This window comes from Marinobacter sp. LQ44 (genome assembly GCF_001447155.2).
Taxonomy (GTDB): Bacteria; Pseudomonadota; Gammaproteobacteria; order Pseudomonadales; family Oleiphilaceae; genus Marinobacter.
In genome coordinates, this window is sequence record NZ_CP014754.1 from 3,149,094 (window position 1) to 3,205,348 (window position 56,255).

Below are 56,255 nucleotides of genomic sequence, written 5' to 3' on the forward strand. Positions count from 1 at the left end.
TCTTATCAAATCTGCAGCGGAATGGGGTCAGCCACGGTGGTTTCGCCGGCGATGACGTCGAGGGTCTGGGTGCCCTCAAACTCGATGTCGTCGTCGGTCTCGTTATCATCCAGCTGGCAGCTGTAGCTGATGGTGTAGGTGCCTTCGGTGAGGAAGGCGGCGGTCCACTCATACAGATCACCATCTTCCTGCTCGGTGACCGGAACCACCATCAGCGGATTGAGGCCTTCCCGCTCGACGTTCAGATCTACCGGTTCGTCTATCTCGCCCGCGTAGACATAGACGGCGCCGTCATAGTTCGGGCTGCAGTCGAGCCGCCCCGGGTTGTCATTGCGAGCTTGCAGGATGGTGGCGTAATCCACTTCTCCCGTCAGCTTACCCACTTCCAGGTTGTTGACCAGGCGAAGTACCGGCTTGAGCATATAATCTCCGAGTGCCCGGCCCTGGGGGTCAACGATGGATTTGCGAACATCGAAGTCGATAGTGAAGCTCTGGCTGGTGTCGGCGGCCACAATGAAGTTGCCTTTCAGTTTCAGGCCGCTTTGCTCGCCGGAGGGAACCCCCAGGGTGTAACGGGCATCACCTTCGGACTCCCGGGTGACCCAGGACTGCTCGGTGTCGACAATCAGGCGGATTTCCTCGTATTCACCGGCGGGCACTTCCTCATCGGTGATCAACGGCTGGGTTACGCCGCCCTGGAGGGTGAGCAGATCGATGATACCCACTTCGTCAAGGCTGAACTCCTGCCACTGTCCATCCACTGGTTTGAGCCGGATGGCATTGAACGCCACGTTCACGCTGCTCAGGTCCATGGTCGGGGCGTCGGTGAGCCCCATGGATACGGTGCCAGTCTGCCCTGAAGAATCGCTGCCACTGCCACCACAGGCGGCCAGCGCGGCGGCGAGGGCGGAGACCGTCAAAACTTGGGTTGAACGCTTCATAAATCCTCCGGTTCGTATCCTTATTCGGTGTTTATCCGGCGTTGTCATCGCCAGTACTGGTTTCACGCTCCGGAACGGCGCCGGGTTCCTCGTGGTTTGATTAACATTTGCACATGACCTGGTCATAATCGGCCGAGAAGTGCACGGCTGGCAGGGCTGGTATAGACTGCGTGCTTTCGCAACCCATGATCAGGCAGTACTTTTTGGCCATTCTTCCGTTTCGTCCATCCGCCCAAAAGCGATTCCAGCGCCTGGTGCAGCCGCACCTGACGGCGTTGCACAGCTTTGCCTATCGATTGACCGGTAGCCTTCAGGACGCCGAAGATCTGGTGCAAGATGTGGTGGTGAAGCTCTATCCGCGCCTGGATGAGCTGGAATCCGTGGATCAGCTTCGGCCGTGGTTGAACCGCGTGCTGTACCGCCAGTTTATCGACTCGGTGAGAAAGAAGGGGCGCCAGGCCGATCGCCCGGTAAGCGAGTTGATGGAGGCCGAGAGCCAATCGGATTGGCTCGACAGCCAGATGTCGGACGATCAGTCGCCCGAACTGGAACTCAGCAAAGAACGGCTTGGCCCAATGCTCGACCGGGCGCTGGAACAGATGTCGCCAGACCAGCGCACTCTGCTGTTGCTTCATGATGTGGATGGCTGGCGCCAGGAAGATGTGGCCGAGGTGTTGGGAGTGCCCATTGGAACCGTCAAATCCCGGCTGCATCGCAGTCGGGCTGCCTTGAGGAGGCATCTTCAGTTGGCCGTGGAACCAGATGATGATTCCGGGCGTCTGGAACATTGAGGTGATAACTATGTCCTGTCGGCAAATCCGATCACAATTGCCCGATTATGTTCGGGGGCAGCTGCCTGCTGATGAGTCGCGGGTTGTGCTCGTGCATCTGGAAAATTGTGCTCTGTGTCAGCAGCATGAGGCGTTCGAGCGCTCGCTGATGTCCGAATTGGCCTCCCGCTGCAGGCTGCCAGACCCGTCACCGGGCTTTGAACACCGGGTGTTCGGCCAGCTTCCCGCGCCGGCCTCCAATCGCAAGGTTCATGTGGTCTGGGGCGGTGCCGTTGCGGCCGCGCTGGTTCTGGGGCTGATGCTCGGCCAGGGGGGAGGTAAGCCTGGGCCGGAGCCGGAAGTGGCAGCCACGGACCTGACCGAAGAAGCGGCGGCTCCGTCAGAGCTGGCGCCGGTGGAACGGACGGTACGGCTGGCCTTTAATGCGGGTGAAGCCCTGGATGATGTCACCTTGACACTGGATCTTCCGCCCCATGTTGAGTTGTCAGGCTTGCCCGGTCAGCATCGGGTCAGCTGGCAGGTGAGCCTTGTACAGGGCGACAATGTGCTGGAATTACCCCTGACGATTCTGTTTCCTGGCGCCGGCGAGCTCATCGCTGAACTCGATGCCAATGGCCGCCAGAAGGTGTTCCGGGCGATGGTGCCCCAGTACCCGAACGATGATGGCCCGGCTGCCCCCGGCGGTCGGATAAATCACAAGGAGCCTGCAACATGAGCGTTTGTGAGTCCTGGTGGCGGGCCAGTTTTACCCGCTTGATGCTGGTGGCCGTGCTGGCGGGCGCTGGTCAGCTGGCTATGGCCGACGACCTTGACGTCACCATGCGAATGGTGGACGACAGCGAAGATCTGACCGGCGCCGTTACCCGGGAAATACGCCTGCCGGAGTTGCCCGGTTTGCGCCGCCATGAACGGGGTAATACCTTGGCGCCCGGCAGGGCAACGGCAGAGGATGCCAGAGAGCGGGGGCGGGATTTTGGCCAGTCGGTCTCTGAGCGTGCCCGGGAAAATCGGCGCGGCAAACCGGATATCGGGCGCGACAGCCTGCCTGAAACCGTGCGAGATCTTGACGAACTGAGGCCGGAGCTACCGTCACCACCGTCACGGCCCTGACCTGTTATCTGTGTTAACCTCTGTGCTCGCCCGGAACGGGGCTGCCCCGGCCGGTTCCGTTGATGTCGAGCCTGAGGTTTTCGGTTGTTCAAGACTCTTCGTTTCGTGGGCCTGTTGGCCATCTCCGCTATTGTTTTTGCCGAGCCGGATCAATCCGCGCAGCAGGCCATGGCCATTGGCATTGAGCAGTTTCAGCAGGGTGACTATCCCGCCGCACGGCAGCAGTTTGAAGTGGCCAGGGAGTTGGGTTACGACAGCCCGGCGCTGACCTACAACCTGGCGGTCACCTATTATAAAACCGGTGACTATCCGGCCGCCGAAGCGCTCTTTTCCCGTCTGTTGGAAGGCCAGAATCAGGCCCTTGCCCGATACAATCTCGGCCTCGTTGCCTTGGCGGATGGCCGACTGGCTGTGGCTGAGCGCTGGTTTCAGGAATCCGCCAGTGAGGACGCACCAGAAACCATCCGTGAGCTGGCGCAGCGGCAACTGGCCAAACTGGCCGAGGATGCCCCCTCTGACTTGTCCTCAATGAAATCGATGGCCCAAGGCTACTTGGCTACCGGGCTTGGCTACGACAGTAATGTGGCCGGCGTTCCCGACGACTCGCCGAGCGACAGAGGCAGTTTTTTCGCCGAGCTGGTGGCGGCGGGCACTCTGATCCAGCCGGTGAACGACGATTGGCGGGTGGTCTGGGATGGCGTCATCTATGGCCAGGATTATACCCGCAGCCGCGCGGACGACACCTCTGTGCTTCAGGCCCGAGCGGCCGCTCTACGTCGCTTTGACCAGTGGGAGCTCGGCCTGCGCGCCGGTGCCTCACGGGCCTGGCTTGGCAATGATGAGCTGGAAACCCGTGCAGGCCTGAGCCTGTTCGGCCGCTCCGGTGTGTGCCCGCTATCGGACTGGCTGGCCGGCTGTTCCTGGTCGGTGTCAGCGGATCAGGTGAATGGCGGCCCGGATTACGACGCCTATGATGGCCAGTGGTACCAGTTTGAAGCCCGTGCCGAACAAAACTTTGATTGGCTGCTTGTTGAAGGGTTTTATCGTTGGCAGCGCAATCACCGTAAAGACTTTCAACAGGACGAGTTTTTCGCCAGCGTATCCCCGGTCCATCATGAACTGGGCGTTGAGGCGATTTATCCGGTTGGGCCGGCTCTTTCGGTAGGGGCGGAGGTTGCCGTGCGGCACAGTCGTTACGACGATCCACACCAATGGTTCGAACAAGGCACACTGATCACTCAGCGGCGCCGGGATGTGCGTCGGGAATTTGGGCTGATGGCAGAGTATGCAATCAGTCGGCAGTGGCTGGTGCGTAATCAGTGGCTGTACCGGAATCAGGATAGCCGGATTGACCGGTACGACTACCGTCGTCACACCTACACGGTATCTCTGGAGGGGATATTCTGAAAAACATCAGCCCTGGCCCGAGTGGCCAGAGCTGACGAGGCGATCCCGTTACAGGGTTGCCATGACTTTCCGGGCCGCAGCCAGGGTGAACTCGATGTCTTCATCGCTGAGGGCGGCGGTGGTAAAGCCGGCTTCGAACGCCGAGGGGGCAAGGTAGATGCCTTCCTTCAGCATGCCCTGGAAGAACTTCTTGAACCGTTCCACATCGCACGCCATCACCTGTTCGAAGGTGGTCACCGAGGGGGCTTCGGTGAAGAAAAAACCGAACATAGCGCCAGCAGACTGAACGGCCAGCGGAATGCCGGCCTCGTCCGCGGCGGCTTTCAGACCATCACGTACTTTGTTGGTTTTTTCTGTCAGCTTGTCGTGGAAGCCGGGCTCTGAAATAGCGTTCAGGGTGGTCAGGCCCGCGGTCATGGCCAGGGGGTTGCCGCTCAGGGTGCCGGCCTGGTAGACCGGGCCCAGTGGAGAAATGTGTTCCATGATTGCCCGCTTGCCGCCAAAAGCACCCACCGGCAAGCCGCCACCGATCACTTTGCCCAGGGCGGTCAGGTCCGGCGTTACGCCGTAGAAGCCTTGGGCACCGCCGAGTGACACCCGGAAGCCGGTCATGACTTCATCAAAAATCAGTACCGTGCCGTGTTCATCGCAGACTTCCCGCAACCCTTCCAGGAACCCGGGCACCGGCGGAATGCAGTTCATGTTGCCGGCAACGGGTTCGACAATGATGGCTGCCACCTGATCGCCGATGTCCTTGAAGGTTTCTCTAACCTGGTCGATGTCGTTGTAGTTCAGAGTAATGGTGTGTTCGGCCAGGCTGGCGGGAATGCCCGGGGAGTTGGGTACACCCAGGGTGAGCGCGCCGGAGCCGGCCTTCACGAGCAGCGAATCCACGTGGCCGTGGTAGCAGCCTTCAAACTTTACAATCTTGTCCCGGCCGGTGTAACCACGGGCCAGGCGAATGGCGCTCATGGTGGCTTCGGTGCCGGAGTTGACCATGCGCACCAGTTCAATGGAGGGCACCAGTTCACACACCTTTTTCGCCATTTCGGTTTCGATGGCCGTGGGTGCGCCATAGCCCACACCCAGATCCACCTGGGCATGCAGGGCCGCTTTAATGCGCGGGTCTGAGTGGCCAAGAATCATCGGGCCCCAGGAGCCGATAAAGTCGATGTAACGGCGGTCATCTTCGTCGTACAGATAAGCGCCTTCGGCATGCTTGAAGAAAACCGGAGTACCGCCAACGCCGCGGAAGGCCCGCACCGGTGAATTTACGCCGCCTGGGATGTATTTCTGGGCCTGCTCGAATAGCGTTTCAGAGTGAGTCACGGATAGCTCCTGTCAGTTTGAAGATGAGAAAAGAGGGTGATGTCTGGCCACCAGCCGGGTAAAGGTCTCGGCTCTGTGCCGGATGTCCTCCGGGGTGCCCCCGAACAGTCCGCCCACCACTGCAATCAAGTCTGCGCCGGCACGGATCAGGGCTTCGGCGTTGTCGGTGGTGATGCCGCCAATCGCGGTGATCGGGAGCGCCAGCGCTCTGGCTTCCGTCAATACACTCGTTTCTGCAGGTGGTGCACCGGGTTTGGTGGCCGAGTTGTAGAACCGGCCAAACGCCAGGTAGTCGGCCCCTGCCGCCTTGGCGTTGCGGGCAAGGTCCAGCCGATGGTGGCAGGTAATGCCGATGATGGCCTCTGGCCCCAGAACACGCCGGGCGTCGGTCAGGGTGCAATCGTCCTGGCCCAGGTGCACACCCGCAGCGCCCACCCGCAGGGCCAGTTCCGGGTCATCGTTAATCAGCAGGGGCACACCGGACTGGCGGCACAGGGCGTTCAGCTCCGTTGCCTGGCGCAATCGCTCGGCACTGGTGCCTGCCTTGTCGCGGTACTGTACCAATGTCGCTCCGCCCTGCAATGCCGCTTCCACGGCGGCAATCAGTTGATCTGCCGGGGTCAGTACGTTATCGGTAATGGCATACAGGCCAGGTTTTAGCATCCGGTTCAGCGTTCCCACAGAATGCCCCGGTCGGGAACCCGTTGACCTTTGCCCACGTTCAGCGCGTGCAGCAGGGCACGATGAACGTAGTTCTGCGCCTGGGAGATCGATGCCCTGGCCGATAACCCGCTGGCGCGCCCGGCCGCGATGGCGGCCGCCAGGGTGCAACCGGTGCCGTGGAACTCATTGGCACCCACCCGCTCCACTTCCCAGTGCATGGGTTCCGGAGCATGGTTGTAAAGGGTATTGACGATATGGATGCCCGTGCCATGGCCACCGGTGGCTAGTACCGATTGGCAGCCGGCGTCAATCAGGTTTCTGGCGGCCTGGTCAGGATCATCACTGCCACCCAATTGGGCCAGTTCAACGCCATTGGGGGTGATCATTTCCGCCCTGGGGAACAGTCGGGTTTTCATCGCCTGAACCAACGCTTCATCGGCGAGATCGCTGCCGCCGGCGGCCTTGATGACCGGGTCGACAATCAGCGGTAACTCCGGCTGGCTGTCGAGAAACGCCACCAGCACATCGACCACCTCGGCATTGCCCAAGGCGCCGGTCTTGATGGCATGGATGGGCACATCCGCTGCCAGGCACTGCAGCTGTTGCCGGATCAGCTCAGCGTTGACAGGCTCGGCGCCATACACGTTGTTGGTGTCCTGCACGGTCAGGCAGGTCAGCACTGGCAGGGGGTGCCCGCCAAGGGAAGTAATCGCCTGGATATCGGCCTGAATGCCGGCACCACCGGAGGGGTCCAGCCCTGACAGCACCAGAACATGGGGGCGGGTGTAGCTATTAATGGTTGCTCTCCTCAGAAGGGTTTTACAACAGCCAGAATGACCACCGCTAACAGAATAAATACCGGAACCTCGTTAAACCAGCGATAGAACACGTGGCTGCGGGTATTCTTGTCATCCCGGAAGACTTTTACCAGGTGGCCGCAATAGAAATGGTAAACGATCAACAGCGCGACCAGGGCCAGTTTGGCGTGCATCCAACCCATGCTGAAATACCCGGATACATTGTAACTGAGTAACCAGATTCCAAAGACTACCGTGGCGATCATCGATGGGGTCGTGATGCCGCGGTACAGCTTGCGCTCCATGATTTTGAAGCGTTCGCGGCCCGGCTGATCCTCGCAGGCTGCGTGGTATACGAACAGTCGGGGCAGATAGAAAATGCCGGCAAACCAGCACACCAGGGAAATAATGTGAAACGCCTTGACCCACAACATCCATCAACTCCGTCGGTATTGGTAATAACTTTCGATGTCTGATTGAAGCACCACACCATAAACCCGCTGAATCATCGGGGCTACATGGCGTTGTACGTACAGCGCCTCAGCCTGGGTCGAGTCGAATGCGTTCAGGGCCTCTTCCAGGGTGGCTTGATATTGCACTGGCGCCACATCTCGCCGGTTGGCCGGGATTTGCATCAGGTCGACGCTGTCCGGAGGGTCGATACCCTCTTCGGCAACCTGTTTTTCCGTGTCTTCCAGGTAGCGGGCAAGATCCACCGCTGGTAACAGGGCAGTTGGCCCATTGCTGCCCTCAACCAGCAACCATTTGGGTTCCGACTTCAGTGCCTTGCGGGCCTCGTCCGGGGTCAGTTCCCGATCCGTACGCAAAATACTCCGGTCCATGATCGCGCCCACAGACACTCGTCTTAACGCCTGGATCACTGGCGAATTCTGGTAACTCAGGCCCTGGTTTTTCAGAATGGTCAGGAACAGGGATTTTTTGCCGAAGGCTTCGCTGGTCACCAGGCTGGCGGTGGTGATGATCAGCATGCCAGGCAAAATGATGTTCGGGTTTCGAGTCAGTTCCATCAAGGCCATCAGTGCGGCCAGCGGTGCCTGCAGCACCGCGCCCATCATCGCTCCCATGCCCAGCATGGCGTAAAAGCCCACAGACGATGCTTGCTCGGGGAAGATCTGGGCGCCGATCAGCCCCATTGCTCCGCCAAGTGTCGCCCCCATGAAGATGGTCGGGCCGATCACGCCACTTGGCATACCAAGCCCGATAGACAGCCCGGTAATCACCAGCTTTGCCACGCCCACGCCAAGTAGCAGCCAGAACCCCAGCTCGCCGTGAATGGTTTCGCTGACCGTGTCGTACCCAATGCCCATGGTTTCCGGCACCAGGATCGCAAACGGCACCATCAGCAGACCAGCCACAGTAATACGGAGCAGTACCGGCCGGTGGTGATGGCGCCCCATGTTGTCCACCAGGTGGATGAAGGCCGCAGCGGCAATCCCGATAATCACGGCAATTGCGAGGATCCACGGAATTTCCAGCAGCGAGTTCATGGTCAGCGCTGGCACGCTGAATGCTGGCTCCGACCCGTAGACGATCTGGGTAATGATGGCGGCACTGACCGCGGCCAGAATAATCGGCGTAAAGCCGGCAATGGTGTATTCCATCATCACCACTTCCATGGCGAAGATCACGCCGGCAATCGGCGTGTTGAAAGACGCCGAGATAGCGGCTGCGCAGCCGCAGGCTACCAGCGTTCGTATGCTGTTGTTGGGCAGTCTCAGCCATTGCCCGAATAGGCTTGAAAACGCCGCGCCCAGATGCACAGCAGGGCCCTCCCGGCCTGCTGACTGACCGGATACCACGGTGGTAACCCCGGCAACAAACTGAACCATGGCGCTTTTGAACGAGATGTAGCCCTGGTGGTAGTTCAGGCGCTCCATAACGTGGACGATGCCTACCTTGCGATCGTGAATGGACAGCTTGTGCAGCAGAATGCCCAGACCAACGGCGCCGGCCAGCGGCAGCAGACCTCGGGTCACAATGCCCAGTTGCTCGAATTTCTCTGACCCCGCACCGGGCAGGAAGTGCTCCAGTGGCCATTCAATGGCGAGCCGGAACAACAGAATCACCGCGCCGGTGACAATGCCGGACAACAGCCCCAGCACAGCCAGTTGTGGCAGTGCATCGACGCCCGACAGTTTCCGCCGGAAAACGGGAATCAGGTTCTCGGTGATCTGTTGCCTGATGTTACGCATGTACGCCAGGTTCCGGGTCGATGGGCGGGTCCTTCAGAAGGATTCTGACAACATTGTAACCATGGGTCTGCAGGCTGCAATAAGTCCTTGGATTATCATGGTAGACTACCCGGGAATTCTGACCAGACCACGTTGGAGATAAGTGTGATCAAAATAGGCATCGTTGGGGGAACCGGGTACACCGGTGTTGAGCTGTTGCGGATTCTTGCCGTTCATCCGGACGCAGAGGTGAGATGCATCACTTCGCGTTCCGAGGCGGGTATGCCGGTGGCTGACATGTACCCCAATCTGCGAGGGCATTTTGACCTGGCCTTCTCGGAGCCTGATTCAGCGGTATTGGCACAGTGCGACCTGGTGTTCTTTGCCACACCCCACGGAGTCGCCATGCGCATGGTGCCGGAACTGATGGCAGCCGGCGTTCGTGTGGTGGATCTGTCTGCGGATTTCCGCCTGAAAGACCTGGATGTCTGGGCCAAGTGGTACGGTATGACCCACGAAACGCCGGAGTGGGCACAGAAGGCGGTTTATGGCTTGCCAGAGGTGGCCCGTGACGCCATTCGCCAGGCCCAGTTGGTCGCCAACCCGGGCTGTTATCCCACCGCGGTGCAGCTTGGCTTCCTGCCCTTGCTCGAACAGGGGCTGGTAGACCCCAGCCGGCTGATTGCCGATGCAAAATCCGGTGCCAGCGGTGCCGGCCGACAGGGCAACATCGGCATGCTACATGGAGAGATCGGTGAAAGCTTCAAGGCCTACGGCGCCTCCGGGCATCGGCATCTGCCGGAGATCCGCCAGGGCCTGAGTCTGGCGGCTACCGGGCCGGTTGGCGTAACTTTCGTGCCGCACCTCGTGCCGATGATTCGGGGTATCGAGGCCACCTTATACGCGGAGTTGTCAGAGCCTGCGGATTTTGATCGGCTCCAGGCCCTCTACGAAGAGCGCTACAAGACCGAGCCATTCGTGGATGTCATGCCTTTTGGCAGTCACCCGGAAACCCGCAGTGTTCGTGGCGGCAACCAGTGCCGGATGGCGTTGCATCGCCAGGAGCAGAGCAATGTGGTGATTGTCTCCTCGGTCATCGACAACCTGGTCAAAGGTGCGGCGGGGCAGGCGGTGCAGAACATGAATATCATGTTTGGTCTTGACGAAACCCAGGGCCTGAAGGCTCCGGCACTTCTTCCTTGAGGGCCGGCCAAGGTGAGTGATACCCGCAAACCGAACGATGAATATGTGGTGATCCGTCACCGGCCGGGCTACCGCCTGCGCCGGACGATGATCCTGCTGGCCTTTACCCTGGTCGCCGCCATTGCCGGTTACGCTGCTGGCTTGGCGCAGGGTGGGTTCCGGTTTTCATCTGCCGAAGCCTCGAACGAGCAGCTGGTTGACGAAGTGCGCAGTCTGCGGGATCAGTTTCGCACCGCGCGGCAGAACCTGGTGAATCTTGAGCGCGGGCGCGCGATCGACGAACAGGCTCTGCGGGAAGCCAGAAACACCATCGTCGGGCTCGAAACCCGAATCTCGGAGTTGGAGGCAGACCTGACATTCTATCGGAATATCATGGCGCCCTCCGAGACCAGCAAGGGGTTGCAGGTTGACAGCTTCACACTGGCATCCGCCCGTGGCGATAACACCTATCGGTTCAAGATGGTGCTGACTCAGGTGGGCAATAACAACAGTTTTATAGCCGGGCAGGTGGCCGTGAATATCATAGGCAGGCTGGACGGTGAGAAAGAAGTGATAGCCTTGCGCGATCTGTCCGACGACATCGAGGATCTGGGAGTCAGGTTCCGATTTCGGTACTTCCAGGATGTAGAGGGTACCTTGAGCCTTCCTCAAGGCTTTGAGCCTTACGAAATCCAGGTGGTGGCACAGGCGCAAGGGCGGAATGCCTCACAGGCAGAACGAACATTTGATTGGGCACAGTTAACTGGGAGCTGATACATGCTGGGCAAGAAAAAACAGAAGCCGCGCCGTTCCGTTGGCCATTTCGATACCTTGATTTCATCCAGAACAACCATTGAAGGCGATGTACGCTTTTCCGGCGGCTTGCATGTGGATGGCAAAATTAAAGGCCGAGTGCTGGCGGAAGAGGGCAGTGACGCTGTGGTCCGGCTGTCGGAAGTGGGTGAGATCACCGGCGATGTCACCGCGCCACACATTATCATCAACGGCAAAGTGAACGGTGACGTGCGCGCCACCAGCCACCTCGAACTGGCAGAGAACGCTGCCATTAACGGTAACGTATACTATCGCCTTATCGAGATGGCCATGGGAGCATCCGTGAACGGTAATCTGGTTCGTCAGGATGAAACCAGCGGCTTGCTGACCCACAATAAAGAATCTGTGCAAAGTGCGGAGTCTGAGGGTGAGGGTAAATCCGAATAGTTGACTGTTTTAGTCGGGAATACCATAATCCTCTGACCGCTTTATCTCCCGGAGGCATACCTTGAGTGTAGTTCAGCAGCAAATGGCCACACCGTTGTTCTTCAGCGACAGCGCTGTTGCCAAGGTGCGCGAGTTGATCGAGGAAGAGGAGAATCCTGACCTCAAGCTGCGGGTGTTCGTAACAGGTGGTGGTTGTTCGGGGTTCCAGTACGGATTTTCGTTTGATGAAAATCAGGAAGACGATGATACCGTCATAGAGCGGGATGGAGTTAAGCTGTTGGTTGACTCCATGAGCTACCAGTACCTCGTAGGCGCCACCATTGATTATCAGGAAGGCCTTCAGGGTTCGCAGTTTGTGGTTCAGAATCCTAACGCCAGCTCAACCTGCGGTTGCGGCAGTTCGTTTTCGATCTGATGTCTCAGGCTGGGTAAATCGCGCCCAGCACCCGCGGGCCTCTGGCGCCTGTGACCTCGGGCAGGTTTCCCGGCTGCCCTTCAAGGGTTTGCCTGGCCAGCCAGGCAAACGCCACCGGCTCAACCCATTGCGGGTCCAGCCCCAGATCAGCTGTTGTGGTCAGCGCTACCGATCCCAGTCCGACTCTGAGTTCATTCATCATTAACCTGTTGAACGTTCCACCGCCACAGGCGTAAACCGTCATATTGGCGGATTCCTGTGGCAACTGCTTCAGAATGGTAATGACGGTCAGTTGTAGTAAGGTCCGTTGGACGTCTTCAGCAGCCAGATCGGGGAACCGCTGCAAATGGGTTCGGATCCAGTCGAGGTTGAAGCGCTCCTTGCCGGTGCTTTTTGGCGCTGGCTTGCTGAAATAGGCGTCAGAAAGCATGCTGCTTAACAGCTCCGAATGCACAGCACCCTCGCTTGCCAGGTGTCCGGATTCATCGTAGTGACGCCCGGTCTGGTCAAGGCACCAGGCGTCAAGCAGGGCATTCGCCGGGCCGGTATCAAATCCTATCACCGGTTTACGGCCAGCGGCTGGAAGCCAGGTGATATTGGCAATTCCTCCAAGATTCAGGATGCACCGATCCTGCTCTTCTGAAGCAAACAGCCATTGATGAAACGCAGGTACAAGAGGTGCACCCTGGCCGCCAGCGGCAAGATCTCGGCTGCGAAAATCCGAGACCGTGGTCAGTCCGGTGGTTTCCGCAATACAGGCAGCATTGCCAATCTGCAGTGAGAAGGGGGCCGGGCCGGTCGGTTGGTGGCGTACCGTTTGCCCATGGCTGCCGATGCCGCGAATATCCCGGAGCGTCAGACCCGAGCGCTGGATCACTTCCTTTGCGGTATGACCAAAGTGCTGGCCTACCAGCGTATCCAGTTCACCGAGCTCGTCGGTGTCTGACTGGTTTTTCGTGGCCAGAAGGAGTCGTTGTCTGAGCTGTTCGGGGTAGGGTAGTGAAAGGGTGGAGTGAATATCGAGGTGCCGGCCAGTGAAAGACACCAGCACCGCGTCAACCGCGTCCATGCTGGTGCCTGACATCAGGCCGAGCCAGTAGGTCATGATCAGTTATCCGAGGCCAGAGCCAGTTGGCGACCACTTTCGCGGAAACCATTGAACTGGGCGAGTCGCTGCTCGGTAAATTGGCGGAAGCGGGCCATTTCAGAGCCTGGCACTGGCTTGGCATCGGGTAGCTTGACCGTGCGGGAGTTCTTGGCAACTCCGTTGACCCGGAACTCGTAATGCAGGTGAGGCCCGGTCACCATTCCAGATGAGCCGACATAGCCAATGGTGTCTCCCTGTTTTACCCGAGTGCCATTCTTGACGCCTTTGCCCAGTCGACTCATATGAGCATACAGGGTGGTGATATTGTCGCCGTGCTGCAAAACCACGGTGCGACCATAGCCGCCTTTCCAGCCGGCAAACTGCACCCGGCCACTGCCGGCGGCTTTGATCGGCGTACCCGGGGGCGCGGCGTAGTCGGTGCCCTCATGTGGTCTGACCACATCCAGCACCGGGTGTCGGCGTTGCAGGTTGAAGGGCGATGACACGCGGGCGTTGATTGGAACTCTCAGGAACGCCTTGCGCATGCTTTTGCCTTCCGGCGTGTAATAGTCACTGTCGCCGTTGTTGTCTGTATACAGCAGGGCCACATTCTCGGTGCCACGGTTGATAAAGCGTGCAGAAAGAATTCGGCCGGTATCAAATTTTTCACCGTCGATATACAGTTCTTCGTATACCACCTCAAAACTGTCACCCTTGCGGACATCGTAAACAAAGTCGATATCCCAGCCGAAGATCCCGGCCAGTTCCATCGTAAGCCTGTCGTTCAGTCCCGCGTCCCTGGCTGCAAGATAGAGAGAGCCATCAATCACGCCGGCAGCAAACGCTGGGCGCGGCTCCGGTTTGCGAACCTGTGTCTGGCCACGGAAGCCGTTTTCGCCCTTTGAAATTTTGAGGGTTTCCAGCCGGCTGCGTTGCAATTCCACGGCCACTAACTGCCCGTCGGCATCAACGCCGAAGCGAATGTCTTCCCCGGCGTACAGACGCTGAAGTTTGCCTGCTTCGCCTTCACCATGAATGACCGATAGCATGATGCCATCGTTGAAGCCGGCCTTGCGAAATAGGGAAGACAGCGTATCGCCAGACTTAACACGAAACTCCTGCCAGTCGACCTTTGGGGCCTCGGGCTTTGCTGGGCGACCTGCCTGAGCGATTGACTGCCCGGTACTTTCAACTTTGTCACCTTGGGACGGAGTGTCGTTGGCTTCTTGGCCCTGGCCGGAGCTGGTGTCTTTCGGTGCCACGCCTGACACCAGGCCCTCTTCGAGGTCAATGGTATATGACATGCGCTTGGCTTCGACGTCAGCGCTGGGGCTCATCAGTACTGCAGCAGAGACTACAATCGTCGCCGCCGCAGCCAGGGTAATATGTGTTTTGGGGAATGTCTTAAGCACGTGGCTCACCCGTTTTTATCGGTATTCCAGCAAGTTGTAATAGCTAATTAAAGCGCTAGATCAAGTATAGTCAAACAGATTACCGCATATGACATTATCAGGACAGTGTCGAACATTACGGTTGAGCGGGTGTCTGGTCGTACAAAACTGCTTGCCGCTGGTATAATGCCGGTCCTTTTATTGCTCGCATTGTTTGAAAAATGAGCATTCACACTGTAACAAGGGTGTCGGTTAAACACAGATTTGTTTTGTTGAAGTCTGTAACGGTTGCCGGCAAACCCTGACACCAAGTCAAACTGGGGACGATAGGTTCATGGCAACAATTGAGGAAGCGTTGGCCGTTATCAAGCGCGGTATTGACGAGCTGATTCCCGAGGAGGAGTTGATTGCAAAGCTTAAAGAAGATCGGCCGCTGAGGATCAAGGCGGGTTTCGATCCGACCGCCCCTGATTTGCATCTCGGCCACACCGTGCTGATCAACAAGCTCCGCCAGTTCCAGGATCTTGGCCATGAAATCATCTTCCTGATTGGTGACTTCACGGGAATGATCGGCGATCCCACCGGGAAAAGTGCAACGCGTCCTCCTTTAACAGAAGAGCAGGTTCGCAAGAACGCCATTACTTACAAAGAGCAGGTGTTCAAGATTCTGGATCCGGAGAAAACGCGGGTTGTATTTAATTCCGAATGGATGAGCCAGATGAATGCCGCGAGCATGATCCAGCTTGCGGGTCAGTATACCGTTGCACGGATGCTCGAGCGTGATGATTTCACTAAGCGTTACAGGGCCGAGCAGCCGATTGCCATCCATGAGTTCCTGTATCCGCTTATTCAGGGCTACGACTCCGTAGCGCTGGAGGCCGATGTAGAGCTGGGTGGTACTGACCAGAAGTTTAATTTGCTGATGGGCCGGATTCTGCAGAAGCATTATGGACAGGCGCCCCAGGCCATCATTACTGTTCCGATTCTTGAGGGTCTGGACGGTGTACAGAAGATGTCCAAATCGTTGGGTAACTATATTGGGGTTAACGATTCCCCGGGTGAAATGTACACCAAACTGTTGTCGATGCCAGATGAGTTGCTGTGGCGCTACTTTGAATTGCTGAGCTTCCGGCCGATGGCGGAAGTGGAGCAGTTCCGTGCTGAGGCGGAAGCTGGCGCTAATCCGCAGGACTATAAGAAATTGCTGGCCGAAGAGCTGATTACTCGCTTCCATGATGAAGAGGCAGCAAAAACCGCTCACAAGTCTGCCGGCAATCGGGTTGCGCTTGGGGAGATTCCGGAAAACGTACCATTGGTAGAAGTCTCTCTCGAGGGGCAGGATGATATGCCGATGGCGGCGGTGCTTCGCCTGGCTGGGCTGGTGAAAAATGGCGCTGCTGCAAGAGATGTGCTTGGTCGTGGTGCGGTCTATATAGATGGCAAGCAGTTTGAAGGTGATCGCAAGTTTGTCAAAGGCGATGATTGCGTTGTCCAGGCGGGCAAGAAGAAGATTGCCCGGGTGGTCATTGTCGAGTGAAGTAAGGCTGGTTACGGCCAATTTGAAAAAATTTCAGATTGGCCGTTGACTCCTCAGCAGAGGTCTGTAGAATGCGCATCTCGCTTGAGGGGCTGGCCACTGAGAAGAGGCAAAACCTTAGTGATAACTGCTTGAAAGCGCTGAAGAAAATGTTTTGAAGATTCTTCAGAAAGCGGTTGACAGGGAAGCGGTTCAGTGTAGAATGCGCGCCTCGAAACAAGCAGTAAGCCGGGCAGTTTTTCGGCGGTTTTCGGAAGCGGAAACAGCGAAAAATAAACGGTTGACAGGGTGGCGGAACGATGTAGAATACGCGGCCTTGATTGAGCAACAGCTCAAACGCTCTTTAAAAAGTTAACCAAGTAATTCGTGTGGGCGCTGGCCGAGGTATTTCGGATACGAAATATCAGGACAGTGACTCGTCGAAATTGAGTTTTGTCTTGAGCAAGAATTAAGAGCTTACGGGTTCTTGTATGATTTAAACTGAAGAGTTTGATCATGGCTCAGATTGAACGCTGGCGGCAGGCTTAACACATGCAAGTCGAGCGGTAACAGGGGGTGCTTGCACCCCGCTGACGAGCGGCGGACGGGTGAGTAATGCTTAGGAATCTGCCCAGTAGTGGGGGATAGCCCGGGGAAACCCGGATTAATACCGCATACGTCCTACGGGAGAAAGCAGGGGATCTTCGGACCTTGCGCTACTGGATGAGCCTAAGTCGGATTAGCTAGTTGGTGGGGTAAAGGCCTACCAAGGCGACGATCCGTAGCTGGTCTGAGAGGATGATCAGCCACATCGGGACTGAGACACGGCCCGAACTCCTACGGGAGGCAGCAGTGGGGAATATTGGACAATGGGGGCAACCCTGATCCAGCCATGCCGCGTGTGTGAAGAAGGCTTTCGGGTTGTAAAGCACTTTCAGTGAGGAGGAAGGCTCAAAGGTTAATACCCTTTGGGATTGACGTTACTCACAGAAGAAGCACCGGCTAACTCCGTGCCAGCAGCCGCGGTAATACGGAGGGTGCAAGCGTTAATCGGAATTACTGGGCGTAAAGCGCGCGTAGGTGGTTTGATAAGCGAGATGTGAAAGCCCCGGGCTTAACCTGGGAACGGCATTTCGAACTGTCTGACTAGAGTGTGGTAGAGGGTAGTGGAATTTCCTGTGTAGCGGTGAAATGCGTAGATATAGGAAGGAACACCAGTGGCGAAGGCGGCTACCTGGACCAACACTGACACTGAGGTGCGAAAGCGTGGGGAGCAAACAGGATTAGATACCCTGGTAGTCCACGCCGTAAACGATGTCAACTAGCCGTTGGGACTCTTGAAGTCTTAGTGGCGCAGCTAACGCACTAAGTTGACCGCCTGGGGAGTACGGCCGCAAGGTTAAAACTCAAATGAATTGACGGGGGCCCGCACAAGCGGTGGAGCATGTGGTTTAATTCGACGCAACGCGAAGAACCTTACCTGGCCTTGACATCCAGAGAACTTTCCAGAGATGGATTGGTGCCTTCGGGAACTCTGAGACAGGTGCTGCATGGCCGTCGTCAGCTCGTGTCGTGAGATGTTGGGTTAAGTCCCGTAACGAGCGCAACCCCTATCCCTGGTTGCTAGCAGGTAATGCTGAGAACTCCAGGGAGACTGCCGGTGACAAACCGGAGGAAGGTGGGGATGACGTCAGGTCATCATGGCCCTTACGGCCAGGGCTACACACGTGCTACAATGGCGCGTACAGAGGGCTGCCAACTCGCGAGAGTGCGCCAATCCCTTAAAACGCGTCGTAGTCCGGATCGGAGTCTGCAACTCGACTCCGTGAAGTCGGAATCGCTAGTAATCGCGAATCAGAATGTCGCGGTGAATACGTTCCCGGGCCTTGTACACACCGCCCGTCACACCATGGGAGTGGATTGCACCAGAAGTAGTTAGTCTAACCTTCGGGAGGACGATTACCACGGTGTGGTTCATGACTGGGGTGAAGTCGTAACAAGGTAGCCGTAGGGGAACCTGCGGCTGGATCACCTCCTTAAACGAAGCCGAATGCTTCGGTCAGAGTCCACACGAATTACTTGGTTGGCTAATAAAGAGAGCAAAAGGGTCTTTGCAGGCCCGATATCGGTTTGCCACAAACGCTGAGTCAGTCTCGGGGTTTGGCGCCGGATTCGGAGCGGCTGGCAAGGCGCAGGTTGAGTGAAAGAGGGAGCGTACACACGTACGTGACCGATTGAGCGAAAGCTGCAACGCAGTACAGGCGGTTCGAAGACAAGCAAAACCGGGTCTGTAGCTCAGGTGGTTAGAGCGCACCCCTGATAAGGGTGAGGTCGGTGGTTCAAGTCCACCCAGACCCACCAGAATTTCGCTGCTCGTCGTTGTCGAAGCACTTGCATAGCAGGCTATGCGGCGCACTTCGACGCCTAGATCAGCAAAATTCTTGTAGATAGCTTCTTGGGGCTATAGCTCAGCTGGGAGAGCGCCTGCCTTGCACGCAGGAGGTCGGCAGTTCGATCCTGCCTAGCTCCACCAAACTTTACTGACGAAAGTCAGTGTACAGAAACGAATGTTTCATATCGATGAAGCCTTCCTTTCTGATCACTGGGTCAGATTTGCTCTTTAACAAATTGGACGAGATAGAACACGAATAGATTTCTCTCATTATCTCCGAGAGAAACTGTTCAAAGTGATAGCGATTTCAAGCGTTATCCGGTGTTGTCGTTGAAGTGGTTGTTCTATTGCTTCAAGTGGCTGTCTCGAAACAGGGTTCTTTATCAGGCTTGCCTGGTGAAGGATGTTGAATCGTGATCAGTTGTCTTGGGGTTATATAGTCAAGCAACTAAGCGCATACGGTGGATGCCTTGGCAGTCAGAGGCGATGAAAGACGTGGAAGCCTGCGATAAGGTTCGGGGAGCTGGCAAACGAGCTGTGATCCGGACATCTCTGAATGGGGAAACCCACCTAGTTTCGGCTAGGTATCTTACACTGAATCCATAGGTGTAAGAGGCGAACCGGGGGAACTGAAACATCTAAGTACCCCGAGGAAAAGAAATCAACCGAGATTCCCTAAGTAGCGGCGAGCGAACGGGGACCAGCCCTTAAGCTGGACAACTGGTAGGAGAAGGCTCTGGAAAGTGCCGCCATAGTGGGTGATAGCCCCGTATCCGAAACCTGAGTCCAGTGAAATCGAGTAGGTCGGCGCACGAGAAACGTTGACTGAACATGGGGGGACCATCCTCCAAGGCTAAATACTCCTGACTGACCGATAGTGAACCAGTACCGTGAGGGAAAGGCGAAAAGAACCCCTGTGAGGGGAGTGAAATAGACCCTGAAACCGTATGCGTACAAGCAGTCGGAGCAGACTTGTTCTGTGACGGCGTACCTTTTGTATAATGGGTCAGCGACTTATGTTCAGTGGCGAGGTTAACCGTTTAGGGGAGCCGTAGGGAAACCGAGTCTGAATAGGGCGAATTAGTCGCTGGGCATAGACCCGAAACCGGGCGATCTATCCATGAGCAGGTTGAAGGTGCCGTAACAGGCACTGGAGGACCGAACCCACTGTCGTTGAAAAGCCAGGGGATGACTTGTGGATCGGAGTGAAAGGCTAATCAAGCCCGGAGATAGCTGGTTCTCCCCGAAAGCTATTTAGGTAGCGCCTCGGACGAATACCACAGGGGGTAGAGCACTGTTTCGGCTAGGGGGTCATCTCGACTTACCAACCCGATGCAAACTCCGAATACCTGTGAGTACTATCCGGGAGACACACGGCGGGTGCTAACGTCCGTCGTGAAGAGGGAAACAACCCAGACCGCCAGCTAAGGTCCCAAAGTACCAGTTAAGTGGGAAACGATGTGGGAAGGCTCAGACAGCTAGGAGGTTGGCTTAGAAGCAGCCATCCTTTAAAGAAAGCGTAATAGCTCACTAGTCGAGTCGGCCTGCGCGGAAGATGTAACGGGGCTCAAACTGGTCACCGAAGCTGCGGCTGCATACATTGTATGCGGGGTAGGGGAGCGTTCTGTAAGCCTGCGAAGGTGTGTTGAGAAGCATGCTGGAGGTATCAGAAGTGCGAATGCTGACATGAGTAACGACAATGCGGGTGAAAAACCCGCACGCCGGAAGACCAAGGGTTCCTGCGCAACGCTAATCGGCGCAGGGTGAGTCGGCCCCTAAGGCGAGACCGAAAGGTGTAGTCGATGGGAAACGGGTTAATATTCCCGTACCTTGGATAGCTGCGATGGAGAGACGGAGAAGGCTAGGTGAGCCGGGCGACGGTTGTCCCGGTTTAAGCGAGTAGGGAGTGGACTTAGGCAAATCCGGGTCCACAATCCTGAGACGCGACGACGAGTGCCCACGGGCGCGAAGTCATTGATGCCCTGCTTCCAGGAAAATCTTCTAAGCTTCAGGCTATTCGAGACCGTACCCCAAACCGACACAGGTGGTCAGGTAGAGAATACCAAGGCGCTTGAGAGAACTCGGGTAAAGGAACTAGGCAAAATGGTGCCGTAACTTCGGGAGAAGGCACGCCGGTGTGTACGTGAAGCCCCTGCGGGTGGAGCGGAAGCCGGTCGAAGATACCAGGCCCCTGCGACTGTTTATTAAAAACACAGCACTCTGCAAACACGTAAGTGGACGTATAGGGTGTGACGCCTGCCCGGTGCCGGAAGGTTAATTGATGGGGTTAGCACTCGTGCGAAGCTCTTGATCGAAGCCCCGGTAAACGGCGGCCGTAACTATAACGGTCCTAAGGTAGCGAAATTCCTTGTCGGGTAAGTTCCGACCTGCACGAATGGCGTAACGATGGGGGCGCTGTCTCTACCCGAGACTCAGTGAAATTGAAATCGCCGTGAAGATGCGGTGTATCCGCGGCTAGACGGAAAGACCCCGTGAACCTTTACTATAGCTTCACAGTGAACTTTGAGCATGCTTGTGTAGGATAGCTGGGAGGCTTTGAACCCGGGACGCCAGTTCCGGTGGAGCCAACCTTGAAATACCAGCCTGGCATGTTTGAGGTTCTAACTCTGGCCCCTTATCGGGGTTGAGGACACTGTGTGGTGGGTAGTTTGACTGGGGCGGTCTCCTCCCAAAGCGTAACGGAGGAGCACAAAGGTGGGCTAAGCACGGTCGGACATCGTGCGGTTAGTGTAATGGCACAAGCCCGCTTGACTGCGAGACAGACACGTCGAGCAGGTACGAAAGTAGGTCATAGTGATCCGGTGGTTCTGTATGGAAGGGCCATCGCTCAACGGATAAAAGGTACTCCGGGGATAACAGGCTGATACCGCCCAAGAGTTCACATCGACGGCGGTGTTTGGCACCTCGATGTCGGCTCATCACATCCTGGGGCTGAAGCCGGTCCCAAGGGTATGGCTGTTCGCCATTTAAAGTGGTACGCGAGCTGGGTTTAGAACGTCGTGAGACAGTTCGGTCCCTATCTGCCGTGGACGTTGGAGATTTGAGGAAAGCTGCTCCTAGTACGAGAGGACCGGAGTGGACGAACCTCTGGTGTTCGGGTTGTGTCGCCAGACGCATTGCCCGGTAGCTATGTTCGGACAGGATAACCGCTGAAAGCATCTAAGCGGGAAGCCCCTTCCAAGATGAGATCTCCCTGAGGCCTTGAGCCTCCTGAAGAGCCGTTCAAGACCAGGACGTTGATAGGCTGGGTGTGTAAGCGCTGTGAGGCGTTGAGCTAACCAGTACTAATTGCTCGTGCGGCTTGACTATATAACACCCAAGACAATTGCGGATAACGCAGAGCAACGCGAAAGCCACGCTCAAACGAAATCAACATCACGTTCCATCTCGTCCTTCCCAGTGATCATCCGTTTTGCCTGACGACCATAGCGGTCTGGAACCACCTGATCCCATCCCGAACTCAGAAGTGAAACAGACCAGCGCCGATGGTAGTGTGGTTCGCCCATGTGAGAGTAGGTCATCGTCAGGCTCTTAATACCAAAAGCCCCAGCATCCTTGATGCTGGGGCTTTTTTATTTGTGTTTTCGAAAGTATGACTCGCCGCACAGCTACAACCTGCAAACAAAGTTAACATTCGGTAAAGACTGGCCGACCCGGAATATAAAAAGAGCCAGCTTCAGAGACACTCATCAGTCATTTAATCGATGCCGTCAATAACAAGAAACGGCGCAGGGTGTGGCTATGAGTAAAAAACTGCAGGCATTTGTTGTTGCCATTGTTTCCCTGCCGGTATTCGCCGAAGCAGGTCTTCAGCCTATTTCCGATGAACAGATGTCGGAAGTCACCGGGCAAGCATTCCTTTCGGTTGATCGCCAATACCATCCCGATCCGGACAACACTACCTCTTATACCCGCGTTAACCTTGGCATGGATATCGAAATCCAGACCAATGTTGATGTTCTGGAACTTGGACGTTATGAACGGGAAGGTGAGAAGGCCGGCTCTTCGGACGTCTTGATAAGGGATTTTGCGCTCGGCTATATCAACAACCAGGCCTACTATCAGCGTAATCCCAAAGCGGCGAGGCAGTATCGCCCGGATGGCTCTTCCTATAATGAGAACGAAATCGTTCCGTTCATGATCGATAACCCCTTTTTCGAGTTTGCATTTGATGAGGCGACCAACGAGGTGGTTGGTGTTCGCCTTGGCTTTGGTGAGGCCATGGGGGTGCTGTCGGGAAAAATTGAAACCCTGACCGGTAATGTCAATGTCGACATCATCGACCGCGGGGAAGGCCTGCGGGATGCCAGCTCGAGCGGTAATTTTTTTGATCAACTGATTGTACTGCTGACCCCCCTTCTGGAAGGCGGCAGCCCCCTCGCAACCAAAGCGCAGCTGGTTTACGGCGATGATAATGATCCTCGGGTGGGTGAGCTTGACCCAATAAGAGCAGAGCACATCGGCATCCCCAACGGAGAAAAATTCGTTCTGGAGAACGCGGGCAGCTTCACCCGCTGGTCGGTTAGAAACCTGATTGGCTGGGGTTCGAGCTCGGAGATAGAGGTTCCCAATTGTTCATTCTTTAGCTGCGGCTCCGGTGATATCTACGTGTATGCCGACGGCTGCAGAGTGTTAGGCATTGACGCCTGTTTTGATCTGGACATGTACAACAGCTTCCCGATTGGCCAGGTAGAGGAGGTTAACGGCGAGCGCAGGTTAACCGGGCCAGCGGATGGCGCCTTCATTTCATTCCAGACCAAAGATCTCGATTGGCTGAAAGACGTCAAGAAAAGCGATCTGACTGTAGAGGATTTTATACGGGCAACCTCCGGAGCTTTCTTCAATATTCCCAACGGCGCTACTGAGGTGAACCTTAACGAAGCCCTGAATGGCACCGATCGTTATCGTACCGAGTACATCGATCGCGGTAGGGGGCTGTTCTGATGAGCGCCTCTATGTTTCGGTGCATTGTCGGCGCCGGACCGGTCCTGATTGCGGTGTTTGTGATGATGCTTGCTATCGCGCCGTCCTCCGCTCTGGCGGAGTTGGAGCGTCTTGCAGAGTCAGAAATGTCGGAAATCGATGGTGCGGGTATCGGTCTGGTATTCGACAATTTTACTTTTTCACACGGCACCGACCGGCCGGACGCCGATGGCAATCAGGCGCGCATCTTCCGTATATCCGGTATCAAGAGTACCGATGGTCGGGAAGTGGATATCACGGTCAACCACCTGTATATCGCAGGCGCCAACTCCAATTATGGGGAAAACCTGACGCCGGTGAATCTCGGGCGGCTGGTTAATCCTTGGCGAATTGATATTGTTGATGGTAATGGCATTGGTGTTCCCAATAGGGCGGTTCTTGAACTGGCTGCGCCAGGAAAAATTTCGGGGACCGAGGGCTTCGACTGCATGGGCGCGTCGGCCGCAGCTGGCAGTGGCCAATGTTCCAGCCGGCCAGCCACAGCCGAATGGATTGGCGAGCGCGCCGATATTGGCATGCAAATGAACGTAGCGGTCGGTGACGACAGGTCGGCCAATCTCAATATTCATGCCCGTAGTGCTGTTATTGATGGCAGCTACCTGCGGTTGTGGGGCGACGACCAGCGCAGGCAGATGGCAGGTCAGTTCAAACTCAACTTCTATTCACCCGAAGTGTCGATCAATGCCTGTACGCAGGACGGAACGGCTTGTGGGTCACGGATTACCATGTCGGATTTTGCGCTGGAGCTGGCGATTGGTAACAGCCTACAGCCGGTATTTTTCGACGTTGATGGCGGCGGAAACTTCATCCTCGAGGTGGAAACCATTCGCTCCCCGGGAGCCGGTCAAATTGCTGCAAACGGACTGAGGGCAGGGAGTAATGCCCAAACCTGGGATTTCTACCAGGACTACTACAGCAACCCTGAGTATCGAAGCAACCTCCAGATTGGTAACTTCAGTGTTGGCGATCGTGATTTCGGTGCGGCACGGGTTGAAGGCATGCTGATACAGCATCTGCAAATACAGACAAAGGACCTGGCGCCATGACTTTTCCATACGCAGTTCCTGTTCTCTCGCTGTCACTGATGCTAGTCCTCACCTTGCCGCTCAGAGCGGAGATGGCCCCGCTGGGAGATGAAGCTTTGTCGAAGGTGGCAGGACAGGGCGGAATCTACCTGTCGGGTGACATCAGCATCAATGAGATGGGCGGGCCGGTAGAGAACGCTTACTTTGGCCGGTGCGATGATAGCGACAAAAAATGCGGCGCCCGATTCGCCTACCGCCTGAAAGAAGACGGCGGTTGGATGGTTCTTGATGAAATTCGCGGGTTATTTGCTTTTGAGGGGTTAACGCTAAGGGTAAGAAAGATCGATTCGGGGTTTGGCGGCGACGGTGAGCTGTTTGATCGAGATGTGATTGAGCTCGGGTTGCCAGATACGGTTCGGTTTACCGATGTTCATTTCAAGGTCGCGGCGAGCAGCACCGCCAGACCGACCGATCCTGGGTTCATCCAGACCGACATTTTTGCGATCCAGATGCAGGGTGATGTCATCATGCAGGGCAATCTCCTGGTCTTTCCGGACGGAAACCCATGAGGAAAAACCTAATGGCCATGACAGATGCTCGTCTCTTCCCAGGTCTTCTTCTATTGGCACCGATGGTGCTTGTGTTTGTTAACCCTGTGGTTGCCATGGAGCGGTTGGATGATGTGGCGCTGTCGCAGATTCAGGGACAGAGTGGGATCACGTTGGAGATGGAGTTGAACCTCTCCGCCGACCGCCTCTCCTATTATGATGACGGCCAGGGTGTGCACCTCGAGGGTATGCGCGTGGGATCCTCCCGGGGAGATGACGAAGGGGCGTTCCATCGGGTAAAGGTAGACGTTGGTGCCGATGCATCGCTGAACCTTGATTATCTGGTAGAAGATCGAAGGGTTGAGTTTTCAGATATACGCCTGGCCGGAGCCCCCGGTGTGGGTATGGGGGGGATATTCTTTGACCATTCCCTGCAGGGTAGTCTGCGTATTCGACAAGGTGGGGCCGTGGGCGGCAGTGGATACACTTTCGACAGCGCCTACACCATGACGGGTGGGCGATTGGGATACCGAACCAATGGCAACAGCGTCTTTCTGGATGATATCACCATGGATGTCCAGGCTCTTGGGGTTACGCTGGATGTTGTGGGAGACACACTACAGTTGGTTTCCCCGGAGGTGATCGGTAACTGGAGCGTTGGCGCCATTCGTTACAGCAACGAACCGGGCAATTACGGCCAAAGTTACAGTTCTGTCACCGGGCTACCCTTGCCAAGCTACGGTGGATTGCAGGGTCACTACGAGCTTTCCTCGGTGACCGACATCCGGGCCGGTGGCCGGTCGGGTGAGGGGTTAAGGCTGGATCATGAAACGACCATACACACGGCGTCGTTCATCTATCTGGATGATGGCAATAGTCTGGCTTTGCGGGATATCACCGGTGACTATCGCATACACGATCTTCGCCTGGATGTTTCAGAGGACTGGCGCGGCCGGCCCGCGGTCGCGCTGACCCTTGGTGGATTGCAGGGTAATCTGAATATCGGCTCTGTAGAGGTAGGCAGTAGTGGTCGAAGCTTTGGTTCGCTGAATCTGTCGTTTTTACTGGAAGACCAGGTGTTCAACGGTCGAACCTATCGCAATGAGCTGTATCTCCAGGGTGGCGGGCACCCTGACGCCGGCCCGCAGGGGCTTCGCATGGCCACGGAGTGGAGTTTGCGCCTCGCGGACCTGAGCTACACGGAAGATGGCAACCGTGTGATCTTCAGCGGTCTGCAATCCTGGGGATCGGGGGATGTCACCGTCAATGTCACGCGCAACGAAGTGCGTAATGACACACGGTTCTACGATGGCCTGCGAATAGGCTTTGAAGGCCTGGAAGCGGGTTATCGTATCAACGGACTCAGAGTTGGTAGTGATGACGCGCCGCTTCAGGGCGGTACCGAGCTGTTGTTGGCGCTGGGATTTTATCCCGCCTATGAGTTCGAACTCGATGGACATATCACCCTGGGCGCCGGCGGCGCTTCGGGAGAGGGGCTCACGATTAATTCTGACATCCAGATTCGGGAAGGTAAGGCAGCGGTGATCGCGGCTCCCTATGATGAAGGTAATGGCGAAATTGCTCAGAAGGGCCTCTGGCTGACGGAAATGAGCTATGACGGTCACGTCCGGGATATGACGCTGGATGTAACCGAAGAGGGGCTGGCCATTGGCTCCAGGGAGTCCTGGAGCACCATGGATATCGGCAACGTGCGGGTGGGCACCAAGGACGATGGCGCCAGCCTGGGGCGTTTACGGATTCAAAAATATCAGACAGGCAGCACGGCTTTGGTGAAGCCCGGAGGCGCCGGAGATGTCTGTGTTGGGGGCTCGGGTAGTACTGAGGGGGCCTGTGTGGCCGCCGGCGGGCAGTGGGAGACTCGGGGTAGTGAGGGTGTGACCATCGACATGGTGCAGGTTCTTGCTCGTGCCGAGGGCGACAACAAGAAGAATGCCTTGATGTGGGAGAGTAACCGCGCCGTGGACAGTCAGGGAAGGCCGATAAACAACACCGGTATGAAGTTATTGGTTAACGACATCTATACCAGTGATGGCGGCGACTTCGACGGCGATGGCGTTGACGACAACCGCTTCGGGATTCGAACCGAGCTGTCGGTGGATGTCTACCAGACCAGGGTAACCAAAAAAGAAGATGGGCCTGACGCACAGGGCGTAGTGGGAAACCGTGGTGATGAAAAGATCATGAGCCCCGGCTCGCCGGCTGGATACCGGTATGTAGCCAACCCAGGCCCGGGAGACATTGCCAATCGCCCCCTTGGCTTTGCGGTGAAGGCAGACACCCGTTTCAAGGAACTCTCGATCAATAACATTGATCTGATCCATCCAGTTGGTGGTGCTCAAACGGTTGTCTATGGAGCGAAATTCCAGAATGTCGATATCCGTGCGAACCTGACCGCAACACCGATACCCTGAATACAGTGGTTTGCGGTTCTGGCAGAGGGGCAGTCAACGCGACTGTCCTTTTGTGTTTTTGGCTGTCCTGTTGTTTAATCCGGGCTGTTCCATGTCGCCTCCGGAAGTTGTCTCATGAAATCCAGTTCACTGTTATCCCTGCTTGAAGATCGCCAAATTCATTCCGGCGAATCCCTGGCACAAACGCTCGGTATTTCCCGAACGGCGGTCTGGAAGCAAGTTCGCAAGGCGCAAGCCGAAGGCGTGGAAATCAGAACCATCCGCGGCCAAGGGTATCAGCTCATCTCTGCACTGGACCTCCTGGCAGGTGGCCGTATTCGGAAAGCTCTGCCGGAGTGCCTCCAAAACATTATTGCCCTTGATGTTCTGGATGCCGTTGACTCAACCAACGCGGAAGTGGCACGGCGGTTGACCTCGGGGGCGAAAGGCGTGCCGGTGGTGATTGCGGACAGTCAGACCGCAGGTCGCGGCCGCCGGGGGCGGCAATGGGTGAGTCCACAGGGAGAGAACCTTTACCTGAGCCTGGGGTTGAGTGTTCAGGGCGGGTTTTCTGCCCTCGATGGTATGAGCCTGGTGTTGGGGGTGGCGGTCAGTCGGGCTCTGTCGACATTTGGGGCAACGGATGCCGGTCTGAAGTGGCCCAATGATCTGTTCTACGGTGACCGAAAGCTCGGCGGAATACTGGTTGAGATTCAGGGAGAGCTTCAGGACGGAGAGGTGCAGGTGATTGCCGGTATAGGAATTAACGTGCATATGAAACAGGCTGACACGGTTGACCAGCCATGGATAAGCCTGGCCGAGGCATGGCCCGATGTCGTCTGGACTCGAAATGCTCTGGCGGCCGCCATTGTGTCGGAGGTTGTAGAGATTGTCGCACAGTTCGAACGTCTGGGCTTTGCCCCGTTCAGGGATGAATGGCAGGCTCGGGATGTCTTTTTCAACAAGGACCTGTTGGCCAGAGACGGCGGGGTTACGGGCCGGGGTGCCGGTATTGACCCCGCGGGCAACTACCAGGTTGATACCCCTGAGGGGCTGGTGCCCGTCAGGGCCGGAGATATCAGCTTGCGGGTTCGATCATGATTCTTTTGCTGGACTGTGGCAACAGCCGGGTAAAATGGCGCCTCACATCCAATGAGGGCGTCGTCCATGAAGGTGGTGGAGCCCTCGAAAAAACAGTGACTTTTGCTGAGTTGACACCGTACGCCTCCAAAATAGATCGTGTTGCCGTATCAACCGTGGCATCCGAACAGAGTCGGCTGCGCCTGGAAGAAGCCATGGCAACCGTTACCTCTGCCCCGATTCGATACCACTGGGCAGAGGTCAGCCGGGACGGGCTTAGGAATTCCTACCAGGACGTGGCCAAAATGGGTGCTGACCGATGGCATGCAATGGTGGCCGCGTGGGTTGGCGCCCGGCGGAGTTTTGCTGTGGTGGATGCCGGCAGTGCTGTCACCATTGACTATGTCGATGGCCACGGCCAGCACCTGGGCGGGTATATTCTGCCGGGGCTGCATATGATGCGACGCAGCCTCAAACTGGATGCCGCCCGCATTGGATTCGAATACGACGATCAGATCAACGCTGCGCCGGGGCGGTCTACCGGAGAGTGCGCAAATCATGGCCTCGCATGGCTCACTGAGAGTCTCGTCCAGCGTCTGCTTGGCGATGTTGGTCGCCTCGGGCTGGACCGGGTTGTTTTGACCGGCGGAGATGCAGGGCGATTTTTGTCCTTGGGTCTGCAGGCGGAGCATCGGCCCGGTCTGGTGCTTGAGGGGCTGGAAATCGTCGATCTTCAGGAATCGCAGGCATGAGGCTGATTGCGCTGATGTTGTTGCTGGTCAACCTGGCTGTCTGGTTTGCCCCCGACTTGATTCCGAAGGTCTCCTATGAGCGGTCAGCCGGTGGTGTTTTGCCCCGGGTTGCAAGCCTGAAAGTGTCCGATTCGAGTGAGCAGGCTCCGCTACCTTCTACGGAGTGTGTCAGGGTCGGTTGGTTTGACTCCCGTGAGGACGCCGCTGCATTTGCAGAACGGGTTGGCGAGCATTTCAGCATTGAGGAGCGAGAGCGGGAGCTGCCGCCCCTGAATTGGGTGATGATCCCTCCGCAGCCCAGAGACGTGGCGCTATCCCAGTTTCGCGATCTCTATAGCCGTGGCGTGGAGTCTTACGTAGTGACAGAAGGCGAGTACCGAAACGCCATCTCGCTCGGCCTGTTTGAGTCGAGGGCAGCGGCAGAGTCTGTGCTGGAGGAAAAAAAACAACAGAATCTCAATGTTGTGCTGGTCAACTTCCCCCGAAATCGTATAGGATACGCCCTCGTTTTTGATGTTGAACCAGCAAGGGAAACCGAGGTGGTTCAGGCGGTTGAGGCGGAAAGTCACAGCAATTTCGACTTCGTTGAAATCTACGCTTGTGAAGGTGTTGCATCACCAGAAAAAAATCCGTAGTATACCGCCCTCGCTGAACAGGCGAATGTGAGCTGGCGTAGCTCAGTTGGTAGAGCAGCTGACTTGTAATCAGCAGGTCGGGGGTTCGATTCCGTCCGCCAGCTCCACTTTAAGTTTTGAGCAGGTTTGCGGTTGCAGATCTGTACGGGAGGGGTTCCCGAGTGGCCAAAGGGATCAGACTGTAAATCTGACGCGAAAGCTTCGCAGGTTCGAATCCTGCCCCCTCCACCACTAATTGCTCGCGGGCATCGTATAGTGGCTATTACCTCAGCCTTCCAAGCTGATGACGTGGGTTCGATTCCCACTGCCCGCTCCAATTTGGTTTCAATGCTCATGTAGCTCAGTCGGTAGAGCACATCCTTGGTAAGGATGAGGTCACCGGTTCAATTCCGGTCATGAGCTCCATTTTTATCCGGTCAACGTTACGATCCTGGTTGATTAGGGAGATTGGTCGAATGTCTAAAGCAAAGTTTGAGCGTAACAAGCCGCACGTAAACGTGGGCACCATTGGTCACGTTGACCATGGTAAGACCACTCTGACAGCCGCCCTGACTCGTGTGTGTCACGAAGTATGGGGTACAGGTGAGAGCCGTGCTTTCGATCAGATCGATAACGCACCGGAAGAGCGTGCGCGTGGTATCACCATTGCGACCTCTCACGTTGAGTACGATTCTCCGACCCGTCACTACGCGCACGTAGACTGCCCGGGCCACGCGGATTATGTGAAGAACATGATCACTGGTGCTGCCCAGATGGACGGCGCTATCCTGGTTTGCTCCGCCGCTGACGGCCCCATGCCGCAGACTCGTGAGCACATCCTGCTGTCCCGTCAGGTAGGTGTACCGTTCATCGTTGTGTTCCTGAACAAAGCGGACATGGTAGACGATGAAGAGCTGCTGGAGCTGGTCGAGATGGAAGTTCGTGACCTGCTGAGCCAGTACGACTTCCCGGGTGACGACACTCCGATCATCACCGGTTCTGCGCTGATGGCTCTGGAAGGTAAAGACGACAACGAGATGGGTACTACCGCTGTTAAGAAGCTGGTAGAGGCCCTGGACGACTACATCCCTGAGCCGGAGCGTGCGATTGATCAGCCGTTCCTGATGCCGATTGAGGACGTATTCTCCATCTCTGGTCGTGGTACCGTAGTTACCGGTCGTGTAGAGCGCGGCATCATCAAGGTAGGTGACGAAGTGGAAATCGTGGGTATCCGCGACACCACCAAGACCACCTGTACTGGTGTTGAGATGTTCCGCAAGCTGCTGGACGAAGGTCGTGCCGGTGAGAACGTTGGTGTTCTGCTGCGTGGTACCAAGCGTGACGACGTTGAGCGTGGTCAGGTTCTGTGTGTACCGGGCTCCATCAAGCCGCACACCAAGTTCGAGTGTGAAGTGTACGTACTGTCCAAAGAAGAAGGTGGTCGTCATACTCCGTTCTTCAAGGGCTACCGTCCGCAGTTCTACTTCCGGACTACTGATGTAACTGGTTCTTGTGAACTGCCGGAAGGCGTTGAAATGGTAATGCCGGGTGACAACGTGAAAATGACTGTTACCCTGATCGCTCCGATCGCCATGGAAGATGGTCTGCGCTTCGCGATTCGTGAAGGCGGCCGTACCGTTGGTGCCGGCGTGGTCTCCAAGATCATCGAGTAACCTTCGGGTTGCTCGTTGTTTGTTGCGCTGAGTTGTTTCGGTGCAGGCCAGTAGCTCAATTGGCAGAGCAGCGGTCTCCAAAACCGCAGGTTGGGGGTTCGATTCCCTCCTGGCCTGCCATTTTTCAACATCCGGATACATAAGTTGATTCCTATGGAGTCAAAAGCCGTTCAGTCAGCCGGCCGTTTCGATACCGTGAAATGGCTGGTTGTTTTCGTTTTGATTGCCGTCGGTGTCGTCGGTAATCAGTACTTCAGTGCCGAGTCCGTGCTATATCGGGTTCTGGCTCTTGTTGCGCTTGGCTTGGTGGCTGCGTTTGTGGCGTTGCAAACCGAGCGGGGGCGGCGTTTTGCCGCTCTGTTAAAAGAGGCGCGTGTCGAGATCCGGAAAGTCGTCTGGCCGACCAGGCCAGAGTTGATTCAGACCACCATCATTGTGGTTGTGTTTGTTCTGGTAGTGGCGCTTATTTTGTGGGGCATGGATTCGCTGATCAGTTGGCTGGTCGCCGGATTTATCGGTTAACGGGAGTGGGCAATGGCTAAGCGCTGGTACGTCGTTCATGCGTATTCTGGCTTCGAGAAGCATGTAATGCGCACTCTTAAAGAGCGTGTAGCGCTCGAGCAGATGGAAGACAAGTTCGGCGAAATCCTGGTTCCGACTGAAGAAGTGGTCGAAATGCGGGACGGGAAGAAGCGCAAGAGTGAGCGCAAGTTCTATCCCGGCTACGTATTGGTCCAGATGGAAATGGACGACGCGTCGTGGCATCTTGTCAAAAATACGCCTCGGGTACTGGGCTTTATTGGCGGTACCAAAGACAAGCCGGCTCCGATTACCGAGCGCGAGGCTGAAGCTATTCTGCGTCGGGTTGAAAGCGGTGCGGACAAGCCCAAGCCCAAGACGCTGTTCGAGCCAGGCGAGATTGTTCGCGTTGTTGAAGGTCCGTTTGCGGACTTCAATGGTGTGGTAGAGGAAGTCGACTACGAGAAGAGTCGAGTGAAAGTTGCCGTGCTCATTTTTGGTCGTTCTACTCCTGTTGAGCTGGAGTTCGGGCAGGTCGAAAAGGACTGACGGCGGCTTTGAAAATTGAAAGCTCGCGCGCTGTGGCGACGCGGGCTTTTTGTGTCTGCTTAACGCAGTTGTGAAAAAACGGGGAGCCGAAAGGCGTTTGAACCCACAGGAGATCTATCATGGCAAAGAAGATTGAAGCCTATATTAAGCTTCAGGTTGCTGCCGGTCAGGCCAACCCGAGTCCCCCCGTTGGTCCTGCGCTGGGTCAGCGTGGTGTCAATATCATGGAATTCTGTAAGGCGTTCAACGCCAAGACTCAGGGCATGGAACCTGGTCTGCCTATTCCGACTGTTATCACCGTTTACAGCGACCGCAGCTTCACATTCATCACCAAGACCCCGCCTGCGCCGGTCCTGCTGAAGAAGGCTGCTGGCATCAAGAGCGGTTCTGGTCGTCCGAACACTGACAAAGTGGGTACGGTTACCCGTGCTCAGCTGGAAGAAATCGCCAAGACCAAAGAGCCGGACATGACTGCTGCCGATATGGAAGCAGCCGTTCGCACCATCGCTGGTACTGCCCGCAGCATGGGCCTGAACGTGGAGGGTCTGTAAGATGGCTAAGCTGAGCAAGCGTCAAAAGCTGATTCGTGAAAAAGTCGACTCCACCCGCGCCTACTCTGTAGACGAAGCGGTTGCGCTGCTGGCCGAACTGGGCCAGAACGTGAAGTTCAAAGAGTCTGTAGACGTAGCGGTTAACCTGGGCGTTGATGCACGTAAATCCGACCAGGTTGTGCGTAGCAGCACGGTTCTGCCGCACGGTACCGGTAAATCTGTACGCGTGGCTGTGTTCACCCAGGGCGCCAATGCCGAGAAAGCGACCGCGGCCGGTGCCGACATCGTAGGCATGGACGACCTGGCTGATGAAGTCAAGAAAGGCAACATGGACTTCGACGTGGTTATCGCCACTCCGGATGCCATGCGTGTTGTTGGCCAGTTGGGCCAGATCCTCGGTCCCCGTGGCCTGATGCCGAACCCGAAGGTTGGCACCGTAACCGCTGATGTTGAGACCGCGGTTAAGAACGCCAAAGCGGGTCAGGTTCGTTACCGTACTGACAAAAACGGCATTATCCACGCTCCGCTGGGTAACGTTGAATTCTCTGCCCAGAACATCAAGGAAAACCTTGAAGCTCTGGTGGCAGACCTGAAAAAGGCCAAGCCTGCATCGTCCAAGGGTGTGTATCTGAAAAAGATCACCATCTCTTCTACGATGGGTCCTGGCCTGACTATTGATCAGGGTACTCTGAGTCTCTGATTGGTAGTTACTTTGTAGTCTGGGCGGAAGCCAAGGCTGTCAAAGACCGCAGGCCCCCGAAGCCCTTGGTAACAAGGGCTGCAAGGGTTAAAGCAACGCCTGCGCAGACGGTGTGAAGACGTTCTCTCTGAACCCAAACACCGTTAGGCGTCCTCGTAGAGGACAATGATGGGTTTGCCGGCATAACGCTGGCGAAATCGAGGAGAAATCCAGTGGCAATTAGACTCGAAGACAAGAAGGCGATCGTCGCTGAAGTCAACGAGACTGCTGGAACTGCTCTGTCTGTGGTTTTGGCTGACTACCGTGGTGTCACCTCCGGTGACATGACTGCCCTTCGTGCCAAAGCTCGTGCCGAGAATGTTCGCCTGAAGGTTGTTCGTAACAACCTGGCGAAGATTGCTATCAAAGGTACCGAGTTTGAGTGCATCGATCCGGCGCTGGTTGGCCCGACCATTCTGGCTTTCTCTATGGAAGATCCTGGTGCCGCTGCGCGCCTGCTGAAGGATTTTGCCAAAGAGAAAGAGGCGTTTGAGATCAAAGGTCTGGCTGTCGGCGGTGAGCTGATGGGCGCAGAACAGATCGATCGCCTGGCCACGCTGCCGACGCTGCACGAAGCGTTGACCAAGCTGGCCATTGTGACACAGGCACCAGTTACCAAGCTTGCACGTACCCTGAACGATATACCGGGCAGGATCACACGTGTTGTAGCTGCAGTCCGCGACCAGAAGCAAGACGCTGCTTGATTCTGTTGAACACCATTTTTTACATTTTCGGAGAAAGTCATGGCTCTGTCTAAAGACGATATTTTGAATGCAATTGCTGAAATGAGCGTAATGGAAGTTGTTGAGCTCGTTGAAGCTATGGAAGAGAAATTCAACGTTTCTGCCGCCGCTGCCGTTGCTGCTGCACCTGCCGCTGCCGCTGCTGGCGAAGCTGCTGAAGAGCAGACCGAGTTCGACGTGGTTCTGACCGGTCCTGGCGAAAAGAAAGTTAACGTCATCAAAGCCGTTCGCGAACTGACAGGCCTGGGCCTGAAAGAAGCGAAGGAAATGGTTGACGGTGCTCCTTCTACTGTTAAGGAAGGCGCAAGCAAGGCCGAGGCTGAAGAAGCCAAGAAGAAGCTTGAGGAAGCAGGCGCTTCTGTTGAGCTTAAGTAATCGTCGGTTATTGATCGACACCGTGCGTTAAGCATGGACAGGCTGGTGGCTCTGTGCCACCGGCCTTTTTCTGTTGTATATGCTATAGAGTCTGGTTTGCTTTTATAGGTCAAGGTCAGATCTATAACCTACAGCCAGAGTCTTGTTCAAGACGGCGCGATAAGCCGAGCAATTCGGCCCCGAAGCAGAACATTTGAGTGCTTCTTGATACCAGGTATCAGGTCTAAAGCTGGGGAATGCAGATGACTTACTCCTACACTGAGAAAAAGCGGATTCGCAAAGATTTTAGTAAATTGCCTTCCGTGATGGACGTCCCCTATTTGCTGTCTATTCAGCTGGATTCGTTCCGGGACTTCCTGCAAATGGAAGCCGCTCCTGAAGACCGCCGGGAAACCGGTCTTCACGCAGCGTTCAAATCCGTATTCCCGATTGTCAGTTACTCTGGCAACGCCGCGCTCGAGTATGTGAGCTATCGAATCGGCGAGCCAGTGTTCGACGTCAAGGAATGTCAGCTCAGGGGCGTTACTTACGCCGCGCCGCTGCGGGTGAAAGTCCGCTTGATCATTTATGACAAGGAATCGTCCAACAAGGCGATCAAGGACATTAAAGAGCAAGAAGTCTACATGGGCGAGATGCCCCTGATGACTGAAAACGGTACCTTTGTGGTTAACGGTACTGAGCGTGTTATTGTTTCCCAGCTGCACCGTTCGCCTGGCGTCTTCTTTGATCACGACAAAGGCAAGACTCACTCCTCCGGCAAACTGTTGTATTCGGCCCGAGTGATTCCTTACCGTGGTTCCTGGCTTGACTTCGAATTCGATCCGAAGGACTCCGTGTTCGTTCGTATCGATCGTCGTCGCAAGCTGCCTGCGTCGATCCTCCTGCGCGCTCTGGGTTACACCTCTGAGCAGATGCTCGACATGTTCTTCGAAACCAGTAAGTTTGCTCTGGGTGAAGAAGTCTGCAAACTTGAGCTGGTGCCCAGCCGGCTGCGTGGTGACATTGCGACCTTTGACATCAAAGATAAGGAAGGCAACGTCATTGCTGAAGAAGGCCGTCGTATTACGGCGCGCCACATCAAGCAGTTGGAAAAGGCCGGCATTACCGAGCTGGAAGTTCCCACTGAGTACCTTTACGGCCGCGTTCTTGCCAAGGACATGATCGATCAGTCTACCGGCGAAGTGCTGGTGGAATGCAACACCGAGCTGACCGAAGAGGTCGTCACCAAGATTCTCGGCGCTGGTGTTACGGATATCGAAACTCTGTATACCAACGATCTGGATTGTGGTCCGTTCATGTCGGATACCCTGCGTATCGACCCGACCCGCACTCCGTTGGAAGCGTTGGTTGAAATCTACCGCATGATGCGCCCGGGCGAGCCGCCCACCAAGGAATCAGCGGAGAACCTGTTCAACAACCTGTTCTTCTCCGAGGAGCGCTATGACCTGTCCGGCGTTGGCCGGATGAAGCTCAACCGTCGCCTTGGTCGTGACGAGAGCACCGGTGAAGGCACGTTGACCCACGACGATATCATCGACGTACTGAAGACCCTGATTGCCATTCGTAACGGCCAGGGCCAGGTGGATGATATCGACAACCTGGGCAACCGTCGGGTTCGCTGTGTTGGCGAGATGGCGGAAAACCAGTTCCGGGTCGGCCTGGTGCGGGTTGAGCGTGCGGTTCGCGAGCGTTTGAGCCTGGCTGAAAGCGAAGGCCTGATGCCTCAGGACCTGATCAACGCCAAGCCTGTTGCGGCCGCAGTCAAGGAGTTCTTTGGTTCCAGCCAGCTGTCCCAGTTTATGGACCAGAACAACCCGCTGTCTGAGGTGACTCACAAGCGTCGTATCTCTGCGTTGGGGCCGGGCGGTCTGACCCGTGAGCGTGCCGGCTTTGAGGTTCGGGACGTTCACCCGACCCATTACGGCCGTGTGTGTCCTATCGAGACTCCGGAAGGCCCGAACATCGGCCTGATCAACTCGCTGGCAACCTATGCCCGTGCCAACTCCTACGGCTTCCTGGAAAGTCCGTACCGGAGAGTGGTTGAGGGCGTGGTGACCGATGAACTGGTGTATCTGTCTGCGATTGAAGAGAGCAACTATGTGATCGCTCAGGCCAGTGCGGCTACCGATGATGGTAAGCGTCTGACCGATGAGCTGGTTACCGTGCGTCACCAGAATGAATTTACCGTTGCTCCGCCGGAAGCGGTTAACTTCATGGACGTATCTCCGCGCCAGGTTGTATCGGTGGCGGCGTCTCTGATCCCGTTCCTTGAGCACGATGATGCTAACCGGGCCCTGATGGGTGCGAACATGCAGCGTCAGGCGGTTCCGACGCTGAAATCACAGGTTCCGCTGGTCGGCACCGGTGTAGAGCGCACCGTTGCCCAGGATTCCGGCGTGTGCGTAACCGCCCGTCGTGGCGGTGTGATTGAAAGCGTGGATGCGGCCCGTATCGTGGTGCGCGTCAACAACGAAGAAACCGAGGCCGGTGATGCAGGTGTGGATATCTACAACCTCACCAAGTACACCCGGTCTAACCAGAACACCTGTATCAACCAGCGCTCCATCGTGCGTCAGGGCGATGTGATTGCCCGTGGCGACGTGCTGGCAGATGGTCCCTCAGTGGATCTGGGTGAGCTGGCGCTGGGCCAGAACATGCGCATCGCGTTCATGCCCTGGAACGGTTACAACTTCGAGGACTCCATCCTGATCTCCGAAAAGGTGGTTCAGGAAGACCGGCTGACCACGATCCACATTCAGGAACTGACCTGTGTGGCTCGTGACACCAAGCTGGGTAGCGAAGAAATCACTGCGGATATTCCGAACGTTGGTGAAAGTGCGCTGTCCAAGCTGGATGAGTCCGGTATTGTCTACATCGGTGCGGAAGTGGGCCCGGGCGACATTCTGGTGGGTAAGGTCACGCCGAAAGGTGAAACCCAGCTGACACCGGAAGAGAAGCTGCTGCGTGCGATCTTTGGTGAAAAGGCCTCTGACGTTAAAGATACCTCTCAGCGTGTTCCGACCGGCACCCGCGGAACGGTTATCGATGTTCAGGTATTCACCCGTGACGGTATCGAAAAAGATGCCCGCGCTCAGTCCATCGAGAAAGAGCAGCTCGATCAGTACCGTAAAGATCTGAAAGACGAGTACCGCATTGTCGAAGGCGCTACCTATGAGCGTCTGACGGCGGCACTCAACGGCCAGGAAGTGATCAGTGGCCCGGGTCTTAAGAAAGGCGCGAAGCTTGATGAAGCCTATCTGGCTGATCTGCCGCGTCCGGACTGGTTCAAGCTGCGCATGAAAGACGAAGCTCTGAACGAACTTCTGGAGAAATCCGAGCAGGGTCTGGAAGATCGCAAGAAAGAGCACGAAGCCCGCTTCGACGACAAGAAAGGCAAGCTGCAGCAGGGTGATGACCTTGCTCCGGGCGTGCTGAAAATCGTCAAGGTTTACCTGGCTATCAAGCGTCGCATCCAGCCGGGTGACAAGATGGCCGGTCGTCACGGTAACAAAGGTGTTATCTCTGCGGTAATGCCGATCGAGGACATGCCTTACGATGAAAACGGCACCACCGTTGATATCGTGCTCAACCCGCTGGGTGTTCCTTCGCGGATGAACGTTGGCCAGGTTCTGGAGACCCACCTGGGCGCAGCCGCCAAGGGGCTGGGTGAAAAGATCAGCCGGATGCTGGAAGAGCAGCGTAAAGTGGCTGAACTGCGCAAGCTGCTGGATGAGATCTACAACCACTCAGACGAAGTGACCAAGGTTGATCTCGACAGCCTGAGCGACAAGGAAATCCTGGAGCTGTGCGGTAACCTGCGTGACGGTGTCCCGATGGCCACGCCGGTCTTTGACGGTGCCAAGGAAGCCGAGGTCAAGCGTATGCTTGAGCTGGCCGATATGGATACCAGTGGTCAGGTCAAGCTGTACGACGGCCGCACCGGTGATGCATTTGACCGTCCGGTGACGGTGGGCTACATGTACATGCTCAAGCTCAACCACTTGATCGATGACAAGATGCACGCTCGTTCCACCGGCTCTTACAGCCTGGTAACCCAGCAGCCGCTGGGTGGTAAGGCTCAGTTCGGTGGTCAGCGTTTCGGTGAGATGGAAGTCTGGGCTCTGGAGGCATACGGTGCCGCCTATACCCTGCAGGAAATGCTTACCGTCAAGTCTGATGACGTCAACGGTCGGACCAAGATGTACAAGAACATTGTCGATGGTGATCATCGTATGGAGCCGGGCATGCCCGAATCCTTCAACGTTCTCGTCAAGGAAATCCGCTCGTTGGGTATCGACATCGAGCTGGAATCCGAGTGAGCCGAATTGTTTTTGGCAGCGTGAGCGGGCACCTCGTGTGCCCGCCCGAGATTAACGCCATCCGGAGCTTTTACTGATGAAAGATTTGCTGAATCTTCTCAAGAGCCAGAATCAAAGCAAGGAATTCGACGCCATCCGTATCGGACTGGCTTCGCCTGACATGATTCGTTCCTGGTCTTTTGGCGAAGTAAAAAAGCCTGAGACCATTAACTACCGTACCTTCAAGCCGGAGCGTGACGGTCTTTTCTGTGCCAAGATTTTCGGCCCGATCAAAGACTACGAGTGCTTGTGCGGAAAATACAAGCGTCTGAAGCATCGCGGCGTTATCTGTGAAAAGTGCGGTGTTGAAGTCGCACTGGCCAGCGTGCGTCGTGAGCGTATGGGCCATATCGAGCTGGCCAGCCCGGTCGCTCACATCTGGTTCCTGAAGTCATTGCCATCCCGTATTGGCCTGATGCTGGACATGACCCTGCGCGATATCGAGCGGGTTCTGTACTTCGAATCCTTCATCGTGATCGATCCGGGTATGACCACCCTGGAGAAGGGCCAGCTGCTGAATGACGAGCAGTACTATGAGGCCCTCGAAGAATTCGGTGACGAGTTCGACGCCCGTATGGGGGCCGAGGCCATCAAAGAGTTGCTCGAAGCTATCGATCTGCAAGCGGAAGTTGACGCCCTGCGGGAAGAGATCCCCCAGACCAACTCCGAGACCAAGATCAAGAAATTCAGCAAGCGCCTGAAAATTCTTGAGGCGTTCCTGTACTCCGGTAACAAGCCGGGCGACATGGTGATGACCGTTCTGCCGGTTCTGCCGCCCGATCTGCGCCCGCTGGTTCCGCTGGACGGTGGCCGTTTTGCCACTTCCGACCTGAACGATCTGTACCGTCGCGTTATTAACCGGAACAACCGTCTCAAGCGCCTGCTGGAGCTGAACGCTCCCGATATCATCGTGCGCAACGAGAAGCGTATGCTGCAGGAGGCGGTTGATGCCCTGCTGGATAACGGTCGTCGTGGTCGTGCCATCACTGGCACCAACAAGCGCCCGCTGAAGTCCCTGGCTGACATGATCAAGGGTAAGCAGGGTCGTTTCCGTCAGAACCTGCTGGGTAAGCGAGTCGACTACTCAGGCCGTTCCGTCATCGTGGTGGGTCCGTACCTGCGCCTGCACCAGTGCGGTCTGCCCAAAAAGATGGCCCTGGAGCTGTTCAAGCCGTTCATTTTCTCCAAGCTTGAGCATCGTGGCCTGGCGACCACCATCAAGGCCGCCAAGAAAATGGTCGAGCGCGAGGAAGGCGTGGTCTGGGATATCCTGGACGAAGTCATCCGCGAGCATCCGATACTGCTGAACCGTGCGCCCACCCTGCACCGTCTGGGCATCCAGGCGTTCGAGCCGGTTCTGATCGAAGGTAAAGCGATCCAGCTGCACCCGCTGGTGTGTGCGGCTTACAACGCCGACTTCGACGGTGACCAGATGGCGGTGCACGTACCGCTGACCCTGGAAGCCCAGCTTGAAGCCCGTGCGTTGATGATGTCCACCAACAACGTGCTGTCTCCAGCGAACGGTGAGCCGATCATCGTACCGTCTCAGGACGTGGTATTGGGTCTGTATTACATGACCCGTGAGCGCCACGCTGCCCTGGGTGAAGGCATGGTGTTTGCTGATGTCAAAGAAGCCCATCGTGCCTATGGTGCCGGCAAGGTTGACCTGCAGGCGAAGGTCAAGGTGCGGGTTAAGGAAGTGGCCTATGCCGAAGATGGCAGCAAGTCCGAAGCCTACCGTGTGGTTGATACCACCGTCGGCCGTGCTTTGTTGTTTGATATCGTTCCTGACGGCCTGCCGTTTGAGATCGTCAATCGTCCTATGGTCAAGAAGGCGATTTCCAACCTGATCAACACCTGTTATCGGGACGCTGGCCTGAAAGATACTGTCATCTTTGCTGACCAACTGATGTACATGGGTTACCACTATGCAACCCGTTCCGGTATCTCTATCGGCTTCAACGACTTCGAGATTCCGCCGGAGAAGTATGAGCTGGTTGATGCGGCGTCTGACGAAGTAAAAGACATCGAGAACCAGTACGCATCCGGTCTGCTGACCCAGGGTGAGAAGTACAACAAGGTGATCGATATCTGGTCCCGCGCCAACGACAAAGTGTCCAAGGCGATGATGGAGCGCCTGTCCAAAGAGCAGGTTATCGGTCCTGACGGCCAGCCTGTGAAGGGCGAAGACGGCGAAGACCTGATGCAGGAATCCTTCAACTCCGTCTACATGATGGCCGATTCCGGTGCGCGGGGTTCCGCAGCCCAGATTCGTCAGTTGTCCGGTATGCGTGGTCTGATGGCCAAGCCGGATGGCTCCATCATCGAAACGCCGATTACCGCGAACTTCCGTGAAGGTCTGAACGTACTCCAGTACTTCATCTCCACCCACGGTGCTCGTAAAGGTCTGGCGGATACCGCACTGAAGACCGCTAACTCCGGTTACCTGACCCGTCGTCTGGTTGACGTGTCCCAGGACCTGGTGGTGACCGAGGAAGACTGCGGTACCGATGAAGGTCTGCTGATGACGCCGCACATTGAAGGCGGCGACGTTGTTGTGCCGCTGGGTGATCGCGTTCTGGGTCGTGTGACGGCCCGTGACGTATTCACCCCAACCGACAAGGACAACGCTGTTGTTCCGGCCGGCACATTGCTGGACGAGAAAACCGTCGAGATGGTCGAGCGCGCCGGTGTGGATGAGATCTGGGTTCGCTCTGCGATCACCTGTGAGACTCGCCACGGCATCTGCTCCAAGTGTTACGGCCGCGATCTCGCCCGTGGTCATCGGGTTAACGTGGGTGAGGCCGTCGGTGTTATCGCTGCCCAGTCCATCGGTGAGCCTGGCACCCAGCTGACCATGCGGACCTTCCACATTGGTGGTGCGGCCAGCCGGGCCTCCGCCGTGGATAACATTCAGGTCAAGCATGGGGGCACGGTACGCCTGCACAACCTGAAGTCCATCGAGAAGACCGATGGCTCCCTGGTTGTGGTGTCCCGTTCTTCCGCTCTGGCGATTGCCGACGAGCAGGGTCGTGAGCGCGAGTGGTACAAACTGCCTTACGGTGCCGTTCTGTCTGTGAAGAACGGTGACGTGGTTGAGGCCGGCGTTGTGGTTGCCAAGTGGGATCCGCACACGCACCCGATCATCGCCGAAGCGAAAGGCACGGCCAAGTTTGTCAACATGGAAGAGGGCATTACTGTCCGCACCCAGGCTGACGAGCTGACCGGTCTGTCCACCATGGAAGTGATTGACCCGAAAGAGCGTCCTGCGGCTGGTAAGGACATTCGTCCGGCCATCCAGCTGATTGACGATGCGGGTGAAGAAGTAGAACTGCCAGGTGGTGGTACCGCGATCTTCTTCCTGCCGGCTAACGCGCTGGTGACCATGGCTAATGGCGCGAAGATCGAGCTGGGTGACGTAGTTGCCCGTATTCCGCAGGAAAGCTCGAAGACCCGTGACATCACCGGTGGTCTGCCGCGGGTTGCCGACCTGTTCGAGGCCCGTCGCCCGAAAGAGTCTGCCATCCTGGCGGAAATCAGTGGTGTGGTGTCGTTCGGTAAAGAGACCAAAGGCAAGAAGCGCCTGGTCATCACGCCGAAAGATGACGATGCCTATGAGGTTCTGATTCCGAAGCATCGCCAGCTCAACGTTTTCGAAGGTGAAACGGTTGAGAAGGGTGAGGTGATTTCCGACGGTCCGTCCAACCCGCACGACATCTTGCGTCTGCTGGGTGTGGTCGAGCTGGCCAAGTACATCACCAACGAAATCCAGGACGTTTACCGCCTGCAGGGTGTTGTCATCAACGATAAACACATCGAGGTTATCGTTCGGCAGATGCTGCGCAAGGTGGAAATTACCGATCCGGGTGATACCACCCTGCTGTCTGGCGACCAGGTGGAAATCACTCAGGTACTGGAAGAGAACGAAAAGGCCAATCAGGCGGACAAAGAGCCGGCCAGATTCGAGCGTCTGCTGCTTGGCATTACCAAGGCATCGCTGGCCACCGAATCGTTCATCTCTGCGGCCTCGTTCCAGGAAACCACCCGGGTCCTCACCGAAGGTGCGGTGACCGGTAAGCGTGACTTCCTGCGTGGTCTGAAAGAAAACGTTGTGGTTGGCCGGTTGATTCCGGCGGGTACCGGTCTGGCTTACCACAGCGAACGTCGTCGCAAGCGTGACCTGGAAGAGCAGGGCGTGACCGCGGCAGATGTTGAAGAAGCTCTGAGCGCGGAGCTCAACCGAGAAGGTTGATTGCCGGCGTGCCATTCTCGGGGTAGTTACTTATCCCGAGGGTGGTTAAAAAGAGAACAGTCATCTTGACTGAGTCGGGGCGCAGGCTTACACTTGCGTCCCTTAAATTTTACCCCCTGCACAGGGGGTAAGTTTCATTGGTATGGTTTTTTGGAGTTTGCTTACATGGCAACGATTAATCAGTTGGTGCGTAAGCCTCGTAAGCGCAAGGTAGCCAAGAGCGACGTTCCTGCTCTCCAGGCTTGTCCTCAGCGCCGTGGTGTGTGCACTCGTGTGTACACCACAACGCCGAAGAAGCCGAACTCAGCACTTCGTAAAGTGTGCCGTGTTCGTCTGACCAACGGCTTCGAGGTTTCCTCTTACATTGGTGGTGAAGGTCACAACCTTCAGGAGCACAGTGTTGTGCTGATCCGTGGCGGTCGAGTAAAAGACCTTCCGGGTGTGCGCTATCACACTGTTCGCGGTACTTTGGATACCCAGGGTGTTCAGAACCGTAAGCAGGGCCGCTCCAAGTACGGTGCAAAACGACCCAAGTCCTGATGTCCCGAGCGGGTGTCTTTTATCGTTGCTTGTAAGAACGGTAAGAGTAAGGCTGAGTAGCATTTGGCTATCTCAGGGGTTCCTGAAGACCTTTTAGATATAAGGGCTTATCGATGCCTAGAAGAAGAGTTGCAGCAAAGCGGGAAATCATTCCCGATCCTAAATTCGGCAGTGCACGTCTTGCCAAGTTCATCAACCATGTGATGGAAAGCGGTAAGAAGTCGGTTGCAGAGCGCATTGTTTACGGTGCTCTGGATATCGTTGCCGAGAAATCTAAAGAAGAGCCGATCGAAATGTTCGAGAAGGCCCTGGAGAACATCCAGCCGATGGTTGAGGTTAAGTCCCGTCGTGTGGGTGGTGCTACTTACCAGGTGCCGGTAGAAGTTCGGCCTTCCCGTCAGAACGCGTTGGCGATGCGCTGGCTCGTTGAATATTCCCGGAAGCGCGGTGAGAAGAGCATGGCGCAGCGTCTGGCTGGCGAAATTCTTGATGCGGCCGATAGCAAGGGTGCCGCAGTGAAGAAGCGCGAAGACGTGCATCGCATGGCAGAAGCCAACAAGGCATTCTCTCACTTCCGTTTCTAACAAGCCGAGGTTTATATCGTGGCACGCAAGACTCCTATCAAACGTTACAGAAACATTGGTATCTGTGCGCACGTGGATGCGGGCAAGACTACTACCACCGAGCGTATTCTTTATTACACCGGTCGTAGTCACAAGATGGGTGAGACCCATGACGGCGCTTCCACTACAGACTGGATGGAGCAGGAGCAGGAGCGTGGTATCACCATCACGTCTGCCGCTGTTACAACCTTCTGGCAGGGTATGGACAAGCAGTATCCCGAGCACCGTATCAACATCATCGACACCCCGGGGCACGTTGACTTCACCATCGAAGTAGAGCGTTCCCTGCGTGTTCTTGATGGTGCCGTGGTTGTGTTCTGTGGTTCCTCAGGTGTTGAGCCGCAGTCCGAGACTGTATGGCGCCAAGCCAACAAGTATGAAGTTCCCCGCATGGTGTTCGTCAACAAGATGGACCGTGCAGGCGCCAACTTCATGCGCGTTGTTGAGCAGATTCGTAACCGTCTGGGCGCGACCACTGTGCCCATCCAGCTGCCGATCGGCGCCGAAGACGATTTCGAGGGTATCGTGGATCTGCTTCGCATGAAGGCCATCTACTGGAACGACGCTGACCAAGGCATGACCTACGAACTTCGCGACATTCCGGAATCCATGATGGCGGAAGCCGAGAAGGCTCGCGAGCAGATGATTGAAGCAGCTGCCGAAGCCAATGAAGAGTACATGGATAAGTACCTGGAAGGCGAAGAGCTGACCTACGAAGAGATCAAGAAAGGTCTGCGCGATCGTACCATCGCCAACGAAATCGTTCTGGCTACCTGTGGTTCTGCGTTCAAGAACAAGGGCGTGCAGGCGGTGCTGGATGCGGTCATCGAATTCCTGCCGGCCCCGGATGAGGTTAAAGCCATCCGCGGTGAGGTGGATGACGAAGGTACCGAGGAAACCCGTCCGGTTGACGACGATGCTCCGTTCGCCGCACTGGCGTTCAAGATCGCTACCGACCCGTTCGTAGGCACCCTGACCTTCTTCCGGGTTTACTCCGGTAAGCTGGAATCCGGTAATGCGGTATTTAACTCGGTCAAGGGCAAGAAAGAGCGTGTGGGCCGTATGGTACAGATGCACGCCAACGACCGTGAAGAGATCAAAGAAGTTCTGGCGGGCGACATCGCTGCGGCGATCGGCCTGAAGAACGTAACCACCGGTGACACCCTGTGTGACGAGAATAACAAGATTATCCTCGAGCGCATGGAATTCCCGGAGCCGGTTATCTCCGTTGCGGTAGAGCCGAAGTCCAAAGCTGACCAGGAGAAGATGGGTGTTGCCCTGGGTAAACTGGCCCAGGAAGATCCGTCTTTCCGTGTTCGCACCGACGAAGAGTCCGGCCAGACCATCATCTCCGGTATGGGTGAGCTTCACCTGGACATCATCGTTGACCGTATGCGTCGCGAGTTCAAGGTAGAAGCAAATATCGGTAAGCCGCAGGTTGCGTACCGTGAGTGCATCCGCAAGCCGGTTGACGTTGAAGGCAAGTTTGTTCGTCAGTCCGGTGGTCGTGGTCAGTACGGTCACGTAAAAGTGAAGTTTGAGCCGCTGCCTCTGGATGATGAAGATGGCGAGAACTTCATCTTTGTGAACGAGATCGTTGGTGGTGTGGTTCCCAAGGAATACATCCCGGCTGTTCAGCAGGGTATCGAAGAGCAGATGCAGAACGGCTGTCTGGCCGGCTACCCGCTGCTGGGTATCAAAGCGACGCTTTACGATGGTTCCTACCACGACGTTGACTCCAACGAGATGGCGTTCAAAATCGCTGGTTCCATGGCGATGAAGAAAGGCGCCCTTGAAGCGAATCCTGCCCTTCTTGAGCCGATCATGAAGGTTGAGGTTGTTACCCCTGAAGATTACATGGGTGACGTTGTTGGCGACCTGAACCGTCGTCGCGGCCTTGTGCAGGGTATGGATGAGAGCCCGGCGGGCAAGGTCATCCGTGCAGAAGTTCCGTTGTCGGAGATGTTCGGTTACGCCACCGACCTGCGTTCTGCAACACAGGGTCGGGCGTCTTATGCGATGGAGTTCTCCCGCTATGCGGAAGCTCCTTCGAACATTGCCGAAGCGATCATTAAAAAGGGTTGATCCCAGGACTTAAGAAACAGGAAGAGGTGTAACCGTGTCTAAAGCAAAGTTTGAGCGTAACAAGCCGCACGTAAACGTGGGCACCATTGGTCACGTTGACCATGGTAAGACCACTCTGACAGCCGCCCTGACTCGTGTATGTCACGAAGTTTGGGGTGCTGGTGAGAGCCGTGCTTTCGATCAGATCGATAACGCACCGGAAGAGCGTGCGCGTGGTATTACCATCGCGACCTCCCACGTTGAGTACGATTCTCCGACCCGTCACTACGCTCACGTAGACTGCCCGGGCCACGCGGATTATGTTAAGAACATGATCACCGGTGCTGCCCAGATGGACGGCGCTATCCTGGTTTGCTCCGCAGCTGACGGCCCCATGCCGCAGACTCGTGAGCACATCCTGCTGTCCCGTCAGGTTGGCGTTCCTTACATTGTCGTGTTCCTGAACAAGGCTGACATGGTAGACGACGAGGAGCTGCTGGAGCTGGTTGAGATGGAAGTTCGTGACCTGCTGAGCCAGTACGACTTCCCGGGTGACGACACTCCGATCATCACTGGTTCTGCTCTGATGGCTCTGGAAGGTAAAGACGACAACGAGATGGGTACTACCGCTGTCAAGAAGCTGGTAGAAGCCCTGGACGACTACATCCCTGAGCCGGAGCGTGCGATCGATCAGCCGTTCCTGATGCCGATCGAGGACGTATTCTCCATCTCTGGTCGTGGTACCGTAGTAACTGGCCGTGTAGAGCGTGGCATCATCAAGGTAGGTGACGAAGTGGAAATCGTGGGTATCCGCGACACCACCAAGACCACCTGTACTGGTGTTGAGATGTTCCGCAAGCTGCTGGACGAAGGTCGTGCCGGTGAGAACGTCGGTGTTCTGCTGCGTGGTACCAAGCGTGACGACGTTGAGCGTGGTCAGGTTCTGTGTGTACCGGGCTCCATCAAGCCGCACACCAAGTTCGAGTGTGAAGTGTACGTACTGTCCAAAGAAGAAGGTGGTCGTCATACTCCGTTCTTCAAGGGCTACCGTCCGCAGTTCTACTTCCGGACTACTGATGTAACTGGTTCTTGTGAACTGCCGGAAGGCGTTGAAATGGTAATGCCGGGTGACAACGTGAAAATGACTGTTACCCTGATCGCTCCGATCGCCATGGAAGATGGTCTGCGCTTCGCGATTCGTGAAGGCGGCCGTACCGTTGGTGCCGGCGTGGTCTCCAAGATCATCGAGTAATCTGCTCGTTTGATCAGGAAAAAGGGGCTGACTGGTTCAGCCCCTTTTTCTGTTTAAGCCGCAAAGTCTGCCTGGCCTCCGTCAATATCAATGATGTTGACAGGGTTGGGTATTATGCATACAATGCGGCTCCTTTTTTTGAAGGTCGGCTAACTAGTAGCTGCTACGAGTGGAGTTTGGTGCATCATGCAAAGCCAAAAGATTCGAATCCGGTTGAAGGCGTTTGATTATCGCCTGATCGACCAGTCCACGCAGGAGATCGTCGATACCGCCAAGCGGACCGGCGCTCAGGTGCGTGGTCCTATTCCTCTGCCGACGCGCAAGGAAAAGTACACGGTATTGATCTCTCCGCACGTCAATAAAGACGCGCGTGATCAGTATGAAATTCGTACCCACAAGCGTTTGCTCGACATTGTTGAGCCAACGGAGAAGACAGTGGATGCTCTGATGAAACTGGACCTGGCAGCAGGTGTAGACGTTCAGATCAGCCTCGGCTAATACCGCCCGGTATTAGTCTGTGTAACTGTCACAGGCCATAGAGGGTGCAAGCCCCGTACACTTAAGAGGTGAAACATGGCAATTGGTGTTGTCGGTCGTAAGGCCGGTATGACCCGTATTTTTACGGATGAGGGGCAGGCATTGCCCGTAACGGTAATCGAGGTTGAGCCCAACCGCATTACCCAACTGAAAACTCTCGAAAACGACGGCTACCGCGCTGTGCAGGTAACCGTAGGTTCTCGTCGTGCCTCCCGCGTTAGCAAGGCTGCTGCTGGTCACTTTGCGAAAGCAGGTGTCGAGGCTGGCCGTGGCGTGTGGGAATTTCGTCTGGCTGATGGCGAAGGTGAAGACCTTGCTGCAGGCGGCGAGCTGACAGTCTCTGTGTTTGAAGACGGTCAGGTGGTTGATGCCACTGGTCAGTCCAAAGGTAAGGGCTTCCAGGGTGGCGTCAAGCGCTGGAACTTCTCCATGCAGGACGCTACTCACGGTAACTCCCTGTCTCATCGTGCTCCGGGTTCCATTGGTCAGAACCAGACTCCGGGCAAGGTATTCAAGGGTAAAAAGATGGCCGGTCAGATGGGTAACGCGCAGGTCACTGTGCAGAACCTGAAAATCGTCCGTGTCGATGCCGAGCGCAACCTGCTGCTGGTAAGTGGTGCCGTACCTGGTGCGACTGGCGGCGACGTTGTCATCAAGCCTGCAGTTAAAGCCTGAGGAGCGGTGCGATGGAATTGACAATTACTGGTAGCGGCAAGGGGATCTCTGTTTCCGACGCTGCATTTGCCAAAGATTTTAATGAAGCACTGGTGCACCAGGTGGTAACTGCCTACATGGCAGCTGGCCGTCAGGGTACCAAGGCTCAGAAAACACGTTCCGAAGTCAGTGGCGGTGGCAAGAAGCCGTGGCGTCAGAAGGGCACCGGTCGCGCTCGTGCGGGTACCATTCGCAGCCCGATCTGGCGTTCAGGTGGCGTAACGTTTGCGGCCAAGCCTCGTGATTTCGAACAGAAAGTTAACCGCAAGATGTATCGTGCGGCTATGTGTTCCATTCTTTCCGAGCTGGTCCGTCAGGAGCGTCTGGTGGTTGTTGACGATATGAGCGTTGACAGTCCCAAGACCAAGGCGTTCACCGCCAAGCTGAAGGATCTGGGCGTATCTAACGCTCTGATTCTTTCCGATAGCGTTGAGCAGAACCTGCACCTGGCTTCCCGCAACATTCCTCACGTGGATGTTCGCGACGTGGCAGGTCTGGATCCGGTCAGCCTGGTTGCCTACGAGAACGTCGTGGTAACTGTTCCCGCTCTGAAGAAGATCGAGGAGATGCTGGGATGAATCAGGAACGTATTTATAAGGTCCTGCTGGGGCCGCACGTATCAGAGAAAGCGTCTCTGGCAGCCGAGCGTGGTCAGGTGGTATTCCGTGTAGCACCCGATGCCACCAAGCCGGAGATCAAGAAAGCCGTTGAGCAGCTGTTCAACGTCACCGTAGAAGGTGTTCAGGTTCTGAACCGTAAGGGTAAGCTCAAGCGCACTATCCGCGGGTTCGGCAAGCGTAATGACATTCGTAAGGCTTACGTCAAGCTGGCAGAAGGTCAGGACATCGATTTTCTGGATGTGGAATAAGGTAAAGGGGTCGTAATATGCCGATCGTCAAAACCAAGCCAACATCTGCCGGACGCCGTCACGTTGTAAAACTTTACAACCCGGATCTGCACAAAGGACGTCCTTACGAGCCGTTGGTAGAAACTAAGAGTAAGTCAGGTGGTCGTAACAACGCTGGCCGCATTACTACTCGTCACATTGGTGGTGGCCACAAGCAGCACTACCGTGTCATCGATTTCAAGCGGACCAAAGATGGTATCCCGGCGGTTATTGAGCGCCTGGAATACGATCCTAACCGCTCTGCGCACATCGCGCTGCTGAAGTACTCCGATGGCGAGCGTCGCTACATCATCGCTCCCAAAGGTATGAAGGCAGGTGATCCTGTGCGGTCCGGCGTCGACGCGCCGATTAAGGTGGGCTCCACTCTGCCGCTCCGGAACATTCCGGTCGGTTCTGTGATCCACTGCGTCGAACTCAAGCCTGGCAAAGGTGCCCAGCTGGCTCGCTCCGCGGGCGCATCCGTACAGCTGGTAGCTCGGGAAGGGGCTTATGCCACTATCCGCCTGCGTTCAGGTGAAATGCGTAAGGTGCTTGTAGATTGCCGTGCAACGCTGGGTGAAGTATCCAACAGCGAGCACAGCCTCAAGCAGCTTGGTAAAGCGGGTGCATCACGTTGGCGCGGTAAACGTCCAACAGTGCGTGGTGTTGCTATGAACCCAGTTGACCACCCACATGGTGGTGGTGAAGGGCGTACCTCTGGCGGGCGTCACCCGGTTACTCCGTGGGGTGTTCCGACCAAAGGGCATAAGACTCGTAAGAACAAACGTACTGACAAGATGATAGTACGTCGTCGTTCAGCCAAGTAAACGACTACATAGAGGTAATTGCTGTGCCACGTTCTTTGAAGAAAGGTCCTTTTATAGACCTGCATCTGTTGAAGAAGGTCGAGGCAGCTCTGGAAGCAAATGACAAGCGGCCGATCAAAACCTGGTCCCGCCGGTCAACAATCTTTCCGGAGATGGTAGGCCTGACCATTGCAGTCCACAACGGCAAGCAGCACGTGCCAGTTTATGTCACCGAAGATATGGTGGGTCATAAGCTGGGTGAGTTCGCGGCAACGCGTACTTATCGTGGTCATGCGGCCGACAAGAAAGCTAAACGCTGATTGTGAGGTAATAGAAATGGAAGTAGCAGCCAAGTACAAGGGCGCTCGCCTCTCAGCTCAGAAAGCACGTCTTGTTGCCGACCAGGTACGCGGCAAGGCTGTTGAGGACGCCCTGAACATTCTGACTTTCAGCCCGAAGAAGGCAGCGGTTGTGATCAAGAAAGCTCTTGAATCCGCCATTGCCAACGCTGAGCACAACGAAGGTCTGGACGTAGATGATCTGCGGGTTTCCACCGTCATGGTGGATGAGGGCCCAACGCTCAAGCGAATCAAAGCTCGAGCCAAGGGGCGCGCTGACCGTATTTTCAAGCGCACCTGTCATATCACCGTCAAGGTCGCCGACAAGTAGGAGATGCTCAGATGGGTCATAAAGTAAATCCAACCGGCATGCGCCTGGGTGTGATCAAAGAGCACAACTCAGTGTGGTATGCCGACAAGAAGGACTACGCGAAGAATCTGCTGAATGATATTCAGGTTCGCGAGTTCCTGGACAAGCGTCTGGTTAAGGCGTCTGTCAGCAAGATCGTGATCGAGCGCCCTGCTCAGAACGCCCGGATCACGATCCATACCGCCCGCCCCGGTATTGTTATCGGTAAGAAGGGTGAAGATGTTGACCGTCTGCGTCGCGAAGTCAGCGACATGATGGGTGTGCCTGTGCACATCAACATCGAAGAAGTCCGCAAGCCGGACCTGGATGCCCGCCTGGTAGCGCAAAACGTTGCCGGTCAGCTGGAGCGTCGTGTGATGTTCCGTCGCGCCATGAAGCGTGCGGTTCAGAACGCCATGCGTCAGGGTGCCAAGGGTATCAAGATTCAGGTTGGCGGTCGTCTTGGGGGTGCTGAAATCGCACGTTCCGAGTGGTATCGCGAAGGTCGTGTACCTCTGCACACATTGCGTGCAGATATTGATTATGCAACCTATGAAGCGCACACCACTTACGGCGTTATCGGCGTAAAGGTATGGATCTTCAAAGGTGAGATTCTTGGTGGTATGGAGCAGGTCCGTGCTGACAAGAAAGCCTCTGGGAAGAAAGGTTCTAAGTAAAGGGGCACTCTTATGCTGCAACCAAAACGCACCAAATTCCGCAAGGTAATGAAAGGCCGTAACACCGGTCTTGCTCACCGCGCCAACAAGGTGAGCTTCGGTGAATACGGATTGAAAGCGACCAGTCGCGGGCGTATAACTGCGCGCCAGATTGAGGCGGCACGTCGTACTATGACACGTCGTATCAAGCGGGGCGGTAAGATCTGGATCCGGGTTTTCCCGGACAAGCCGATCACCGGTAAGCCGCTTGAAGTACGGATGGGTAAAGGTAAAGGTTCTGTCGAGTATTGGGTGGCTGAAATTCAGCCGGGCCGTATGTTGTACGAGATGGAAGGTGTTTCCGAGGAAATCGCTCGTGAGGCCTTCACTCTTGCAGCGGCCAAACTGCCGGTACAGACCACCTTTGTAACGAGGACGGTGATGTGATGAATGCAACAGAGCTGCGTGAAAAGTCAGTCGAGGAGCTGAACAAAGAGCTGATCGACCTCCTGAAGGAGCAGTTCAACCTGCGCATGCGCAAAGCGACAGGTCAGCTGAATCAGTCTCACCTCCTCGGCAAGGTGAAGCGCGATATCGCTCGCGTTAAAACGGTATTGAATGAAAAGGCAGGACAGTGACATGACCGAAGCTACCCAAACTGCCAGAACTCTGAGCGGCAAGGTCGTGAGCAACAAGATGGACAAGTCCATCGTGGTCCTGGTTGAGCGTCAGGTGAAACATCCTCTGTACGGTAAGTACATGAAGCGCTCGACCAAGATCCATGCGCACGATGAAAGCAATCAGTGCAACATCGGCGACATCGTAACCATCCAGGAAACCCGCCCGGTCTCCAAGACCAAAAGCTGGGCCCTGGTGGAAGTCACCGAACGCGCGTCCAAGGTGTAATTCGCCCGGAGAACAACCATGATTCAGACTCAAACAATGCTTGAAGTCGCGGATAACAGTGGTGCACGTCAGGTTATGTGCATCAAGGTCCTGGGCGGATCTCACCGGCGTTATGCGAGCGTTGGGGATATCATCAAGGTAACCGTTAAGGAAGCCATCCCCCGCGGTAAGGTGAAGAAAGGCCAGGTCCTCAAGGCTGTTGTAGTACGTACCCGTAAGGGTGTGCGTCGTCCGGACGGTTCACTGATCCGTTTTGACGGTAACGCGGCGGTACTTCTGAACAATCAGGACGCTCCCATTGGTACCCGTATCTTCGGACCGGTTACCCGTGAACTGCGTAACGAGAAGTTCATGAAGATTATCTCACTGGCACCCGAAGTACTTTAAAGGACCAGAGGCCGGTTATGAAAAAGATCAAACGAGATGACGAAGTAATCGTCACCACGGGGAAAGACAAAGACAAACGTGGTAAAGTCCTGAAAGTTCTGGACGACGGTCGCGTGCTTGTTTCTGGCATCAATATGATGAAGAAACACACAAAGCCGAACCCGATGCTTGGCACCCCGGGCGGTATCGTCGAAAAAGAAGCGCCTATCCAGGCTTCCAACGTGGCTATTTTTAATCCGCAGACCGGCAAAGCCGATCGTGTTGGCTTCCAGATCAAGGAAGACGGCAGCAAAGTGCGGATCTTCAAGTCCACGAAAGAAGCTGTCGATAACCAGTAAGCGGTGGTGGTTACGATGCTTAACATGAAAGAGCAGTACACTAAGGAAGTGGTACCCGCCCTGCAGAAAGAGTTCGGTTACAAGAACGTTATGCAGGTGCCGCGTATCGAGAAAATCACCCTGAACATGGGTGTTGGCGAAGCGGTTGGTGACAAAAAGCTGATTGAAAACGCGGTGGCGGATCTTGAGCGCCTGGCGGGTCAAAAAGCGGTTGTTACCAAGGCGCGCAAATCCGTAGCGGGTTTCAAAATCCGTGAAGGTTGGCCGATTGGCTGTAAGGTGACCCTGCGCGGTGAGCGTATGTGGGATTTCTTTGATCGCCTGGTGCACATTGCGGTTCCCCGCATTCGTGACTTCCGCGGTCTGAACCCGAAATCCTTCGACGGTCGCGGTAACTACAGCATGGGTGTTCGTGAGCAGATCATCTTCCCTGAGATCGAGTACGACAAAGTCGACAAGATCCGCGGGTTGGATATCACCATCACCACCACTGCCGGTACCGACGACGAAGGTCGCGAACTGTTGAAAGCCTTTGGCTTTCCGTTCAAGAAATAAGGAACGAGTGACATGGCGAAGGTTTCAATGAAAAACCGTGAGCTCAAGCGCGAAAAGACTGTGGCTAAATTCGCAGCCAAGCGCGCCGAGCTCAAGGCGATTATCAAAAACCCGAATACCAGCGAAGAAGATCGTTGGAACGCGCAAATGAAGCTGCAGCAGCTGCCTCGTGATGCGAGTCCCTCACGTCTTCGGAATCGTTGCCAGGTGACTGGTCGTCCCCACGGCGTTCTGCGCAAGTTCGAACTGTCACGGATCAAACTCCGTGAGTACGGCATGCGCGGTGACGTTCCGGGCCTGACCAAGGCAAGCTGGTAAGATAGGTCGCCTGACTTCGGTCAGGTGCCTGTTGGTAAGCGGTGCGGCACGCCGCTGCACAACTAAAAAGATCAGGAGCCTCATACTAATGAGTATGCAAGACACGCTTGCGGATATGTTTACCCGTATCCGTAATGCCCAGATGGCATCGAAAGCTGATGTGACGATGCCGTCTTCAAAAATGAAGGTCTCCGTGGCCCAGGTCCTTAAGGACGAAGGCTACGTAGCAGATTTTTCTGTTTCAGCTGACGCGAAGCCCGAGCTGACCATCACTCTGAAATACTTCGGCGGCAAGCCGGTTATTGAAGAGATCAAGCGGGTCAGCCGTCCGAGTCTGCGCCAGTACAAAGGCGCTGGGGAACTGCCGAAGGTTTCCGGCGGTCTGGGAGTCGCGATTGTCTCAACGTCCAAGGGCGTTATGACAGACCGCGCCGCACGTGCTGCAGGCGTGGGTGGCGAAGTCATCTGCACCGTATTCTAGGAGATACACATGTCCAGGGTTGCCAATAATCCTGTCGTGCTGCCTTCCGGTGTTGAGGTTAAGCTGAACGGACAGGAAATTAATGTGAAGGGCTCCAAGGGAGCTCTCCAATTCACCATTCACCAAGCGGTTGAAGTGAAGCAGGAAGAGGGTTCTCTTCGCTTTGCGGCCCGCGATGGTGCGAAACAGTCCCGCGCTCTTGCTGGTACTACTCGTGCGCTGGTTAACAACATGGTTACCGGCGTATCCACAGGCTGGGAGCGTAAGCTGCAGCTGACGGGCGTAGGTTATCGTGCGCAGGCGCAAGGTAAGAAGCTCAATCTGACACTGGGTTTTTCTCACCCGGTTGAGTACGAGCTGCCCGAGGGTGTTACCGCTGAAACTCCGTCCAATACGGAAGTTGTGATTCGCGGTATCGACAAGCAACAGGTTGGCCAGGTCGCTGCTGAAATCCGCGCGTTCCGTCCGCCCGAGCCTTATAAGGGCAAGGGTGTTCGTTATGCGGATGAGCAGGTCAGACGCAAAGAAGCCAAGAAGAAATAAGGCGGGACTATGAGCGCGAATAACGAAAGATTGCGTCGCGCACGCAAAGTGCGCATGAAGATCCGTGAACTGGGTACCGACCGTCTGTGCGTTCACCGCACGCCGCGTCATATGTACGCCCAGGTTACGACTGCAGATGGCAGCAAAGTGCTGGCCACTGCCTCCACGTTGGATAAGGAACTGCGCCAGGGTGCAACCGGTAACGTGGACGCTGCCAAGAAGGTCGGTCAGCTGATTGCTGAGCGTGCCAAGGCGGCAGGCATTGAGAAGGTCGCTTTTGACCGCTCAGGTTACCGTTATCACGGTCGTGTACAGGCTCTTGCCGACGCAGCCCG

55 protein-coding genes, 7 tRNA genes and 3 rRNA genes (1 of these 65 only partly in view) are annotated in these 56,255 nt (G+C 56.0%); 57 read left to right on the forward strand and 8 right to left on the reverse strand.

Annotated features, from left to right (window positions below; all coding sequences use genetic code 11):
- Nucleotides 1-5 precede the first annotated feature (5 nt).
- Nucleotides 6-941 carry a DUF4382 domain-containing protein gene (locus tag ASQ50_RS14400; RefSeq protein ID WP_058090710.1) on the reverse strand — a complete coding sequence of 312 codons (936 nt, stop codon included), beginning with the start codon at nt 939-941 and terminating at the stop codon, nt 6-8.
- Nucleotides 942-1,144: 203 nt separating this feature from the next.
- Between ASQ50_RS14400 and ASQ50_RS14405 the strand changes: the two genes are divergently transcribed.
- The 4 genes from ASQ50_RS14405 to ASQ50_RS14420 all read left to right on the forward strand — a co-directional run bounded on the left by ASQ50_RS14405 (nt 1,145) and on the right by ASQ50_RS14420 (nt 4,249).
- A complete protein-coding gene (locus ASQ50_RS14405) occupies nt 1,145-1,732 on the forward strand; it encodes an RNA polymerase sigma factor (protein ID WP_227513179.1) in 588 nt (195 codons plus the stop codon).
- A gap of 10 nt (nt 1,733-1,742) precedes the next feature.
- Nucleotides 1,743-2,447, forward strand: a complete 705-nt coding sequence (locus ASQ50_RS14410; protein ID WP_068351687.1) for an anti-sigma factor family protein — start codon at nt 1,743-1,745, stop codon at nt 2,445-2,447.
- Nucleotides 2,444-2,842, forward strand: a complete 399-nt coding sequence (locus ASQ50_RS14415) for a hypothetical protein (RefSeq protein ID WP_058090711.1) — start codon at nt 2,444-2,446, stop codon at nt 2,840-2,842. The genes ASQ50_RS14410 and ASQ50_RS14415 overlap by 4 nt, the downstream gene beginning before the upstream one ends.
- A gap of 84 nt (nt 2,843-2,926) precedes the next feature.
- Nucleotides 2,927-4,249: a tetratricopeptide repeat protein gene (locus ASQ50_RS14420; protein ID WP_058090712.1), complete on the forward strand. Its 1,323-nt coding sequence runs from the start codon at nt 2,927-2,929 to the stop codon at nt 4,247-4,249.
- 48 nt (nt 4,250-4,297) lie between these two features.
- Here the strand turns inward: ASQ50_RS14420 and hemL are convergent, their stop codons facing one another.
- The 5 genes from hemL to ASQ50_RS14445 are packed head-to-tail and all read right to left on the reverse strand — an operon-like array spanning nt 4,298 to nt 9,251.
- Nucleotides 4,298-5,578 (reverse strand): glutamate-1-semialdehyde 2,1-aminomutase, encoded by a 1,281-nt coding sequence (gene hemL, locus ASQ50_RS14425; RefSeq protein ID WP_058090713.1) that lies wholly within the window; start codon nt 5,576-5,578, stop codon nt 4,298-4,300.
- A 12-nt stretch (nt 5,579-5,590) separates the two neighbouring features.
- Complete coding sequence (gene thiE / locus ASQ50_RS14430) at nt 5,591-6,241, reverse strand: thiamine phosphate synthase (RefSeq protein ID WP_227513180.1); 651 nt, start codon at nt 6,239-6,241, stop codon at nt 5,591-5,593.
- 5 nt (nt 6,242-6,246) lie between these two features.
- Nucleotides 6,247-7,008, reverse strand: coding sequence for a bifunctional hydroxymethylpyrimidine kinase/phosphomethylpyrimidine kinase (gene thiD / locus ASQ50_RS14435; protein WP_058090714.1), 762 nt, complete (start codon nt 7,006-7,008; stop codon nt 6,247-6,249).
- A 41-nt stretch (nt 7,009-7,049) separates the two neighbouring features.
- On the reverse strand, nt 7,050-7,472 hold the full coding sequence (hemJ, locus tag ASQ50_RS14440) for a protoporphyrinogen oxidase HemJ (RefSeq protein WP_058090715.1): 423 nt from the start codon (nt 7,470-7,472) through the stop codon (nt 7,050-7,052).
- A gap of 3 nt (nt 7,473-7,475) precedes the next feature.
- On the reverse strand, nt 7,476-9,251 hold the full coding sequence (locus ASQ50_RS14445) for a chloride channel protein (protein ID WP_058090716.1): 1,776 nt from the start codon (nt 9,249-9,251) through the stop codon (nt 7,476-7,478).
- A gap of 144 nt (nt 9,252-9,395) precedes the next feature.
- Between ASQ50_RS14445 and argC the strand changes: the two genes are divergently transcribed.
- The 4 genes from argC (at nt 9,396) to erpA (ending at nt 12,048) form a co-directional block, all read left to right on the forward strand.
- The gene (gene argC / locus ASQ50_RS14450) at nt 9,396-10,433 is read left to right on the forward strand and encodes an N-acetyl-gamma-glutamyl-phosphate reductase (RefSeq protein WP_058090717.1); all 1,038 of its coding nucleotides are present in this window, start codon (nt 9,396-9,398) and stop codon (nt 10,431-10,433) included.
- Between the two features lie 12 nt (nt 10,434-10,445).
- Nucleotides 10,446-11,186: a DUF6776 family protein gene (locus ASQ50_RS14455; RefSeq protein ID WP_058090718.1), complete on the forward strand. Its 741-nt coding sequence runs from the start codon at nt 10,446-10,448 to the stop codon at nt 11,184-11,186.
- 3 nt (nt 11,187-11,189) lie between these two features.
- Nucleotides 11,190-11,633: a bactofilin family protein gene (locus ASQ50_RS14460; protein ID WP_058090719.1), complete on the forward strand. Its 444-nt coding sequence runs from the start codon at nt 11,190-11,192 to the stop codon at nt 11,631-11,633.
- 82 nt (nt 11,634-11,715) lie between these two features.
- Nucleotides 11,716-12,048 (forward strand): iron-sulfur cluster insertion protein ErpA, encoded by a 333-nt coding sequence (gene erpA, locus ASQ50_RS14465; protein ID WP_227513363.1) that lies wholly within the window; start codon nt 11,716-11,718, stop codon nt 12,046-12,048.
- 4 nt (nt 12,049-12,052) lie between these two features.
- Here erpA and ASQ50_RS14470 read toward each other — a convergent pair whose 3' ends face one another.
- Both ASQ50_RS14470 and ASQ50_RS14475 read right to left on the reverse strand, forming a co-directional pair.
- Nucleotides 12,053-13,153, reverse strand: coding sequence for an anhydro-N-acetylmuramic acid kinase (locus ASQ50_RS14470; protein ID WP_058090721.1), 1,101 nt, complete (start codon nt 13,151-13,153; stop codon nt 12,053-12,055).
- A 2-nt stretch (nt 13,154-13,155) separates the two neighbouring features.
- Nucleotides 13,156-14,547, reverse strand: a complete 1,392-nt coding sequence (locus ASQ50_RS14475; protein ID WP_058090728.1) for an OapA family protein — start codon at nt 14,545-14,547, stop codon at nt 13,156-13,158.
- A gap of 313 nt (nt 14,548-14,860) precedes the next feature.
- On the opposite strand from ASQ50_RS14475, the gene tyrS reads away from it, so the two are divergent.
- The 49 genes from tyrS to rplR form a co-directional block, all read left to right on the forward strand.
- The gene (gene tyrS, locus ASQ50_RS14480) at nt 14,861-16,063 is read left to right on the forward strand and encodes a tyrosine--tRNA ligase (RefSeq protein WP_058090722.1); all 1,203 of its coding nucleotides are present in this window, start codon (nt 14,861-14,863) and stop codon (nt 16,061-16,063) included.
- Between the two features lie 477 nt (nt 16,064-16,540).
- Nucleotides 16,541-18,081 (forward strand): 16S ribosomal RNA (locus ASQ50_RS14485).
- 245 nt (nt 18,082-18,326) lie between these two features.
- A tRNA-Ile gene (locus ASQ50_RS14490) sits at nt 18,327-18,403 on the forward strand.
- 96 nt (nt 18,404-18,499) lie between these two features.
- Nucleotides 18,500-18,575 (forward strand) — tRNA-Ala (locus tag ASQ50_RS14495).
- Nucleotides 18,576-18,872: 297 nt separating this feature from the next.
- Nucleotides 18,873-21,764 (forward strand): 23S ribosomal RNA (locus tag ASQ50_RS14500).
- 106 nt (nt 21,765-21,870) lie between these two features.
- Nucleotides 21,871-21,984 (forward strand): 5S ribosomal RNA (gene rrf / locus ASQ50_RS14505).
- Together the 16S, 23S and 5S rRNA genes with 2 tRNA genes alongside form the textbook arrangement of a ribosomal RNA operon.
- A gap of 212 nt (nt 21,985-22,196) precedes the next feature.
- The gene (locus tag ASQ50_RS14510; RefSeq protein WP_058092610.1) at nt 22,197-23,399 is read left to right on the forward strand and encodes a DUF6160 family protein; all 1,203 of its coding nucleotides are present in this window, start codon (nt 22,197-22,199) and stop codon (nt 23,397-23,399) included.
- Entirely contained in the window at nt 23,399-24,484 is a 1,086-nt protein-coding gene (locus ASQ50_RS14515) for a hypothetical protein (protein WP_227513181.1), read from the forward strand. Before ASQ50_RS14510 ends, ASQ50_RS14515 begins: the two co-directional genes overlap by 1 nt.
- A complete protein-coding gene (locus ASQ50_RS14520) occupies nt 24,481-25,032 on the forward strand; it encodes a hypothetical protein (RefSeq protein ID WP_058092609.1) in 552 nt (183 codons plus the stop codon). The genes ASQ50_RS14515 and ASQ50_RS14520 overlap by 4 nt, the downstream gene beginning before the upstream one ends.
- An 11-nt stretch (nt 25,033-25,043) precedes the next feature.
- The gene (locus ASQ50_RS14525) at nt 25,044-27,443 is read left to right on the forward strand and encodes a DUF6160 family protein (RefSeq protein ID WP_227513182.1); all 2,400 of its coding nucleotides are present in this window, start codon (nt 25,044-25,046) and stop codon (nt 27,441-27,443) included.
- Between the two features lie 114 nt (nt 27,444-27,557).
- The gene (locus ASQ50_RS14530) at nt 27,558-28,523 is read left to right on the forward strand and encodes a biotin--[acetyl-CoA-carboxylase] ligase (RefSeq protein ID WP_058092608.1); all 966 of its coding nucleotides are present in this window, start codon (nt 27,558-27,560) and stop codon (nt 28,521-28,523) included.
- Nucleotides 28,520-29,254, forward strand: a complete 735-nt coding sequence (locus ASQ50_RS14535; RefSeq protein ID WP_058092607.1) for a type III pantothenate kinase — start codon at nt 28,520-28,522, stop codon at nt 29,252-29,254. Before ASQ50_RS14530 ends, ASQ50_RS14535 begins: the two co-directional genes overlap by 4 nt.
- Nucleotides 29,251-29,889, forward strand: a complete 639-nt coding sequence (locus ASQ50_RS14540; protein ID WP_058092606.1) for a hypothetical protein — start codon at nt 29,251-29,253, stop codon at nt 29,887-29,889. Before ASQ50_RS14535 ends, ASQ50_RS14540 begins: the two co-directional genes overlap by 4 nt.
- A gap of 31 nt (nt 29,890-29,920) precedes the next feature.
- Nucleotides 29,921-29,996 (forward strand) — tRNA-Thr (locus ASQ50_RS14545).
- 40 nt (nt 29,997-30,036) lie between these two features.
- Nucleotides 30,037-30,120 (forward strand) — tRNA-Tyr (locus ASQ50_RS14550).
- A 10-nt stretch (nt 30,121-30,130) separates the two neighbouring features.
- Nucleotides 30,131-30,205 (forward strand) — tRNA-Gly (locus tag ASQ50_RS14555).
- Nucleotides 30,206-30,218: 13 nt separating this feature from the next.
- A tRNA-Thr gene (locus ASQ50_RS14560) sits at nt 30,219-30,294 on the forward strand.
- Between the two features lie 50 nt (nt 30,295-30,344).
- Complete coding sequence (tuf, locus tag ASQ50_RS14565) at nt 30,345-31,541, forward strand: elongation factor Tu (protein ID WP_068351550.1); 1,197 nt, start codon at nt 30,345-30,347, stop codon at nt 31,539-31,541.
- Between the two features lie 44 nt (nt 31,542-31,585).
- Nucleotides 31,586-31,661 (forward strand) — tRNA-Trp (locus ASQ50_RS14570).
- 33 nt (nt 31,662-31,694) lie between these two features.
- On the forward strand, nt 31,695-32,063 hold the full coding sequence (gene secE / locus ASQ50_RS14575; protein WP_058092383.1) for a preprotein translocase subunit SecE: 369 nt from the start codon (nt 31,695-31,697) through the stop codon (nt 32,061-32,063).
- Nucleotides 32,064-32,075: 12 nt separating this feature from the next.
- Nucleotides 32,076-32,609, forward strand: coding sequence for a transcription termination/antitermination protein NusG (nusG, locus tag ASQ50_RS14580; RefSeq protein WP_058092381.1), 534 nt, complete (start codon nt 32,076-32,078; stop codon nt 32,607-32,609).
- 119 nt (nt 32,610-32,728) lie between these two features.
- Nucleotides 32,729-33,160: a 50S ribosomal protein L11 gene (gene rplK, locus ASQ50_RS14585; protein WP_058092380.1), complete on the forward strand. Its 432-nt coding sequence runs from the start codon at nt 32,729-32,731 to the stop codon at nt 33,158-33,160.
- Nucleotide 33,161: 1 nt separating this feature from the next.
- Nucleotides 33,162-33,860 (forward strand): 50S ribosomal protein L1, encoded by a 699-nt coding sequence (gene rplA, locus ASQ50_RS14590; protein WP_058092379.1) that lies wholly within the window; start codon nt 33,162-33,164, stop codon nt 33,858-33,860.
- A 212-nt stretch (nt 33,861-34,072) separates the two neighbouring features.
- Nucleotides 34,073-34,603 (forward strand): 50S ribosomal protein L10, encoded by a 531-nt coding sequence (rplJ, locus tag ASQ50_RS14595; protein WP_058092378.1) that lies wholly within the window; start codon nt 34,073-34,075, stop codon nt 34,601-34,603.
- 39 nt (nt 34,604-34,642) lie between these two features.
- Nucleotides 34,643-35,017 (forward strand): 50S ribosomal protein L7/L12, encoded by a 375-nt coding sequence (gene rplL, locus ASQ50_RS14600; protein WP_058092377.1) that lies wholly within the window; start codon nt 34,643-34,645, stop codon nt 35,015-35,017.
- Between the two features lie 242 nt (nt 35,018-35,259).
- Nucleotides 35,260-39,336 (forward strand): DNA-directed RNA polymerase subunit beta, encoded by a 4,077-nt coding sequence (gene rpoB / locus ASQ50_RS14605; RefSeq protein ID WP_058092382.1) that lies wholly within the window; start codon nt 35,260-35,262, stop codon nt 39,334-39,336.
- A gap of 76 nt (nt 39,337-39,412) precedes the next feature.
- The gene (rpoC, locus tag ASQ50_RS14610) at nt 39,413-43,627 is read left to right on the forward strand and encodes a DNA-directed RNA polymerase subunit beta' (protein ID WP_058092376.1); all 4,215 of its coding nucleotides are present in this window, start codon (nt 39,413-39,415) and stop codon (nt 43,625-43,627) included.
- A gap of 165 nt (nt 43,628-43,792) precedes the next feature.
- Nucleotides 43,793-44,167 carry a 30S ribosomal protein S12 gene (gene rpsL, locus ASQ50_RS14615; RefSeq protein WP_012139854.1) on the forward strand — a complete coding sequence of 125 codons (375 nt, stop codon included), beginning with the start codon at nt 43,793-43,795 and terminating at the stop codon, nt 44,165-44,167.
- A gap of 113 nt (nt 44,168-44,280) precedes the next feature.
- On the forward strand, nt 44,281-44,751 hold the full coding sequence (gene rpsG, locus ASQ50_RS14620) for a 30S ribosomal protein S7 (RefSeq protein ID WP_011784243.1): 471 nt from the start codon (nt 44,281-44,283) through the stop codon (nt 44,749-44,751).
- A gap of 18 nt (nt 44,752-44,769) precedes the next feature.
- The gene (gene fusA / locus ASQ50_RS14625) at nt 44,770-46,875 is read left to right on the forward strand and encodes an elongation factor G (RefSeq protein ID WP_058092375.1); all 2,106 of its coding nucleotides are present in this window, start codon (nt 44,770-44,772) and stop codon (nt 46,873-46,875) included.
- A 34-nt stretch (nt 46,876-46,909) separates the two neighbouring features.
- Complete coding sequence (gene tuf, locus ASQ50_RS14630; RefSeq protein WP_068351553.1) at nt 46,910-48,106, forward strand: elongation factor Tu; 1,197 nt, start codon at nt 46,910-46,912, stop codon at nt 48,104-48,106.
- Nucleotides 48,107-48,292: 186 nt separating this feature from the next.
- Nucleotides 48,293-48,604 (forward strand): 30S ribosomal protein S10, encoded by a 312-nt coding sequence (gene rpsJ, locus ASQ50_RS14635; RefSeq protein WP_004580743.1) that lies wholly within the window; start codon nt 48,293-48,295, stop codon nt 48,602-48,604.
- A gap of 75 nt (nt 48,605-48,679) precedes the next feature.
- On the forward strand, nt 48,680-49,318 hold the full coding sequence (gene rplC / locus ASQ50_RS14640; protein ID WP_058089994.1) for a 50S ribosomal protein L3: 639 nt from the start codon (nt 48,680-48,682) through the stop codon (nt 49,316-49,318).
- An 11-nt stretch (nt 49,319-49,329) separates the two neighbouring features.
- Complete coding sequence (gene rplD / locus ASQ50_RS14645; RefSeq protein ID WP_058089995.1) at nt 49,330-49,935, forward strand: 50S ribosomal protein L4; 606 nt, start codon at nt 49,330-49,332, stop codon at nt 49,933-49,935.
- Complete coding sequence (gene rplW, locus ASQ50_RS14650; protein WP_008174862.1) at nt 49,932-50,225, forward strand: 50S ribosomal protein L23; 294 nt, start codon at nt 49,932-49,934, stop codon at nt 50,223-50,225. Before rplD ends, rplW begins: the two co-directional genes overlap by 4 nt.
- 17 nt (nt 50,226-50,242) lie before the next feature.
- The gene (gene rplB / locus ASQ50_RS14655; protein WP_058089996.1) at nt 50,243-51,070 is read left to right on the forward strand and encodes a 50S ribosomal protein L2; all 828 of its coding nucleotides are present in this window, start codon (nt 50,243-50,245) and stop codon (nt 51,068-51,070) included.
- Between the two features lie 23 nt (nt 51,071-51,093).
- Nucleotides 51,094-51,369, forward strand: coding sequence for a 30S ribosomal protein S19 (gene rpsS / locus ASQ50_RS14660; protein ID WP_058089997.1), 276 nt, complete (start codon nt 51,094-51,096; stop codon nt 51,367-51,369).
- Between the two features lie 16 nt (nt 51,370-51,385).
- Nucleotides 51,386-51,718, forward strand: coding sequence for a 50S ribosomal protein L22 (rplV, locus tag ASQ50_RS14665; protein WP_008940674.1), 333 nt, complete (start codon nt 51,386-51,388; stop codon nt 51,716-51,718).
- An 11-nt stretch (nt 51,719-51,729) separates the two neighbouring features.
- Nucleotides 51,730-52,413 (forward strand): 30S ribosomal protein S3, encoded by a 684-nt coding sequence (gene rpsC / locus ASQ50_RS14670; protein ID WP_058089998.1) that lies wholly within the window; start codon nt 51,730-51,732, stop codon nt 52,411-52,413.
- Between the two features lie 12 nt (nt 52,414-52,425).
- Nucleotides 52,426-52,839: a 50S ribosomal protein L16 gene (gene rplP / locus ASQ50_RS14675; RefSeq protein WP_044387654.1), complete on the forward strand. Its 414-nt coding sequence runs from the start codon at nt 52,426-52,428 to the stop codon at nt 52,837-52,839.
- Complete coding sequence (gene rpmC / locus ASQ50_RS14680; RefSeq protein WP_058089999.1) at nt 52,839-53,030, forward strand: 50S ribosomal protein L29; 192 nt, start codon at nt 52,839-52,841, stop codon at nt 53,028-53,030. The genes rplP and rpmC overlap by 1 nt, the downstream gene beginning before the upstream one ends.
- A 1-nt stretch (nt 53,031) precedes the next feature.
- A complete protein-coding gene (gene rpsQ / locus ASQ50_RS14685; protein ID WP_044387650.1) occupies nt 53,032-53,298 on the forward strand; it encodes a 30S ribosomal protein S17 in 267 nt (88 codons plus the stop codon).
- An 18-nt stretch (nt 53,299-53,316) separates the two neighbouring features.
- On the forward strand, nt 53,317-53,685 hold the full coding sequence (gene rplN, locus ASQ50_RS14690) for a 50S ribosomal protein L14 (RefSeq protein ID WP_007154005.1): 369 nt from the start codon (nt 53,317-53,319) through the stop codon (nt 53,683-53,685).
- A 17-nt stretch (nt 53,686-53,702) separates the two neighbouring features.
- Nucleotides 53,703-54,023 carry a 50S ribosomal protein L24 gene (gene rplX, locus ASQ50_RS14695; RefSeq protein ID WP_058090000.1) on the forward strand — a complete coding sequence of 107 codons (321 nt, stop codon included), beginning with the start codon at nt 53,703-53,705 and terminating at the stop codon, nt 54,021-54,023.
- Between the two features lie 15 nt (nt 54,024-54,038).
- Nucleotides 54,039-54,578 carry a 50S ribosomal protein L5 gene (gene rplE, locus ASQ50_RS14700; protein ID WP_058090001.1) on the forward strand — a complete coding sequence of 180 codons (540 nt, stop codon included), beginning with the start codon at nt 54,039-54,041 and terminating at the stop codon, nt 54,576-54,578.
- Between the two features lie 12 nt (nt 54,579-54,590).
- On the forward strand, nt 54,591-54,896 hold the full coding sequence (gene rpsN / locus ASQ50_RS14705; protein WP_058090002.1) for a 30S ribosomal protein S14: 306 nt from the start codon (nt 54,591-54,593) through the stop codon (nt 54,894-54,896).
- A gap of 88 nt (nt 54,897-54,984) precedes the next feature.
- The gene (gene rpsH / locus ASQ50_RS14710; RefSeq protein WP_058090003.1) at nt 54,985-55,377 is read left to right on the forward strand and encodes a 30S ribosomal protein S8; all 393 of its coding nucleotides are present in this window, start codon (nt 54,985-54,987) and stop codon (nt 55,375-55,377) included.
- Between the two features lie 9 nt (nt 55,378-55,386).
- Nucleotides 55,387-55,920 carry a 50S ribosomal protein L6 gene (gene rplF, locus ASQ50_RS14715; RefSeq protein WP_058090004.1) on the forward strand — a complete coding sequence of 178 codons (534 nt, stop codon included), beginning with the start codon at nt 55,387-55,389 and terminating at the stop codon, nt 55,918-55,920.
- Between the two features lie 9 nt (nt 55,921-55,929).
- Nucleotides 55,930-56,255, forward strand: partial view of a 50S ribosomal protein L18 gene (gene rplR, locus ASQ50_RS14720; RefSeq protein ID WP_011784258.1) — the 5' portion only. Its footprint extends 22 nt past the window's final position; only the first 326 of its 348 coding nucleotides appear in the window; the start codon lies at nt 55,930-55,932; the stop codon falls past the right edge of the window.

Excerpts from the sequence above, each read along its gene's own strand:
- ASQ50_RS14400 (WP_058090710.1), bottom strand. The coding sequence starts at position 941 with ATGAAGCGTTCAACCCAAGTTTTGACGGTCTCCGCCCTCGCCGCCGCG.
- ASQ50_RS14410 (WP_068351687.1), top strand. The coding sequence starts at position 1,743 with ATGTCCTGTCGGCAAATCCGATCACAATTGCCCGATTATGTTCGGGGG.
- ASQ50_RS14415 (WP_058090711.1), top strand. The coding sequence starts at position 2,444 with ATGAGCGTTTGTGAGTCCTGGTGGCGGGCCAGTTTTACCCGCTTGATG.
- thiE (WP_227513180.1), bottom strand. The coding sequence starts at position 6,241 with ATGCTAAAACCTGGCCTGTATGCCATTACCGATAACGTACTGACCCCG.
- hemJ (WP_058090715.1), bottom strand. The coding sequence starts at position 7,472 with ATGTTGTGGGTCAAGGCGTTTCACATTATTTCCCTGGTGTGCTGGTTT.
- ASQ50_RS14445 (WP_058090716.1), bottom strand. The coding sequence starts at position 9,251 with ATGCGTAACATCAGGCAACAGATCACCGAGAACCTGATTCCCGTTTTC.
- ASQ50_RS14460 (WP_058090719.1), top strand. The coding sequence starts at position 11,190 with ATGCTGGGCAAGAAAAAACAGAAGCCGCGCCGTTCCGTTGGCCATTTC.
- erpA (WP_227513363.1), top strand. The coding sequence starts at position 11,716 with ATGGCCACACCGTTGTTCTTCAGCGACAGCGCTGTTGCCAAGGTGCGC.
- ASQ50_RS14470 (WP_058090721.1), bottom strand. The coding sequence starts at position 13,153 with ATGACCTACTGGCTCGGCCTGATGTCAGGCACCAGCATGGACGCGGTT.
- tyrS (WP_058090722.1), top strand. The coding sequence starts at position 14,861 with ATGGCAACAATTGAGGAAGCGTTGGCCGTTATCAAGCGCGGTATTGAC.
- ASQ50_RS14510 (WP_058092610.1), top strand. The coding sequence starts at position 22,197 with ATGAGTAAAAAACTGCAGGCATTTGTTGTTGCCATTGTTTCCCTGCCG.
- ASQ50_RS14515 (WP_227513181.1), top strand. The coding sequence starts at position 23,399 with ATGAGCGCCTCTATGTTTCGGTGCATTGTCGGCGCCGGACCGGTCCTG.
- ASQ50_RS14520 (WP_058092609.1), top strand. The coding sequence starts at position 24,481 with ATGACTTTTCCATACGCAGTTCCTGTTCTCTCGCTGTCACTGATGCTA.
- ASQ50_RS14525 (WP_227513182.1), top strand. The coding sequence starts at position 25,044 with ATGGCCATGACAGATGCTCGTCTCTTCCCAGGTCTTCTTCTATTGGCA.
- ASQ50_RS14530 (WP_058092608.1), top strand. The coding sequence starts at position 27,558 with ATGAAATCCAGTTCACTGTTATCCCTGCTTGAAGATCGCCAAATTCAT.
- ASQ50_RS14535 (WP_058092607.1), top strand. The coding sequence starts at position 28,520 with ATGATTCTTTTGCTGGACTGTGGCAACAGCCGGGTAAAATGGCGCCTC.
- ASQ50_RS14540 (WP_058092606.1), top strand. The coding sequence starts at position 29,251 with ATGAGGCTGATTGCGCTGATGTTGTTGCTGGTCAACCTGGCTGTCTGG.
- tuf (WP_068351550.1), top strand. The coding sequence starts at position 30,345 with ATGTCTAAAGCAAAGTTTGAGCGTAACAAGCCGCACGTAAACGTGGGC.
- secE (WP_058092383.1), top strand. The coding sequence starts at position 31,695 with ATGGAGTCAAAAGCCGTTCAGTCAGCCGGCCGTTTCGATACCGTGAAA.
- nusG (WP_058092381.1), top strand. The coding sequence starts at position 32,076 with ATGGCTAAGCGCTGGTACGTCGTTCATGCGTATTCTGGCTTCGAGAAG.
- rplK (WP_058092380.1), top strand. The coding sequence starts at position 32,729 with ATGGCAAAGAAGATTGAAGCCTATATTAAGCTTCAGGTTGCTGCCGGT.
- rplA (WP_058092379.1), top strand. The coding sequence starts at position 33,162 with ATGGCTAAGCTGAGCAAGCGTCAAAAGCTGATTCGTGAAAAAGTCGAC.
- rplL (WP_058092377.1), top strand. The coding sequence starts at position 34,643 with ATGGCTCTGTCTAAAGACGATATTTTGAATGCAATTGCTGAAATGAGC.
- rpoB (WP_058092382.1), top strand. The coding sequence starts at position 35,260 with ATGACTTACTCCTACACTGAGAAAAAGCGGATTCGCAAAGATTTTAGT.
- rpoC (WP_058092376.1), top strand. The coding sequence starts at position 39,413 with ATGAAAGATTTGCTGAATCTTCTCAAGAGCCAGAATCAAAGCAAGGAA.
- rpsL (WP_012139854.1), top strand. The coding sequence starts at position 43,793 with ATGGCAACGATTAATCAGTTGGTGCGTAAGCCTCGTAAGCGCAAGGTA.
- rpsG (WP_011784243.1), top strand. The coding sequence starts at position 44,281 with ATGCCTAGAAGAAGAGTTGCAGCAAAGCGGGAAATCATTCCCGATCCT.
- rpsJ (WP_004580743.1), top strand. The coding sequence starts at position 48,293 with ATGCAAAGCCAAAAGATTCGAATCCGGTTGAAGGCGTTTGATTATCGC.
- rplC (WP_058089994.1), top strand. The coding sequence starts at position 48,680 with ATGGCAATTGGTGTTGTCGGTCGTAAGGCCGGTATGACCCGTATTTTT.
- rplD (WP_058089995.1), top strand. The coding sequence starts at position 49,330 with ATGGAATTGACAATTACTGGTAGCGGCAAGGGGATCTCTGTTTCCGAC.
- rplW (WP_008174862.1), top strand. The coding sequence starts at position 49,932 with ATGAATCAGGAACGTATTTATAAGGTCCTGCTGGGGCCGCACGTATCA.
- rplB (WP_058089996.1), top strand. The coding sequence starts at position 50,243 with ATGCCGATCGTCAAAACCAAGCCAACATCTGCCGGACGCCGTCACGTT.
- rplV (WP_008940674.1), top strand. The coding sequence starts at position 51,386 with ATGGAAGTAGCAGCCAAGTACAAGGGCGCTCGCCTCTCAGCTCAGAAA.
- rpsC (WP_058089998.1), top strand. The coding sequence starts at position 51,730 with ATGGGTCATAAAGTAAATCCAACCGGCATGCGCCTGGGTGTGATCAAA.
- rplP (WP_044387654.1), top strand. The coding sequence starts at position 52,426 with ATGCTGCAACCAAAACGCACCAAATTCCGCAAGGTAATGAAAGGCCGT.
- rpmC (WP_058089999.1), top strand. The coding sequence starts at position 52,839 with ATGAATGCAACAGAGCTGCGTGAAAAGTCAGTCGAGGAGCTGAACAAA.
- rpsQ (WP_044387650.1), top strand. The coding sequence starts at position 53,032 with ATGACCGAAGCTACCCAAACTGCCAGAACTCTGAGCGGCAAGGTCGTG.
- rplN (WP_007154005.1), top strand. The coding sequence starts at position 53,317 with ATGATTCAGACTCAAACAATGCTTGAAGTCGCGGATAACAGTGGTGCA.
- rplX (WP_058090000.1), top strand. The coding sequence starts at position 53,703 with ATGAAAAAGATCAAACGAGATGACGAAGTAATCGTCACCACGGGGAAA.
- rplE (WP_058090001.1), top strand. The coding sequence starts at position 54,039 with ATGCTTAACATGAAAGAGCAGTACACTAAGGAAGTGGTACCCGCCCTG.
- rpsN (WP_058090002.1), top strand. The coding sequence starts at position 54,591 with ATGGCGAAGGTTTCAATGAAAAACCGTGAGCTCAAGCGCGAAAAGACT.
- rpsH (WP_058090003.1), top strand. The coding sequence starts at position 54,985 with ATGAGTATGCAAGACACGCTTGCGGATATGTTTACCCGTATCCGTAAT.
- rplF (WP_058090004.1), top strand. The coding sequence starts at position 55,387 with ATGTCCAGGGTTGCCAATAATCCTGTCGTGCTGCCTTCCGGTGTTGAG.